The following is a 55,630-nucleotide window of genomic DNA, read 5'->3' on the forward strand; positions in this document are numbered from 1 at the left end:
GACACCGGTGCCGAGGGTGGTGGGAGAAGGCGGTGCGGTCACCAGGCGCAGCAGGTCGGCCGGACCGGACACGACGAACGGCAGGGCCGGGCCGGGGCGGGCGTAGCGGCGGGGGTGCGCCGCCCGGCGGGGGCGGCGCACGCCGCGCAGGAGTCGACGGGCCGCATCGGCGGTGGTGTCGGGCAGCTCGGGACGGACCGTGGCGCGGGCCAGCGGCCACGACGCCAGCAGGAACAACAGCAGGTAGCGCACAGGCGCACCTCCAGGGTTCGGGATGCCGGATGGGAGGTCCGACCGTTGGAATGAATACAAGAACCATATTGACTGTGTCAGACTGACCGAAATGCTCGCTTCTGACCAGGGCATCTATGATCCAGAAGGCACCTCAGCGAAGGCGGAGACGTGGCAGCAGCACAGAAAGCACCGACCATTGAGCAGCGTCGACTCGCTGCCGAGCTGCGACACATGCGTGAGGCGGCGGCGATGACCGTTGAGGAGGCCAGAGCTGCCCTCGGCTGGTCCTCAGGACGCCTGAACCACATGGAAGGCGGCAGACACAGCGTTCCCGACGTCTCCGCTCTCAACGCCCTCATGGACGTTTACAAGGTGACCGACCCTGTCCGCCGTGAGGCGCTCCTTGCTCTCCGCCGCCAAGCACGCACGAAACCGTGGTGGAAGCAGTACGAAGACATCCTCGATGACGGGTTCATCAGCTTCGAGGCGAGAGCTTCCAAGATCTCGGCGTTTCACCCGATCGTCGTTCCCGGCCTGCTCCAAACGCCTGAGTACGCCGCAGCCTCCGCCCGCGCGTCACTGGCCCGCACGGAAGCCGAGATCGAACGCATCGTCGCAGCACGCATGGAACGCCAGAAAATCCTTGACGGACCAGACGCACCCGAGTTTCGGTGTGTGATCGACGAGGCCGTTCTCCTGCGCCTCGCAGCGACGCCCGACCTCGCGCAGGGACAGATCCGACGCCTGGTGGACGTTGCAGACTCCGTCAATGGCGTCACGCTCCAGGTGCTTCCTATAGGCGTCGGTCTCCACGGCTGTATGCACGGGTCAACGGTGATCCTGGACTACGCGGATGAGAGGGACCCGAGCGTCGTCTACCTGGAGACACGTGGCCACGGTGTCTACCTGACCGAACCATCCCAGGTCGCCGACTACCGAAGCGCACTCGACGACGTGGCGGCCGATGCGCTGTCCAAGGCCGCGACGGTCGAGCTGTTGAGGAACATGATCACCGACTAGAAGAAGGCACCCGTGTATTCATCCCTGGAGTTCCGTAAGTCGTCCTACAGCCCAAACGAATCCGCATGCGTCGAGATCGCTGACGTTCCAGGTACATCCGCCGTGCGGGACACCGAGAACCGACACCTCGGGTACTTGACGTTCCCGTCCGAGGAGTGGGCGGCGGCCGTCAACGCCGTCCGACTCCAGGCCTAAAACATGCAGAGGACCCCGTCCTTACAAGGGCGGGGTCCTCTGTGTATTCATCCCACGAGGAGCCTATCGGCGGAAGCGCTGTGCGGCCAGGCTTTGATCTCCCCTGACCGGACCGGGGCAATCGATCGCCATGCGGGGGCTCAGCGAGGATCGGAGGGTGTGCGGCAGTCCCCGCTGCTCCATTGCGGATTCGGGTCCGCTCAGCTGGGCTGCTTTCCGCTGCCGTTGCACATCGGGCACGGTACGTTCACGACGACACCGTCCCGAGACTCCTGGACCGTCTTCTTGCCGTTGCAGTTGAAGCAGTTCACTTCCTTGCGGTGACCCATCAGTCCTCAGCCCTTCCCGCGACGCGATTCTCCGGCGAGTCCACCCACACGTGTTGTCCGGCGCGGTCGACGGTGACGCCGAAGCGCTCCGCACCAGGGCTCCCCCAGCCCACCCACTCCAGGTAGGCGGCCTCCACTTCGTCCCACAGATCGCGTGGACCGACCTGCGTGACCGACACCTCGCCATCGGACCCGGACCAGGACACCGACGCGTAGGATCTGGTGGTCGGATGTTGCAGGGACGCGCCGTCCGCCCCCCGTTCCCAACTGGTGAGCACCACACCGGGCAGCATCCCGGCCAGAGCCACCGTGAACCCCGCGTCCGCACGAAGCATGCGCCTCGGATCGACGCGTGCCGATGAGTGACGGGGCTCGCCCACCGGAGGCGGATACCCGGCGCGCTGAGCGCGCATCACCATGAACGCCGTATCGCCGTGGAGCCGCCCGACGGCCCGCCGGTCCGCCACAGTGAGCACCAACCGGTGCCCCCTCACGTTGTTGGGCACCCACGGAACCGCGATCACACCACCGGGCCGGGTCTGCTCCACCCACGCGAACGGGATCCGACGGATACCGCAGGTCACGTGCACGCGGTCATAGGGCGCACCGTCCGGGTGCCCCAGCGCGCCGTCGCCGACGACGAGGGTCGGCTCCAGCCCCGCCTGTTCGAGGTTGGCGGCGGCCCGCTTGGCGACCTGTTCGTCAACCTCGACCGTCGTCACCGCCTCGCCGCCGAGCCGCGCGGACAGCAGACCCGCAGCCCAACCGGTACCGGTGCCGATCTCCAACACCCGGTCACCGGGATAGGGGTCGAGCAGTTCCAGGAAGCCGACAACGATGCTCGGCGCCGTGGAGGAACTGGAGGGGAGGCCGGTGCTGGCGGTCTCCTCGGTCAGCGTGGTCGCGCCGTCGTCGATCTGGGTCAGGATCGTCGCGTCGCTGTACACGGCGGACCGCCAACGTTCGGGGTCCGCCGCACGGTCGATCCAGAAGGCCGGTCCACCGGACATGGGGGAGACTTCCGCGGAATCGGGGATGAAGTGCTCACGCGGCACCGCGCGGAAGGCGTCCGCCCACCCCGGACCGGCGATGGCGGACAGATCCTCGGGGCCTCGGACATCATGAGCCATGAAGAAACGGTAATCGGTCCAGCACACCGTGTCAGAGCCTTGGCCGGATCCGGCCAGCCAGGGCGTTCCGTAACCACCCGTTCGGCTGGTCCCGGCGCCGCGGACCGCGGACGGCGACAGCCAGGCTTTCGCTCAGCCCTGGCGCGGCGCGGTCTCGCCCATCTCGCCCCAGCCACTCATCCCGGGGATCTCGGTGGAGACGATCGAGGGCCGCTCCGCGATCGCGTAGGACATGTCGTCCATCGCCTTGGCGAAGTGCGCAGACTCCACGTGCGCGCGCCCGGCCTCGCCGTCGGTGAACGCCTCGACCAGGTAGAAGACGTGGTCCTCGTCGACCGAGCGGGACCACTCGAAGAAGATGTTGCCGGGCTCGGCCCGGGTGGCCTCGGTGAAGGAGCGGGTGAGGTCGAGCCACTCGTCCGCGCGCTCGGGACGGACGGTGAACTTGACGGTGATGAAGATCAACGGGCTCTCGCTTCGCTGTCGGTGCGTTCGTCCGCGCCGGACCCGAGGCCGCCGCCCCGCCCCGACGCTCCGTCCACCCATCATGCCCGGGCGCTGCGCACCAGGGGGTCGCACACGGCGAGGGGCTCGTCACACGCCCGCCTTCCGCGTTTCCCGTGCAGGCCTAGTAGGAAAGTTGTACTCTCCTACTATCAGAGTCATGATGGGACCGTGCCGCCGGTACGGGAAAGCCGGAGCACACCCCTTCGGGACGGAAAGGGCCACCAGTCATGAGCGATACGAAGGCGAGACGTCGACGTGCGGTGATGCGTCGTAAGAACCAGGTCACCCTGCCCCGTGAGGTCGCCGAGGCGCTGCACATCCGTGAGGGCGACGAGGTCGAGTTCGACATCACGGAGAGCGGTCAGGTCACACTGAGGGGCATGACCTCGGTCCCCGCCGACCAGGCGTGGTTCTGGGACCCCGAATGGCAGCGGGGTGAGCGAGAGGCCAGCGAGCAGATCGCGGCGGGCCGGACCGAGGAGTTCGAAGGCGCCGAGTCGATGTTCGACGCCCTGGAACACGACGAGGAGCGCTGAGAGCACTGGCCACGTTCGCCACCACCCCCCGGTTCCAGGCCGACTTCAAGAAGCTCACCCGCCAACAGGCGGAGCGCTTCCGGCGGGTGGTCACGGCCGAGTTCGCTCCCGACGTCGAGAAGGGGCAGTTCCGACCGGGTCTGCGCGTCAAGGGCGTCCAGGGAGCCCCGGGGGTCTACGAGATGACCTGGGCGCCCGACGGGCGTGCCACGTGGGAGTACGGCAACGAACGCTACCCGGGCAAGCCGCATGTCATCTGGCGTCGGGTGGGCACGCACGCCATCTTCAACCCCGGCCCGCCCTGATAGGCGCTCCGTGAACGACCTCAGCCGCCGCCCGCCTCCGGCACGGTGAGCCGGTACCCCACCCCGTGCACCGTGCTGATCCACCGCGGGCGCGCGCGGTCGTCCCCCAGGCGTCTTCGCAGCCGCATGATGTGCACGTTGAGCGTGTTGCTCCGCACGTCCGCGTCACCGGCCCAGGCCGCCCGGACCAGCTCCTGGCGCGGGACCACCGCGTCGACGTTGCGCGCCAGGTGCCGGAGCAGCAGGTACTCCGTCGGCGGCAGCGCGACGAGCACCCCGTCGAGCCGAAACGCCGGGGCCTGGCCGTCCACCCGCAGCCGCCCCAGGTCAATCGGGGCCGATCCGCGCGGATCCCGGCCGAGCCCACGGAGCAGCGCCCGCACCGAGGGCAGCAGGTCGGCGGCGCCGTAGGGCCGCTCCACCGTGAGCGTCGCCCCCAGGGAGCGCGCCGTGTCGGCGTACGCCGCGTCCCCGCGCGGCACTCCCACCACCACGGGCAGGCCCCGGTCGGAGCCGCGGACGATGCGCAGGAACTCCAGCGGTTCGATCGGGCCGCCCATCGCGCCCAGGAGTACGGCGTCAGGCCCCTCCCGGCCGAGGAGCAGCAGAGCCCTGGGGGCCTCGGAGCAGAACAGCACGTCGATCGGCTCGTCGGCCAGCAGCGCGCGCAGCTCGTTCGCGGCCCGCCCGTCCGCCTCGCCCACCAGCAGCAGCGGCCGTCCCTCCGGGACCAACGAAGACTCCACGCGCGGCCCTCCAGGGAAGGTGCGGGCCCGACACGGCCGTGGCGCCGGTCGGGGGGCTGACCGAACGAGCGGGCCCGTGGACGGCCACGGGCGCTGCCCGGGGTGCGCTCACGGGCACCCCGGTCATCTCACGTTCTTGTTCTCGTAGTGGTTGCGCAGCCAGATCGCGAACGAGTTCATCGTCAGCAGCACGGCCAGCATGAGGATCACACCGGCGGCGGCGAGGACGCGGAACTCCTCCTGGGGGCGGCCCGCGTAGTTGTAGATCTGGACCGGCAGCACCGAGTACTGGCCTTCGAGGAAGGAGGGGTCGAACGTCACGAACGTGACGGCGCCGACCAGCAGCAGCGGCGCGGACTCACCGATCGCGCGAGAGACGGAGAGGATGAGACCGGTCAGGATCCCGGGCAGCGCGCCGGGGAGCACGTGGTGCCAGATGGTCTGCCACTTGGTCGCGCCCAGACCGAGCGAGCCCAGGCGGGTCGAGTTCGGCACGGCCTTGATCGCCTCACGCGCGGCGAGGATGACCGTCGGCAGCACGAGCAGGGACAGCGTGAGCGAACCCGCGGCGGCGACGAACCCGAGGCTGAGCGGGCCGCGGACGATGAACGCCAGGCCCAGGATGCCGAACACGATGGACGGCACGGCCGCCAGGTTCTGGATGTTCACCTCGATGGCGCGGTTCCACCACCGGGTCTTGTCCGCGTACTCCTCCAGGTAGATCGCCGCGCCCACGCCCACGGGGACGATGAACAGCACGACACCGCCGATCACCCACAGCGTGCCGAGGATGGCGGTCCGGTACCCGGCGCTCTCCGGCGTGATGGAGGACGGGCCCTCGGTGATCAGCTGGCCGTCCAGTCGGGGCGCGCCCTCGACGAGCGACCAGATGATGATGGACGCCAGGCCCAGCAGGGCGACGCCCATACCGAGCAGCAGCAGGGCCCGGAACAGCACGTTGCCCACGCGGTCGCCGCGCGACGACGTGGTGAAGATACTGTCGGTGGCCGCCCGGGCGCCCGCGACGGCCAACCGCGACCTCTGGGGCCGCTTTCCCTTGTCGATGACCATTTACTCGTACACCTCACGGAAGCGGCGGACCAGACGGGTCGCGATGATGTTCATGACCAGCGTCATCGAGAACAGCAGGGTGCCCACGGCGAAGATCGTGTCGTAGACGATCGTGCCCTGCGGGATGTCGCCGGTCGCGGTGCCGCCGATGTAGGCGGTCATGGTCTGGGCGGAGTTGAACCAGTCGAACGTCAGGTTCGGGTTGCCCGCGCCCGCGGCGATGAGGACGACCATCGTCTCGCCGATCGCGCGGGAGGTGCCGAGCACGATCCCGGCGATGATGCCGGAGATCGCGGCCGGGAACACCACGCGCAGGGTCACCCGCATCTTGCTGGACCCGAGCGCGTAGGCGCCCTCCCGGAGCCCGCCGGGGACCGACCGCATCGCGTCCTCGGACACGGAGGCGACCAGCGGCACGATGAGCAGGCCCACGGCCATACCCGCGATACCGATGGAGAACGGGGTCTCCCAGGGGAAGAACGGGAACAGGCTCTCCGCGATCGGGCGCATGAAGAAGAACGCGAAGAGGCCGATCGCGACGGTGGGGATGCCCTCCAGGACCTCCAGGACCGGCTTGATCGTCTTGCGCACGCGCGGCGAGGCGTACTCGGACAGGTAGACGGCGGAGGCGAGGCCGATCGGGATCGCGACGACGAGCGCGGTCACGACGACGATCAGCGTGCCCACGACGATCGGCAGGACACCGAAGGAGGGGTTGGCGAACGCCGGCTGCCAGACGGTGCCGAAGAGGAACTCGGAGAAGGTGATCTCCCCGAAGAAGCTCACCGTGGGGACCACGAGGGCGACGACGATCCCTGTGGTGACGATGATGGAGAAGGCCGCGCACAGGGCGAGGAGGAACTTGATGCTCTTCTCGCCCAGGTGGGAGGATCCGGCGCCCGCCAACGGCCGGCGCTGGTCAGCGCCGGCCGGAGGGGTCGCCATGTTGCTCTTTGCCATGGCTGGTGTGCTCTCGGATCGAGGGCGGTCAGGAGGTGAGGGACTCGATCTGCTCGGTGGCCGCGGCCTTCTGCTCCTCGGTCAGCGGAACGAAACCGGCGGTCTCGGTGATCTGGTCGGAGTTCTCGATGTAGAAGTTCATGAAGTCCACGGCGGCCTGCTCCTGCAGGGCGACGTCGCTGGCGTAGACGAAGAGCCCGCGGCCCAGGGGGGCGTAGGAGCCGTTCTGGACGTTCTCCAGGGAGGGCTCGACGCAGCCTTCGCCACCGTCGATCTGCAGCGGCTTGACCGCGTCGCCGGCCTCGGTGAAGTAGGAGTAGGGGATGTAGGCCATGGCGCCCGCGTCGCCCTCGACGCCGACGACGGCGGCCTGGTCGTCCTCGCCGATGTCGGTGTAGTCGTTGCGGATCACGCCCTCCTCACCGTTGATGGCGTCGGTGAAGTAGTCGAACGTGCCGGAGGAGGAACCGGGGCCGTAGAGGGTGATGTCCTCGTCGGCGAGGTCGCCCACGTCGAGACCGTCGACGTCGCCCCAGGTGGAGACGGTGGAGCCCTCGTTCCAGATCTGGCTGGCCTGGTCGACGGTGATGCACTCCAGGGGGTTGTCGGGGTTGACGACGATGGCGAGGGCGTCGTTGGCGACCTGGACGCTCTCGAAGGAGATGTCGTTGCCCTCGCAGGCAGCGATCTCCTCGTCCTTGATCTCGCGCGAGGCGTCGTTCATGTCGGTCTCGCCGTTGCAGAACTTCTCGAACCCGCCGCCGGTGCCGGACTGGGCGACCGACACCTGGACGCCGGGGTTCTCCTCCATGAACATCTCGGCGGCGACCTCGGAGAGGGGGCCGACGGTGCTCGAACCGTCGATCGAGATCGTGCCGGACAGCTCCGAACCGCCGTCGGAGCCCCCGTCGCCACCGTCGCCGTTCCCACCGCAGGCGGTGAGGATGAACGGAACCGCTCCGGCGACGCCGGCGACCTGAAGCCACTTCTTGGAGATCACGTGGGAATCCTCGACTCGTTACTTTCGGCCGGTAGGGGACACCGACCCGGTGCAGGGACCGCCCGGCGCGTCCCGCCGAGCACGTTCCCCATGCAAAGCGCTCCGACTGAGCAGGGAAAAGAGAAAAGATGAACGAAAGATGAAGGAGCCGACTCAATTCGGCCCACGTCCCGCCGAAGAGCCACCATGGGAATCACTACCGACACGTAGGGTCAGGTTCCGTCACGCGACGCCCCGGCCACCCGCCGCGCCGCGCCCTTCCTGACCGAGGACGCGCCCCGATACGCTGGCGCCGACCGCAGCCAGCGCCGAGAAGGGGGAACCCATGCCCGACACCAACGAGTACGCGACGACCTTCGCGTTCGTCGACGCCAACAGCGACGGCCGCATCTCCGCCGAGGAGTACGCCGACCTGATGCACCGCCTGGGGGACACCTGCACCGAGGACCAGGCCCGCAAGGCGATCGAGGTCATGGACCAGGACGGCGACGGGCTGATCACCCTGGAGGAGTTCACCGCCTACATGTCCGACGGCAACGGCTGAACCGCCGCTGGGACGTCACCGGCCCCGGCCACCGCCCCGAACCGGAACGGCCGGGTGCGCCGCCCCCGGTGGGACTACCGCGCCCGATCCCCCGTCGGCCGTCGCGGCCCACCGGCCAGGTACACGACGTCGGGCACCCCCCTGGCCACGGGCACCTCGATGACCTCCACCGACGTGAAACGCTCGCGTAGCGCCCCCTCGAAGGCGGGCACGGCGTTGGCGCTCCAGAAGGACAGCAGCCCGCCGGGGGCGAGCAGTCCGGTGAGCGTGTCCAGCCCGGCGTCCTCGTACAGTCGGCCGTTGCCCTCGACGACCGTCCAGTCGGGGCCGTTGTCGGTGTCCAGGCAGATGACGTCGTAGCGGACGGGGTCGGCGGCGGCCCGGGCGTCGTCGAGCCAGGCCACGATGTCGGCGTTGTGCACCCGGCAGCGCGGGTCGCGGTGGACGTACCCGGCCGCCTCGCCGAGTTCGCCGTCGTGCCAGGCGATGACCCTCGGTTCGAGTTCGACCACGTCGACACGGGCCACCCGGGGATGGTCGAGGGCCTCGCGCGCGGAGAACCCGACGCCCAGGCCCCCGATCAGCACGCGCGCGAGGGAGCGCCCGTGGGGCAGCGCGGACAGGGCGGCCCGCACCATCTCCCGCTCGGAGGTGCCGTCGCGGGTGTCCATGAGGAACAGGCCGTTGGAGTAGATCTCGTAGTGCGCGCCGACCCGGCGCAGCACCAGGTCGCCTCCGGTCTCACCGGTCACCCGGTCCAGGGTGACCGTCTCTCCCGCGGTGATGGTGTACGCCTCCCGTCGCGGCCGTCGCTGGTCCATTCCCACATTGTGCCCGCCACGGGGAACCGGGCAGGGGGACGGGCGGCGGACATCTCGGAGCTACCGGCGAGTAGGTTGGTGGTCGGCGCGCCACGAGAGGAGTTCGTATGACCGTGAGCACCTGCCTGGAGAGACTGCGCGCGGTGGCCCCGCGCGCCCTCGGGGGCCTGTTCGTCGCCGCGGGGGCGCTGCACTTCGCCGCGCCCCGGCCCTTCGAGGCGATCATGCCCCGGCGGCTGCCCGCCCACCGCGCCTTCGTGTACGGCAGCGGGGCGGTCGAGCTGGCCTGCGGGGTCGGACTGCTGACCCGTCGGCGGTGGGCCGGCCCGGCCAGCGCCGCGCTGCTGCTCGCGGTGTGGCCCGCCAACGTGCGGATGGCCCTGGACGCGGGGTCGGGGCGGCTTCCGGGGCTCGCCGACAACAGGGTGGTCGCCTGGGGGCGGGTCCCCCTCCAGATCCCCCTGATCTGGGCGGCCCTCCAGAACCGGCCGAGGTCGGGCGGCTCCCCCGAGAGCTGATCGGCGCCGGGGCGACCTCACGCCCCGGAAACACCTCCGTTACCCCCCTGTGCGCGGGACGCGTCAGGGGGGTAACCTGACGGCGATATGGGAGCGCTCCCATATTGGAGGCACCCCCTGGCCGCGACAGGGGCGGGGACCGCGCGCGGGAGACGACACAGACGGGGGTCTGGAGGAGTACGACGGGGGTCAACCCACGAAGGAGGGCTCATGTCCCGAACACGCACCGCGATCGGAGCCGCCCTGGGCTCCGTCACGGCCCTGGCCGTCGGCGCCGCCCTGCTCGGCGCGGCCCCGGTCTCGGCCGACGGGTCCGAGTTCTACGTCAACCCCGACACCCAGGCGGCCGAGTGGGTCCGGGAGAACCCGGACGACCCTCGGGCCGACGTCATCGGCGACCGCATCGCCTCGGTCGCCCAGGCCACCTGGTTCACCGAGTACAACCCCGACGAGGTCCGCGACGAGGTCGACGCCGTGGTCGGCGCGGCCGACGCCCAGGGGCAGATCCCCATCCTCGTCGTCTACAACATCCCCGGCCGCGACTGCGGCAACCACAGCGGCGGCGGGGCGCCCGACCACGACGCCTACCGCTCCTGGGTGGAGGAGGTGGCCGCCGGGTTGGAGGGCCGTCCCGCCACCATCGTCCTGGAGCCCGACGCCCTCCCCCTGGTGAGCTCCTGCAGCGACCCCTCGGAGCTGCTGGAATCGATGTCCCACGCGGGCCGGGCGCTCATGGCGGGGTCCTCCCAGGCGCGGGTGTACTTCGACATCGGGCACTCGGCCTGGCTGGACCCCCAGGTGGCCGCCGACCTGCTCAACGGCGCGGACATCGCGCACAGCGGCCACGGCATCGCCACCAACACCTCCAACTACAACTGGACCGAGGACGAGATCGCCTTCGCGGAGGCCGTCATCGCCGCCACCGGCGTGCCCGGCCTCGGAGCCGTGATCGACACCAGCCGCAACGGCAACGGTCCCGCCCCCGACGGCGAGTGGTGCGACCCGCCGGGACGGATGATCGGCCGTCCCAGCACCACCGAGACGGGCCATCCGCTGATCGACGCCTTCCTGTGGACCAAACTGCCGGGCGAGGCCGACGGCTGCATCGCTCCCGCGGGCCAGTTCGTCCCCCAGGCCGCCTACGACATGGCGGTGAACGCGCCCCCGCCCACGGAGGAGCCCACCGACCCCGGCGAGGAGCCGAGCGATCCCCCCGTCGGGGAGGGCTGCACGGCCGAGTACCGGGTCGTCTCCGAGTGGGCGGGCGGTTTCCAGGCGACGGTGACGGTCACCGCCAAGTCCGCGCTCTCCGGCTGGACCGTGACGTGGACCTACACCGACGGCCAACGGGTCGACCAGGGGTGGAACGCCGACATCACCACCAGCGGGGCGACGGTCACCGCCACCGACCTGGGGTGGAACGGGACGCTCGGCGCCGGTGACAGCACGGAGTTCGGCTTCACCGGAACCCGCGACGGCACGGGCGGCGTGCCGGACGTGACCTGTTCGGCGGCCTGAGGTCGCCCGCGCACGGGGTGGGGCGGAGTCCGCCCCACCCCGTCGCCGTGCGCGGACGGGCCGCCTCAGGCCCCGGTCGGGGCCGCGACCCCGCGGGCCGTCGTCACCCGGTGGACGAGCGCGACCGGCAGCGCGCACACCCAGCCCGCGCACACGCCCCACAACAGGCCGCCGAGCGCCCCGGAGAGCGCGAACCCGAACACCGCCACGGGGCCGACACCCCCGGCGAGGGCGTCGGCGGCGGCGCGCAGGACCCCGGCGGCCACCAGGCCGAGCAGGACGGCGGCCCAGACCGAGAGCAGGAACCGCGCGGAGTCGGCGCCGGGCCGACGGTTCAGCGCGCGGTGCGTCCACCACCCGGTGACCCCGGAGAGGGCCGCCACCGCCAGGAGTTCGGCCAGGTGGTTCCAGGTCGGCTGGCCCACGGCCGGGGGGCCGAGACGGGGGAAGGCGAAGGGGACGCCGAACGCGGCGGGCAGCAGGAGCCAGGCGGCGCGCGCGCCGAGCCAGGCCGTGAACGCGCCGCTGCCGAAGAGCGCGCAGGGGAGGAGCGCCGCGAAACCGGCGGCACCGGCGAGACGGATATTGCGAATCTTATTCACCTTTTGCATCCTAGTGATCCACGTCTCATCCGACACCCCGTCCGGACGACCCCCTCCCCGAAAGGGCGGTGCCGATGCCGCGCCAGGCCCGAGGCCGACTCCCCCGCCGACTCACCGCCGCCGCCCTCACGGTGCTCGTACTGGTCCTGACCACCGCCGTCGCCACCGTCACCGAGCACGACCCCGGTCCCACGCGCTACCTCACCGACGACCGGGGACGCGCCCTGTTCCTCCACGGGTTCAACACCTCCGGTTCGGCCAAGTCCGACCCCGAGCGCCTGCCCTGGATCACGGAGGAGGCCGTCCAGCGCGAGTACGACCTCATGGGCACCAACTTCGTCCGCCTCCTCCTCCAGTGGCAGGCGCTCGAACCGGAGCCGGGGGTCTACGACGAGGCGTACCTGGACGCGGTCGCCGAGCGGGTCGACTGGTACGCCGAGCGCGGCTACCACGTCCTCCTGGACATGCACCAGGACCTCTACGGCCGGTTCACCAGCCCGGAGCGGCACTCCGGCAACGGCGCCCCCGAGTGGGCCACCCACACCGACGGGCTGCGCGTGGAGCAGCGGGAGATGTGGGAGCTGGTCTACCTGGAGCCCGGGGTGATCCGGGCCTTCGACCACTTCTGGGGCACCACCGGCGAGCACCCCGAGCTGATGGACGAGTACGCCGCCGCCTGGGCGCACGTCGCCGCGCGCTTCGCGGGCGATCCGGCGGTCATCGGCTACGACCTCATGAACGAGCCCTTCGGCGGCAGCCTCCAGGGGCCCGACTTCGAGAGCGGCCCCCTCGCCGAGCTGTACCGCCGCTGTGTCGCGCGGATCCGCGAGGTCGACCGGGACACCTGGCTCTTCGTGGAGGGGCAGGCCGTGGGCGTCAACTGGGGGCTGCCCTCCGCCCTCCCCCACCTCGACGACCCCCGCGAGGGCGAACCCCGGATCGTCTACGCCCCGCACGCCTACCCGCTGCCCATGGACCTCGGACAGCCGTACGCGGGCGAGTCCCGGGAGACGGTGGACGCCAGCATCGAGCTGTGGTCGGCGAGCGTCCGGACCACCGCGGAGCGGCTGGAGGCGCCGATCGTCCTGGGCGAGTTCGGACTGGACGTGTCCGGGGAGGGCGCCACCGACTACGTGGCGCGGATGCTGGCGGAGACCGAGCGGATGGCCGCCGGTCGGGCCTACTGGTCCAACGACCACGACGGCTGGGGCCCGTGGGCGGACGAGGAGCTCAGTCCCGGGCCCCTCGTCGAGGTGATGAACCGCGCCTATCCCCGCGCGGTCGCCGGACACCCCCTGGAGATCGACCACGACCCGGACGCCGCGCGTCTCTCGGTGCGGTTCGCGGTGCGCGAGGGCGTGTCCGGACCGACCGAGCTGTACCTGCCCGAGGCCGACTACGGCGGCGGGTTCGACCTGTCCGTGGACGGCCCCGGCGGGACGCGGGACTGGACCTCGGAGTGGGACGCGGACCGGCGCGTGCTGTTCGTGGACACGCCCTCGGGGGAGCCCGGCGACGAGTACACGCTCACCGTCGTCCCCGAGTGACCCCCTCGGCGCCCGCGACGGGGTGCCCGCACGCCGCGGGCCCGCACACGCCGTGTCGGCGCGCCGTCAGAGGCGGCAGGCGTAGATGTCGGTGACCAGGATGGCGCGGGCGCCGAGGTGCCACAGGTCGTCCATGATGCGCTGCGCGTCCTGGCGCGGCACCATCGAGCGGACGGCGACCCAGCCCTCGCGGTGCAGCGGGGAGACCGTCGGCCCCTCCATGCCCGGGGTGAGGGCCACGGCGGGCTCCAGGTGCTCGGCGTGGACGTCGTACTCCATCATCACGTAGTCGCGGGCGACCAGGACGCCGCGCAGCCGCCGCAGCAGCTGCTCGATCTTCGGGTCGTCCTCCGCGCCGCTGGGCCGGATCACGACCGCCTCGGAGACCAGGATCGGGTCGCCGAAGGTCTCCATGCCCGCCTGGCGGAGGGTGGTCCCGGTGGAGACCACGTCGGCCACCGCGTCGGCCACGCCGAGCTGCACGGAGCTCTCCACGGCGCCGTCCAGGTGGATCACGCGGGCGTCGACGCCCTGTTCGTCCAGGTAGGAGCGGAGCAGGCCGTCGAAGGACGTGGCGATCCGCTTGCCGTTGAGGTCGGAGACCTTCATGCTCGCGCCGTTGGGGGCCGCGAACCGGAAGGTGGAGGCGCCGAAGCCCAGGGCGAGGACCTCGTCCACGGCCGCCCCGGAGTCCAGCAGCATGTCGCGGCCGGTGATCCCGGCCTGGAGGATGCCCTCGCCGACGTAGACGGCGATGTCCTTGGGGCGCAGGAAGAAGAACTCGGTGTCGTTGTCCGGGTCGACCATGACCAGGTCACGGGAGCTCTTGCGCTGCCGGTACCCGGCCTCGCGCAGCATCTCGACCGCCGGCTCGGACAGCTGGCCCTTGTTGGGCACGGCGATTCGCAACAGGTCGGACATGTGAGTGGTTCCTTCGTCGGTTCTGGCGTTTCGGGGACGTCCGGTGGGCCGGTCCGGGAGACCGGCGGGGGCGTGTTCGGCGAACACGCCCTACAGATGCTTATAGACGTCCTCAAGACGCAGGCCGCGGGCCAGCATCAGGACCTGGAGGTGGTAGAGGAGCTGCGAGATCTCTTCGGCCGCGTGGTCGTCGGACTCGTACTCGGCGGCCATCCAGACCTCCGCCGCCTCCTCCACGACCTTCTTGCCGATGGCATGGACGCCGGCGTCGAGTTGGGCGACGGTCCCGGACCCCTCGGGGCGGGAGCGCGCCTTCTCGGACAGCTCGGCGAACAGCTCTTCGAAGGTCTTCATGGTGTCTTTCCTCGACCGACAGTGCGCTACCAGCGTAGGCGGTCCGAGCCCCCACCGCCGCACTGGGACGCGGGTGTCTCACGATGTGGTCGAAACGTTCGGTGAACGGCCCCCGTCCGAGGTCGGCGCGGGTTCAGCCGAGGCGGCCGCCCAGGGCGCGCACGACCGAACGCGGCAGGAGCCTGAGGAGACCGTCGGCGGTCTTGTACTGGGCGCCCGGGACGACGTGCGAGCGTCCGGCGGACCACGCCCGCAGCGAGTCGCGCACGACCTGGGCCCTGGACACGAAGGCGAACTCGGGCAGCCCCCTCTCCTGGACGGCGCGGGTCATGTCGGTGCGCACGAACCCGGGCAGGACCACGGTGACCCGCACGCCCTTCCCGCGCACCTCGGCTGCCACGCTCTCGCTCCACAGGGTGACGAACTTCTTGCCGCCCCCGTACACCGAACCGCCGGGGTTCACGACGGGCTCACCGGCCAGCGACGACACGTTGATCACACCGACCCTGCCGGTCTCCCCCGCCTCGCGCCGCGCGATCTGGACGGGCAGGACGGCGCGGGTGAGCTGGAGGACGGCGCGGACGTTGAGGTCGATCATGGCGTCGATCTCGGCGGGGTCCTGGGTGGCGAAGGCGCCGCCGTCACCGCGCCCGGCGTTGTTGACGAGCAGGTCGATCGGGGCCGCGTCGCCCCGGCCGTCGGCGGACAGGCGCCCGGCCACCTCCGCGACGCCCTCGCGGGTGCCCAGGTCGGCGGGGAGGGCCTCGACGGTGGTGCCGTAGGTCTCGCGGATCTCCTCCGCGATCTCCTCCAGCAGGGCCGCGCGGCGGGCGACGAGCACGAGCGCGTACCCGCGCTGGGCCAGCCTGCGCGCGAACTCCTCACCGATGCCGCTGGAGGCGCCGGTGACCAGCGCGGTCCGGGAACGGGGGGCAGTTCCTGGGGTGTCGTCCGCATCACTCATGGGGGTCAGCCTACGACTCCGGCCCGCGCACCCCTCGTTCCCGCCGCCCTCCACCGCCCGCCGAGCGCCCCGTTCACGCCGCCGGAACGCGGTGGACGCGGGGAGTTGACGCCGATCCCTCCCGCCGGCGCGCGCCAGGCGCTAGCGTTTCGGGTATGGCCGAGACCACGAGTCCCACCGGACCTCTCACCGCTCTCAGGTTGGACGAGCGCCTCCGCGACACCAGGCTCTTCTTCACCCAGGCGATACGGACCTTCCACGCCACCGGTTCCGTCGTTCCGAGCAGCAGAGCCCTGGCCGACGCCCTGGCCGCGTTCGTGCGGGAGCGCCCCGACCCCGACCGCCCGCTGCGGATCATGGAGGCCGGCGCCGGGACCGGCGCGATCACCCGGGGCATCGCCGCCGCCATGCGCCCCGGTGACACCGTCGACCTGGTGGAGGCCAACCCCGCCTTCGCCGCCCACGTCGAGGACCTGCTGGACACCGACCCCGAACTGTCGAGGATCGCCGACGGCGCCACGGTGCACGCGCTGCCCGTCAACGAGATGGGCACCGACCGGGTCTACGACGTGATCGTCTCCGGGCTGCCGTTCGCCAACTTCACGGCGGAGACGGTTGGGGAGATCCTCGACCACTACTTCACGGTGCTGCGGCCGGGCGGGACGCTGTCCTTCTACGGCTACCTCTACACCAAGGAGGTCAAGGCGATCATCGCGCGCCGCGAGGACTACCTGCGCCAGGCGCGGACGAGCTGGCTGGTGCAGGACTGGATCGACCGCTACGGGATCCGCTCCGAGCGGGTGCTCGCCAACCTCCCGCCCGCCTGGGTGCACCACCTGCGCAAGCCCGCCTGACCCCGGGGAACCGTGCTCCGTCCGGCCCCTCCCCCCGCGCCGTGCCCGCGGGGGGAGGGGCCGGTCCGGCGCGCCGGGGCCGTGTGGGCGGGACCACGGTCGCGACGCACGGTCCCGAGGGGGCGCGACACTCCGCCCGCCCAGACGTTCGTCATCCTCATGTGACCTTTTTGCTCAGATTGGGTGTCGCGATGACCCGTGTGGCACGGGTAGTCTCACGTTGACTTCTTGAGGACCGGACCTTGCCGGCCGACTGTTGGCCCAGTCTGTCCGTGTTCACACCAAATATTCCCAAGGTCTGATCCAAGTCCCCTGAAGCCCGTCCCGCGCCACAAGCCCTGGGTTCTACGTTCTTCACACCAACTGTGGTGTGCGCCCGAACCATGCGCGCGGACTCCCGTACCTCACCGACGTCCCCAGGTCGACGAAGACGACCGATGGAGGAGGCAACGTGACGCTCACCCAGGCGGCCGGAGCGGCCCCAGGACTGTCCGGCCGGACCGGCGACACGACCCCCGAGGCCCTGCCCGTGGATGTGCGGCGGCGGATCTCCGCCCTCGCCCGCACCCCTCGCCTCCTCGTCGCCTGCGACTACGACGGCGCCCTCACCCCCACCGACACCGCCGACACCGGTGCGGCGCGCCCGCACCCCCTGGCCGTGCGGGCCCTGCGCGACCTGGCCGACCTGCCCGGCACCACCTGTGCCGTCATCTCCTCCCGCCCGCTGAGCAGCCTGGCCACGCTCTCCCGTCTCCCCGCCGAGATCCACCTCATCGGCGCCCACGGCACCGAACCCGACACCGTCCTGCACACCCGCCCCTCGAACAAGCCCACCGCCCTCCAGGCCCTGCGCGAACACGTCGAGGCCACCGCCACCTGCTACGTCGGCGGCGGCGACGGCGAGGAGGACGTCTTCGCCCACCTGGTCGGCCCCGACACCGGGATCCGTGTCGGGGAGGGGCTGACCGTGGCCGCCCACCGCGTGGCCGACACCCCCGCCGCCGCGGCCCTGCTGGCCGCCCTGGTGACCGAACGCCGCGCCTGGACCTTCGGCGAGCGCCCCACCCCCATCGAACGCATGTCGCTGCTGTCCAACCACGCCTCGGTCGCCCTGGTGGGCCCCGACGCCCGCCTGGCCTGGCTGTGCCACCCCGAGCCCGACTCCGGCGCGGTGTTCGCCGAGATCCTGGGCGGCCGGTCGGCGGGGGCGTTCGCCATCGCCCCCGCCCACGGCGGTCAACCCCTGGGCCAGCGCTACGAGCCGGGGACGATGACGGTGCGCACCCGCTTCTCCCGCCTGGAGGTCCGCGACTACCTCGCCCCCGCCACCGAGCGGGGACGCACCGACCTGGTACGGGTCATCGACGGCACCACCCCCGCCCGCGTCGAGTTCGCCCCCCGACCCGACTTCGGCCGCGCCCCCGTCCGGCTGCGCGTCCACGACCGGGGCCTGGTGGTGGAGGGCGCCGACTTCCCGATGGCGCTGCACTCCCCCGGGGTGGAATGGGTGGTCGACCACGACGACGCGGGCGAGACCGCCCACGCCACCGTCCACCCCACCAGTGAGACCCCCGTGGTGCTGGAACTGCGCCTGGGCACCCGGGACCTGTCGGACTCCCCGGTCACGGACGCCGAACGACAGCGGGCGGTCCGCGACCACTGGACGGGCTGGCTGGACACCCTCACCCTGCCGGTCACCGCCCGGGACCTGGCCGCCCGCTCCGCCCTGACCCTGCGGGGGCTGTGCACACCGTCGGGCGGGGTGATGGCCGCCGCGACCACCTCCCTGCCCGAGGAGATCGGCGGGGTGCGCAACTGGGACTACCGGTACTGCTGGTTGAGGGACGGCGCGCTGACCGTCCAGGCGCTGGTCTCGCTCGGCTCCACGGCCGAGGCGGACGCGTTCCTGGACTGGGTGCACCGGGTGGTGGACACCCTGCCCTCGCCCGAGCTGCTGCGGCCGTTGTACACGCTGGCCGGGACCGACCTGGGCCCGGAGGAGACCATCGACACCCTGGCCGGATACGCCGGGTCGCGGCCGGTCCGGGTGGGCAACGCCGCCGACCACCAGGTGCAGCTGGACGTGTTCGGTCCCGTCGTCGAACTCATCGCCGACCTGGCCCACCGGCGCGGCGCCCTGCCCGACCGGGACTGGGAGCTGGTGTCGGCGATGGCCGAGGCGGTCGCCCGCCGCTGGCACGAACCCGACCACGGGATCTGGGAGGAGCGCGACGAGCCGCGCCAGCGGGTGTACTCCAAGGTGATGTGCTGGGTCACCCTCGACCGGGCGGTCAGGCTCGCGGACCGGTTCGCGCGCCCGGTGGACCCCACCTGGGAACCGCTGGCGGCCGACATCGCCGCGGAGGTGACCGCCAAGGGGTGGAACGAGGCCGCGGGCGCCTACACCACCGCCTACGACGGGCGGGACCTGGACGCGGCGTCGTTGCACATCGGTCTGTCCGGGCTGCTGGACCCGGCCGACGAGCGGTTCCAGTCCACGGTCACGGCCATCGAGGCCGAGCTGCGGCAGGGCCCGACGGTGTACCGCTACCGGCGCGACGACGGGCTGCCCGGGGGTGAGGGCGGTTTCCACCTGTGCACGGCGTGGCTGATCGAGTCCTACCTGGCCACCGGGCGCCGGGCGGAGGCCGAGGAGCTGTTCGCGCACCTGGTCGAGCGGGCGGGGCCGACGGGACTGATCCCGGAGGAGTTCGATCCGGAGTCGGAGCGGGCGTTGGGCAACCATCCGCAGGCGTACTCGCACCTGGGGCTGATCCGCTGCGCCCAACTCCTCGACCGGCACGCCTGACACCCGCCGCCCGCGTCCGCCGCTCCCGGACGCGGGCACGGCGTCCGAACCGACGGGTAGGGTGCCCCTCCCAGCAGCGACCGGGAAGCAGGCCACGATGACCACGACCGGCACCACCCTGACCCGGCGCGAGCTCAACCGCGCCACCCTCGCCCGTCAGTTCCTCCTCCGCCGCGTCGACCTGCCCGTCGCGGAGGTCGTCACCCGCCTCGCGGGCCTCCAGGCCCAGACCACGCACACCTGGTACGTCGGCCTCCAGAATCGGATCGAGGGGCTCGACCCGCGTGTGGTCGGGCGCATGCTCACCGACGGCGACCTGGTGCGCGTCGCGCTCATGCGCTCGACACTCCACCTGGTCACCCCGGGAGACCTGGCATGGCTGCGGGCCACCGTGCAGCCCGTGATCGACCGCGAGCTGAGCCACGGCGGCCACGGCCGGGCCACCCGCGTGCCGCCTGCCCGTCGTCCAGGTCCCGCCGCGCGGGGTGTGGGGCGCGTCGGGACCGCCCGCGCTCGCCCCGGCCGACACCTGGACCGGGCGGGCGCTCGATTCCCGACCCGACCCGGAGGCGCTGATCACGCGCCACCTGGCCGCGTTCGGCCCGGCCAGCGTGAAGGACGTCCAGGTCTGGTCGGGGCTGACCCGGCTGCGCGAGGTCGCCGACCGGATGCGCGACCGGCTCGTCGTCCTGCGCGGGGAGGACGGCACCGAACTCCTCGACCTGCCCGACGCCCCGCGACCCGACCCGGGCGCCCCCGCCCCGGTGCGCTTCCTGTACGACTTCGACAACCTCCTGCGCGCCCACGCCGACCGGAGCCGGGTCATCTCCGCTGAGGCCCTCCGGCGGATCGCCGTGCGCAACGGGATGCCCCCTGCCACGGTCCTGGTGGACGGCGAGGTCCGCGGCGTGTGGAAGGTGGTCCGCACGCGCGCCACGGCGGCCGTCGAGGTCGTCTCGTTCCGCCCCCTGGGTCCGGCGGAGACCGACGAGGTGACCGCCGAGGGCCTGCGGCTGCCGGGGTTCCTGGAGCCGGGCCGCGACGGGCACGAGGTCCGCGTCCTCGACACGCCCTGATCTCCCCGGTGGGGTTTTCGCCCCCACCTGTCCGGACCACGGGTGACACGTGTGGATATGGAAGGATTCTCGGGTGACTGAAGAGTTCCGCGCCGCGTTCCAACGCGTCCTCGACACCGCCGCAAGCCAGGCACCAGAGTTCCCCTCCGCCGTGCACGACGTGTTCCGGCTGTCCTCACAGGTGTCCAAGGATGAGCTCGCCACCGCGATGGAGGCGCTCGCACCGGTCCTCGGTGAGTGCGAACCCGTCGCGGGCGTGGCGGCCGACCTCGCCGTCCTGGCCGGAGCCCTGGTCGAGTCGGGCGCCCCGGCGGGACAGGTCGGCCTGGAGGTGCTGCGCCAGCTGGGCAGCTACGGCCAGGCGGCCGTGGCGTTCATGCACGCGTGGGACAAGACGGGCGGCGGAGCGCTCCCCGCCCCCGCCGAGGTGACGGAGGCCGAGGAGAAGCGGGTCGAGGAGGTCCTCGGGGACAACGCGCCGCTGGCCACGGTCGGCTGGTGGACGTCGCAGCGCTACGGTCTGGCGGCCAAGGCCATGCTGGGCGACTCGGGCGTGCGCGCCGCCGTACGCTCCGACGCCAGCGCGCTGGAGGGGCTGGGCCAGATCGCACGCGCGCTGTCGACACAGCTCAGCGAGTTCGGCGAGGTCCACGAGCTGCTGCGGATGGCCGAGACGAGCCGCGTCCTGGTGCTCGACCGCGCGTCCTGGCGGGGGTTCCGGGTGCGGTTCGACGGTATGGGCGACAACTTCCAGCTGCACACGCTGCTGGCGGACGCGCTCATCGGCAAGGAGGGGCGCCGGGTCCCCGGGACCCGACCGGATCCGCGCTGGACCGCCGCCTGCCTGAACGCGTCCGCCGACCCGCTGGCCGACGTCGTGCGCGGCGAATGGGACCTGGTCGGCGGCGACGGGACGTGGATCGGCAACGAGGCCGTCCCGGCCGACATCCCGGTGGTCGAGGGGGAGCGGGTGCTGGTCCTGGAACCGCAGACACTCGCGCACTCGTGGCGCGCGGGCCGTCGCCATCCGCACATCCCCGGGTCGCTGGAGGTCCTGGAGGAGCTGCACCCGGACGAGGCGGCCGCGTGGTGGGCGCGCGTCCACCCGGCGGGCTCGGTCCGCCACCCGCTGGCTCCGCCGATCGACCACGACGACACCGGTTCACAGCGCGCGCCCCGGCACTTCGGGGTCGCGGCGCACTTCGCCGAGGTGGACTCGGGGCCGCTGTCGGCGCCGTTCGACCCCCCGGCGGCCGGGGACGAGGACGGGCCGGAGGAGGCCGGGGAGTCCTGGGAACACGAGGCGGCCTGGCGGGCGGAGGAGCCCGACGGAGCCCAGGCCCCGCGAAGCGAGGAGATCTGGGAGCCCGAGGGGCTTCGGGGGCCGGGGGAGCCGCTCCCGTTCCGGGAACCCCGCCCCCTCGGGGACGCCGACGGGTCCGGTGGAACCGAGCAGGCGGGGGTCGGGGTCGACGACGTCCCCGTACCCGAACCCGTCGCGCCGGATCCGCTCGGGCCGGATCCGTGGAGCGGGACCGCCCCCGACCGACCCGAGCCGTGGGACGCCGTCCCCGACCGCCCCGAACCGGAACCGCACCCGTGGGCCGCCGAACCGCCCCCGCCCGTCCCGGAGCCGCTCCCGGCCGACGAGGGCCGACCGCCCGGCGCCCACCTGCTCCCGCCCCTGCCCCCCGACGTCTCCGAGAGCTGCCGTTGGGCCCCGTCCTGGCGGTGGCCGGTACCGCCCGGCCCCCAGGACTGACGGTCCCGGGTGACCGTGCCGGGAGCCAGGACGCGGGTCCGCGGGCGCCGCACCCCGCACGCGCCCCGACATGACGCATGTCATCCGGGAGACGTCACTTCCCTCATCCCGACACGGTGACGCGTACGACTACGGCGGAGGGGTCCGCCACGACATGCTGGGAACCATGACGACGCAGAGGAACACCCGTCCGACCGCCGACGACGCGACCGCGGACGAGACCGCCCGGGACGACGGCGCCACCGGGGCAGGAACCGACCGGGCCGACGGGCGCCCCGCGGCCGACGCGGACGGCTCCGCCACCGACCCCGGGGAGGCGGCCCGGGCCAGACGCGAGCAGGAGGTGCGGGAGGCCCTGCGTGCCATGAAACCCTGGAAGGGCAGAGCCACCCGCCAGGACAAGGTCCTGCTCGCCTGCGCCATCGGCATCCCCGCGTTCTTCCTGGCCCTCACCCCGGTCAAGCCGCTCCTCATCGCCGACCACCCGATCGGACTGGCCTTCCTGACCGGCAGCAACGCGGCGGTCGGAGCGGCGGCCGCCTTCGCCCGGATCGGCGAGATCCCGCTGTGGCTCGTCGTGGTCGCCGGCGTCGTCGGCAAGGTCAAGGTCGACTGGCTGTTCTGGTGGCTGGGCCGACGCTGGGGCCGCGGCTTCATCGACCTCCTCGCCCAGGGCGAGCGGGCCCGGAGGTTCGCCGACCGGGCCCACGACCTCAACCCGTGGATCATCCGGTTCGCGCTCACGCTCTCCTACCTGCCGGGCGTCCCCGCCGCCCTCATCCACGTCACAGCGGGCTGGACCGGGATGCGCCTGCGGACCTTCTTCCTCTTCGACGCCCTCGGCGCCCTGCTCCTCACCGCGGTCGTGACGGCCGTCGGCCACGCGAGCGGCCAGACGGGGGTCGACGTCATCCTCCTCGTCGACCGCTACGCCCTGTGGCTCACCTTCGCGATCATCTTCGTGATGGCCTTCTACCCGGTGTTCAGGCAGCAGCGCGCCGAGAAGGCCAGGCGCAGGGCCGCCGCCGAGGCGGCCGCGCCCGCCGGGGAGACCGCCTGAGGGCGTGCCCCGTCCACCTGGTCACCCACGAGCGGGAGCCGCACGGCTAGGCTGGCGTTCGGCAATCCGACACCCCGGGCCTGCCGGCTGCCTGGGTGCGTCACGAGCACACTCAAGGAGAGATCCCGTCATGGGACAGCGACACTTCGATCTGGTGGTCCTCGGCGCTGGTCCGGGCGGCTACGTCGCGGCGATCCGCGCGGCCCAGCTCGGGCTGAACACGGCCGTCATCGAGGAGAAGTACTGGGGCGGCGTCTGCCTGAACGTCGGTTGCATCCCCTCCAAGGCGCTCCTGCGCAACGCCGAGCTGGCCCACCTGTTCCGCACCGAGGCCGACCAGTTCGGCATCAAGGTGGACGGCACGGTCGAGTTCGACTTCGGCAAGGCCCACAGCCGCAGCCGCGAGGTGGCCGACGGCCGCGTCAAGGGCGTCCACTTCCTCATGAAGAAGAACAAGATCACCGAGCTCAACGGGCGCGGCACGTTCCTCGACGCCAACACCGTCGAGGTGCGCGGTGAGGACGGCTCCACCGAGACCGTCACCTTCGACAACGCGGTGATCGCCGCCGGGTCCTCCACCAAGCTGATCCCCGGCACGGAGCTCTCCGAGCGGGTCGTCACCTACGAGGAGCAGATCCTCGACGAGAACCTCCCCGAGAGCATCATCATCGCGGGCGCCGGCGCCATCGGTGTCGAGTTCGCCTACGTCCTCGCCAACTACGGCGTCGACGTCACCATCGTGGAGTTCCTCGACCGGATGGTCCCGCTGGAGGACGAGGAGGTCTCCAAGGAGCTGGCGCGCGCCTACAAGAAGCTCGGCGTGAAGGTGATGACCTCCACCCGCGTCGAGGCGGTCGAGGACACGGGCGAGAAGGTCCGGGTCACCGTCTCCTCCACGGAGGGCGAGCAGCAGACCCTGGAGGCCGACCGGCTGCTCCAGGCGATCGGGTTCGCGCCGAACGTCGAGGGCTACGGCCTGGAGAAGACCGGGGTGAAGCTGACCGACCGGGGCGCGATCGACATCGACTCCCGGGGACGCACCAACGTCCCCAACATCTACGCGATCGGCGACGTGACCGCCAAGCTCATGCTCGCGCACACCGCCGAGGCGATGGGCGTCGTGGCGGTGGAGACCATCGCGGGCGCCGAGACGCAGGAGATCGACTACCGGTTCATCCCGCGCGCCACCTACTGCCAGCCGCAGATCGCCAGCTTCGGCTACAGCGAGACCGAGGCGCGCGAGGCCGGGTTCGACGTCCAGGTCGCCAAGTTCCCGTTCATGGCCAACGGCAAGGCGCACGGCCTGGGCGAGACCCGCGGTTTCGTCAAGGTCATCTCCGACGGCAAGTACGGGGAGTTCCTCGGCGCCCACATGATCGGCCCGGACGTCACCGAACTGCTGCCCGAGCTGACGCTGGCCCAGCAGTGGGACCTGACGGTGCACGAGGTGTCCCGCAACATCCACGCCCATCCGACGCTCAGCGAGGCGGTCAAGGAGGCCGTGCACGGCCTGGCCGGGCACATGATCAACCTCTGACCCGGGGTGTGCGGCGCGGGGCGGTGGGAACGAGGGCTCGGCCACGTCGGCGGGGCGCCCGGGGGACTTGCTAAGTTTCCCTGTGACCCCCGCCGGGGCCTCCTCCCGCCGCCCGGCGCTCCCCGATCCGAAAGCCACCCATGCGTCTGATCCCCTCCACCCCCCTGTCGTGCCTGGGCACGGCCGTCGTCGCCGTCGCCGTCGGCGGTGTCGCCCTCGTCGGCTTCGGCGTGATCGACCTCGACCTGGACCTGAGTCTGTCCAGCGGTGACCTCGACGCCTTCGAGGGCCTGCCGCTCACCGAGCCCAGCGGTGAGCCCAGCACCGGCCCCGACGGCGAGGAGGACCCGGACGCTCCCGGCTACACCCTCCCCGAGTCATGCGCGGCGGCGGGCGTCGCGGAGGTCGTCGGCGACCTGGCCCCGGGCCCGGTCCTGACCGAGGAGGCCGGTGCGGTCGAGGGCGTCGACGGCGCCGAGCAGCTCGTGTGCTCCTACGGCGACGGCGGCGCCGAGCCGGGCAGCCCGACCTTCACCGTCGTGTTCACCCTGGGCGCCGACCCGAGCACCAACCCCGACGTGGTCCGGGTGCCCGGTTCCGAGGAGCAGATGAACTGGGAGGTGGACGTCGACGTGGACGTGGACACCTACCACACCGACGAGGCCGACAGCCTGGGCGGCGACCTGGAGTACGTGGGGACCGTGGACGGCTCCAGCCGCCACCTGTACCTGGCGCTCCCCGGTGAGCTGCACGTGACCGCGATCTCCTACTTCGGCGAGGTGCCCCGCGAGGACCTGGAGCGCGTCGTCATGACGGCGGCGGAGCGGATCAGGAACTGAGCACGCCCGCGGCCAGGAGCCGCAGGCAGCGGTCGACCAGGGCGGCCGGGCCGTCGTCGCCCTCCGTCGGCGCGTCGGTGGCCGCCCACCGTTCGAGCGACACCCGTACCGCGTCGGTGGCGGCGGCCGCCGCCAGCCGGTGGGCGACGGGGTCGTCGACGAACCCCGGCCACGCCTCCAACACCTGGGCGAGGTGTTCCTCCGACTGACGGTTGACCCGGTACCAGACCTCGCGGAGGGCCTCGTCGGTCGCGGCGGCGCGCAGGAGCGCACGCGTCCACTCCAGCCCCTCCGGCCCACCGTCGTCGCCCTCCGCCATCGTCTCGGCGACCGACTCCGCCAGGAGTCCGGCCAGGTCCCGCCCGGTCGCCCCCTCGTTCTCCGACGCCGCCATCCGCTCGGACAGCCGCGCGCGCCAACGGTCGGCCCCCGCGAGTAGCAGCGGCGCCACGGCGTCCTGCTTAGTGCGGAAGTAGCGGTAGAAGGTGCGCAGCGCCACCCCGGAGGCGTGGGCGATGTCCTCGGCGGTGGTGTGGTCCACCCCGTTCCGCGCGAAGAGCGCGGCGGCGGCGCGGGCGATCTCCAGGCGCGTGGCCCGTCGTCGGCGCTCGTGCAGGGGTGCGGAGGGCGCCTCGGGCGGCGGTGCGGCACTCATTCCGACCAGCATAGCCGTGTGGGGATGACCATGTACGCCAAAGTGGCACGACGTGCCACATGTGCATAACGTGTATATGGAAGTGGGGCCGCCGACGACAGCCCGACGGCCACGAGAGTCTGGAGCAGACCATGAACCGCTACGAAGGACGCCGCGTACTCGTCACCGGCGCCGGATCCGGAATCGGCCAGGCCACGGCACTGCGCGTCCTGTCGGAGGGCGGCGCCGTCGTCGCCGCGGACGTGAGCGAGGCCGGGCTGAAGGACACCCTGGCCAAGGCGGGCCGGGCCGCCGACCGCCTCGGCACGGTGATCGTCGACATCGCCGACGAGGCGTCCGTCCGCGCCGCCGTCCGGTCGGCCACCACCCAGCTCGGCGGGCTGGACGCCCTGGTCAACGCCGCCGGGATCCTGCGCTCCTCGCACACCGAGCACACCAGCGCCGCCGACTTCACCCGGGTCCTCCAGGTGAACCTGGTCGGCACGTTCCTCGTCATCCGCGAGGCGCTGCCGCACCTGCGCGAGGGCCGCGACCCGGCGGTGGTCAACTTCAGCTCGACCTCCGCCGCCTTCGCCCACCCGTACATGGCCGCCTACGCGGCGAGCAAGGGCGGAGTCCAGTCCATGACCCACGCGCTCGCCAGCGAGTACGCCGCCGACGGCATCCGCTTCACCGCCGTGCAGCCGGGCTCGATCTCCAGCGGCATGACGGACGGCAGCGGCGCGAGCGGGCAGAGCGCCGGTCCGGGTCTGCCCGAGGACGCCGACATGGGCCTGTTCGCCAAACTGAGCCCCGCCATCGGGGGCGGGGGCTTCGCCGGGCCGGAGACCGTCGCCTCCGTCGTCGCCATGCTGGCCTCGGCGGACGGGGCGTTCGTCACCGGCACCGAGATCCGCGTCGACGGCGGCACGCACTTCTGATCCGGTCCCCGAACAGCGGGGGCGCGGCCGCGCACACCGCGGCCGCGCCCCACCCGTATCTCCACCGGGGAACCGGTCAGTACTCGACCGGGATCTCCGCGAACTCACCGAACGGCCCCGCGCGCAGCGTCAGCTGCTCCACGTCCGCCGCAGGCGCCGGGAACACGGCGACCAGATCGTAGGTGTTGCCGGGCTGGAGCAGGTGCACCTCCTCGGCGAAGCTGCTGTAGCGGCCCTCCCCGAAGTCCATCTGCGCCACGTACCGCACCAGGCCGTTCTCCGGCTCCAGCAGCTGGAAGCCGCCGAGGGTGCCCTTGTTGAACTGCTCCGGGCCGCCGGCCAGGATCGCGTCCGTGCCGCCCAGGTCCGGGATCGTCGGCTCGTCCCCGGTGTTGGTCAGTGCGAACGTCCCGATCACGTACGCGCCGTCGCGGCGCAGCGGGTAGACGTCCAGGCGCACCCCGTCCAGCTCGCCGCTGGTCACCACCGAACCCGGGTCGTCGGTGTAGGGGGCGGGCCAGGTGACGTTGCGCTGGGCGACGCCCAGGGCGTCCTCGTCGTACTCCTCTTCCTCCGAGGCCCCCGACGAGGCGTCGTAGACGTAGGAGAACTCGACGCGGCGGTTGCGGGCGCGGGCCTGCTCGTCGTCCGGGCCGCCCTCGCGCGCGATCGGCTCGTCCATCCCGCGCCCCTCGACCTCCAGGGTGTAGCCGGAGCCGATCTCCTCGGCGAGCAGGTCGCGGACGGTCTCGGCGCGGTCCACCGACAGGGCGTCGTTGTAGGAGGCGGTGCCGATGCCGTCGGTGTGGCCGATGATCGTGATGGTCGGGTCGTCGGGGTCGACGTTGGCGGCCAGGGTCGTGGCCGCGCGACGGACCACCTCCTCGGCCTCCGGGGTCAGGTCCGAGCTGTCGAAGGCGAACATCACGTCCGAGTGCAACGAGATGATCTCCCGGTCGCCGTCACGGGTGGTGGAGGCGATCTGGGAGTCGACGAAGCTCTGCACCCAGCCCTCGTCGGCCACGGCGTCCTCGTCGGGACGGCGGTTGGCGAAGGTGAGGTTCTCCCCGCGCGGCGGGGGGTTGTCCAGGGTGAGGTGGTCGGCGCCGTTCGGGTCCTCGGGGTCCGGCCGCTCCTCGTCCACGTCCTGGACCGGGATCCCGGTCATGGCGCCCAGACCGCTGCCGATGAAGGTCACCTGCTCGACCTCGTCGGGCAGGCGCGGGTAGTAGCGGACGTACTCGTTGGTGACCCCGTCGTGCACCGGGTACAGTCCGTCCCCGTTCGGGCTCTCGGAGCCGTACTTGAGGCCGTCCTCGTCGAGGAACTGGCGGTACACTCGGCCGGTCATCGGGTCCACCAGCGTGTGCGCCATACTCAGGTTGCGGTTGGGGCCGGAGAACTCGTCGGAGTAGGTCACCTCGTAGTACATGACCGTGTACTCGTCGGTGCGCTCCAGGCCGGTGATCGAGAAAGTCATCTCGTTGTCCTGGCCCGTGTCCTGGAAGATCCGGCCCTCGCGGACGTAGGGGAACTCCTCCCTGACCTCGGGCGGGCCGTCGCCGCCGAAGGTCTCGGACCACCATTCGACGGTGGCCGTGCAGCCGCTGAGCAGGAGGGCTCCCGATACGGTCAGCGCGACCGCGGTGACGGTCGTCTTCCACGCCATGTGGGGGAACTCCGATCGTTGAGGGGACGTACCGGCAACATCCTCCACCAGTCGGGCACCCGTGCCGACCGCGCGCCCCCGGTCGGGGCCCCGCACCCCGGCGGGAAATTCCCTTCCGTCGACCAATCCGCCCCGGCGCCCGGCCGCGAATCCCCCACGTGACCACCAAGACACGGGACGACAGCACACGGCCAGGCAACCAGCCGGGGTTCGCCGTCGGCGCGACCGTCGGCCTGCTCACCGCGGCGGCCGGCCTCGGCGCCGCCGAGCTGGCCGCCGGCGCGCTGCGCACGGCGTCCCCGGTGATCGTCGTCGGCGACGCGCTCGTCGACAACAGCCCACCGGAGCTGATGGCGCTGGCGATCTCGCTGCTCGGTACGGCCGACAAGCCCGTGCTGCTCGCGGGGATCGTACTCGTCCTCGCCGTGTCCGGCGCCGTGCTGGGGACCGTCGCGCTCAGGCGCCCGCTCCTCGGCCAGGCCGGACTGGTGGTCCTGGCGGCGGCGGGTGCGACCGCCGTCCTCCTGCGCCGCGCCGACGACCCGGGAGCCGTGGTCCCGGTCCTCGTCGGCGCGGTCGCGGGCGCGGCGGCCCTGGCGCTCCTGATGCGGAGCGCCGGGAACGGCTTCTCCACAGGGGAGGAGGGGGAGACGACGGTACCGGCGGCGCGAGGGGAGGCGGATCATCCGCCGCGGGGCCCCGGCAGGCGTGGTTTCGTCCGCACCGCCACCGGAGTCCTGGGGGCGTCCGCCGCCGCCGGTGCCGTCGGACACTGGCTCCCCCGGTTCCCGGGGTCCTCCACGGACGCGGCCCTGAAACTTCCCGCACCCGCCCGCCCCCTGCCTCCGCTGCCCGCCGGGGTGGACCTGGGGGTCCCGGGACTCACCCCGTTCACCACCCCCAACACGGACTTCTACCGGATCGACACCGCGCTCTCGGTTCCCCGGCCGGACCCCTCCCGGTGGACCCTGCGCGTGCACGGAATGGTCGACCGCCCCTTCGAGATCGACATGGACGAACTGCTGTCGATGCCGCTGGAGGAGGCGGACATCACGCTCACCTGCGTGTCCAACCAGGTCGGCGGCGACCTGGCGGGCAACACCCGGTGGCTGGGCGTCCGGCTCGACCGGCTGCTCCGACGCGCCGGGGTGCACCCGGGAGCCGACCAGATCCTCAGCACCTCCGACGACGGCTGGACCTGCGGGACCCCGACCGAGGTGGTCATGGACGGACGAGACGCCCTCCTCGCGGTCGGCATGGGCGGCGAGCCGCTGCCCGCCGAGCACGGATACCCGGCCCGCATGGTCGTCCCCGGCCTGTACGGCTTCGTCAGCGCCACCAAGTGGGTCACCGACATCAAGCTCACCCGGTTCGCCGACGAGCGCGCCTACTGGGCGCGACGCGGCTGGGGGGTCCGGGCGCCGATCAAGACCATGTCCCGCGTGGACGTGCCCGCCCCGCTGAGCCGAGTCGCCTCCGGGGACGTCGTCCTGGCCGGGGTCGCCTGGGCCCAACACCGGGGCGTCGACGCCGTCGAGGTCCGCCTGGACGGCGGCGACTGGTGGGAGGCCGAGCTCGCCCGCGTTCCGGGGATCGACACCTGGGTCCAGTGGGTGACCGAGACCTCCGTGGCCCCCGGACTGCACGCCGTGGAGGTCCGGGCGACCGACGCCATCGGAGCCACACAGCCCTCGGCCAGGGCCGAACCGATTCCCGACGGAGCCACCGGCTGGCACCGCATCCGCTTCACCGCGGAGTGACAGACCACCCCCCTCGCCGCCACGGCGGCCACCGAAGTTGAACAAGTTGAAGGAGAGTTCCATGATTCGCAAGAGCGTTCTCACCACCGCCGCCTCCGCCGCCGTTCTGGCGTTCGGACTGACCGCCTGCGGCGACATGGGCGGTGACGAGGCCGCCGACGCCGCCTCCCCCGAGGCGACCGAGGAGACCGGGGGAACCCAGGGCGGCAACGGGGAGAGCGCGGGCGAGGACATGGACGCCATGCAGGCGTTCGGTCCGGGCTGCGCCGCGGTCCCCGAGGACGGCGCGGGCAGCTTCGAGGGCATGGCCCAGGACCCGGTCGCGACCGCGGCCTCGAACAACCCGGTCCTGTCCACCCTGGTCACCGCCGTCACCGAGGCGGACCTGGTCGACACGCTCAACTCGGCCGAGGACATCACGGTGTTCGCGCCGACCAACGACGCCTTCGCCGCGATCCCCGAGGAGGACCTCAACGCCCTCCTCGCCGACCAGGACCAGCTGACCGAGGTCCTGACCTACCACGTCGTGGAGGGCAGGCACGCGCCGTCCGACCTGGAGGACGGGACGTTCACCTCGCTCCAGGGCGGGGACGTCACCACCGAGGGCGCCGGGGAGGACTTCACGGTCAACGGCGACTCCCGGGTGGTGTGCGGCAACGTGCAGACCGCCAACGCCACGGTCTACATCGTCGACACGGTGCTGATGCCCTCCTGAGGGCCGTGACGTCCGGGCGGTCCGCGCGCTGACGCCGGGCCGCCCGGACACCGTCCCCGCCCGCCGTGAGAGGAAGTGAGCAGATGGACGAGGAAGCCGCGGAGCCCCTCGCCGCGCCCCGGGCCGTGGACCGGCACCCGCCGAACACCAGACTCGCCGGGCTGCTCCGGCGGGTGGCGCGCGGGGACGAGGATGCCTTCGACGAGGTGTACGAGCTGGTGAGCCCCTCCGTCTACGGCCTGGCCCGCCGGATCCTGCGCGATCCGGCGCAGTCCGAGGAGGTCGCCCAGGAGGTCCTGGTGGAGATCTGGCGCACCGCCTGCCGGTTCGACGAGAACCGCGGGAGCGCCCGCGCCTGGGTGATGACCCTGACGCACCGCAGGGCGGTCGACCGCGTCCGCTCCGAACAGGCCAGCTCCGACCGGGAGGCCCGTGCCGCGGCCTCCGAGACCCACCGGCCCTTCGACGAGGTCGCCGAGGAGGTCGGCGACCGGCTGGAGCGCGAACGCGTCCGCCGCTGCCTCGACACCCTCACCGACCTCCAGCGCCAGTCCGTGCGGTTGGCCTACTACGGCGGGTACACCTACCGGGAGGTCGCCCGGCTGCTGGCCACACCGCTGGGCACCGTCAAGACACGGATGCGCGACGGACTGATCCGACTCCGAGACTGCCTGGGGGTGGAGTGGTGAGGAGATCACTGAGCCAGGACCCGCACCGCCTGTCGGGCGCCTACGCCCTGAACGCCCTCTCCCCCGACGAACGCACGCGCTTCGAGGACCACCTCGCCGGGTGCGCCGCCTGCGTACAGGAGGTACGGGGGTTCTCCGAGACCGCCGCCCTGCTCGGTTCGACGGCGGCCGAGACCCCGCCCGAGGGCCTGCGCGAACGCGTCATGGAACAGGTGTCGCGGACCCGGCAGCTGGCGCCCGCCCCGGAACGCCTGCCCGAGCCCCGCCGGCGCCCGTGGGGGTGGGGCCCGTGGCTGGTGCTCGCCGCCTGCCTGGCCGTGGTGGTCGCCCTCGGCACGGCCGTGGTCGACCAGGTCGGACAGGTCCGCGAGCTGCGGGAGCGGGAACGGCTCATCTCGTCCGTGCTCACGGCGCCGGACGCCGAGTACACCTCCGGCGAGCCGGAGGAGGGGGTCAGCATGACCCTCGTCTACTCCGAGGAGCGGGGCCGCGTCGTGTTCGGCGCCCACGGGCTGGAGGACCTGGAGGACCGGGACTACCAGCTCTGGGTGACCCACGAGGACGGGGCGGTCACGCCGGCCGGTCTCCTCGCCGTCGACGCCGAGGGCGTGGCCGCTCCCGTCGTCGCCGCGGCCGACGCCGAGGGCGCCGAGGGCGTGGCCGTCACGATCGAGCCCGAGGGCGGGTCCGAGCAGCCGACCACGGACCCCATCGCGGCGATGACGTTCGGCGGCTGACCGCGGGTGTCCGTGGTCCGGCGGGAGCGCACCCCGTCAGGCCACGGACACATCCTCGGGCCGGGGCAGGGACCGCATCACCGGGGTGAGGGTGCACAGTGCGGCCGCCCCGGACACGAGCGCCATGGTCAGGAAGACCCACTCCGGCCCGGCGTGGTCGAAGACGAGCCCGACGCCGAGGATCCCCACCGGCTGGGACAGCATCGCCAGGAACATGACCGCGCCCAGGACGCGCCCCTGCCGCGCGTCGCCGACCGAGGCCGCCACGTACCCGTAGAACAGGGCGTTGGCGCTCGGGACGATGGCGAACACGCACCCGACGACCACCCCGAGCAGGACCACGTTGGGGGCCGCGAGCAGTGCGAGCGCTCCCACCGGGGCCGACCACGCCGCCATGCGGAAGGTCGCGGACGGGCGGGCCCACCGGACCACCGTCCCCGCGGCCAGGGACCCCACCAGTCCTCCGGTCCCGGCCAGGGAGACGGTCATGCCGATCTGGAGGTGGGAGGCGCCCTGCCCCTCCGCGGTCGCGATGATCGCCAGGAAGGCGCCCGTGGCGGTGAAGGCCAGGTTGAACCCCAGGATCCACGCGATCATCGGCCGCAGGAGGGGGTGCCTGACCAGCACGGCGAAACCGTCGGCCATCCCCCTCAGGGTCCGTCCCCCGGCGTCCGCGCGGTCCGCCTGCATGGGGCGGCGGACCGCCAGCAGCAGGACGGCCGAGGCCAGGTAGGTGACGGCCTCGACGGCGAACGGCAGCGCTCTGCCCAGGTTGAACAGCGAGCCCGCGACCGGGGCGCCCAGGGCCGTGGTGCCGAAGAGGCGGATCTGGTTCTGCGCGGCGGCGTCCGCGAGCTGGGCGGCCGGGACCAGCTGCTTGGTCGCGGCCGTGGCCACCGGGTTGGCGATCCCCGTCATGGCGGCGGAGGCGACCGCCACGCACGCGATGAGCGGGATCGACGCGCGCCCGGTCAGCAGCAGACCGGTGAACAGGGCGAGCAGGGCCAACCGCCCCAGGTCGCAGCTGAGCAGCACCGCGCGCCGGCTGATCCGGTCGGCGAGGGCGCCGCCGAGGAGCGCGGAGACCATAGCCGCCGTCACCTGGGCGGCCCCGATCGCACCGGCCTGTGCGGCCGACTCCACGAGGAGGAGCACCAGGAGCGGATAGGCGACCTCACCGCTCTCCTTGCCCAGTCCGGCGAGGAACCTGCTGGTCCAGAGCGCCTGGAAGTCGCGGTTGCGCAGCAGCGCCCGGGAACCGTCCGCCCCGAGACCGCGCGGGGTCCGCCCGGGTGCCCCGGACGGACCCCGCCGCTCGGTGGTCATGTGGACCGGTGGAACGCCGTGGGGGCCGGTCCGGGAGGCCGATCGGGGGGTACGGATCTCATGCCGCCATTATGCGCGCACGGACGAGCCTCCGTCGGTACTCCGGCCCGCGGATTCGGCGGCCGCCTCGATGGTGCGCGGAGTCCGTTCGATGTAGGCCACGACCAGGGCGACCGCGAGCGATCCGCCGGCCACGAACAGGTACGACGCGCCCCATCCGCCCGTCAGCTCGCCCACGAGGCCGAAGAGCAGCGGCCCGCCCAGGGCGACCCCGCTGCCCACCCCCTGGACGAAACCGGAGAGCGCGCCCGCCCCGCCGGGGGTGGTGCTGCGCGTGTTGATCATGGTCATGGTCACCACGAACAGGCTGGTGCCCATGCCGAGGAAGACCGCCCACAGGGGCGTCAGGTGCTCGGGGGCCACCGCGACGCCCAGGTAGCCGATCGCGTACCCGGCCACCCCGAGCGCGACGATCGGGAACGTGTTGGCCGACCGCACGGTGACGGTGGGCGCGACCAGGCCGAACAGCAGGCTCACCCCGACCATCAGCGACACCATGCTCCCGGCGAAGGCGTTGGTGTGTCCGGCGTCGGCGAGCAGGGTCGGCAGCCAGGTGAAGAGGGTGAAGACGTTCCAGGTGACCATCCCGAACAGCAGGGCCATGCGCCAGGCCATGGCCACGCGCCAGACGGGGCGGGCCAGGGCGGTCCGGGGCGGGGCGGGCACGGCTCGGGCGGTCTCGCCCCGGGCCGGACGCAGCCACTGCAGGACCCACAGACCGGCCGCCGCCAGCGCGATCACGGCCCACACGCCGATGGCCGGGCGCCATCCGACGGCTTCGGCGAGGGGGACGGCGACCAGCGGCGGGAAGAGGGCGCCGGTGTGGATGGCGACCATCTGGACGGTGCTGAGCGTGGCCAGGCGGTCGGGGAAGTACTGCTTGATCAGGGGCGGCAGCACGACGTTGCCCAGCGCCGCGCCCGCGAGGGCCACGGCGGTCAGCACCAGCAGGGTGCCGGTGTCGGGCGCGAAGGCGCGCAGGGCCTGACCGAGGGCGGTGAGCAGCATGCTCAGCACGGCGGTGAGTTCGGGGCCCAGGCGGCGCATGATCGCCGGGGTGACCAGCCCGAAGACGGCGAAGGCGATCAGCGGCAGGGTGCCGAACACGCCGATGACGGTGGCGGCGAAGCCGAACTCGTCCCCGACCGTGGTCAGCAGGGGTGACAGGGCGGTGACCACCAGGCGCAGATTCAGTGCCGCGCAGGTGATCGCCAGCAGGGACAGGATGCGGCCTCGGAGGGCTCCGGTGGGAGCCGCGGTGAGCGGCCGGACCGACGGTCGGTCGGTGACGGCCGCGACGGAGGAAACGCTCATGACGGCGACGGACGTCCCTTGTTGTGCGGTGATGCGGCGCTGCATCAGAGCGGGGTCGACCGGCGGGCGACGTTGCCTGCCCGGGAAGGATCGCTTCCCCAGGGCGAGCCAAATACGACCTTTTCAAGGAAATGTTATGCACACAGCGGACCCATACACAACTTTCCGTATTTAATACGGCTACTATGGGCTTATGGCTGATCTTGACGAACTTGATACGGCGATCCTGGCCGAACTCCAGTCGGACGCACGGCGCACCAACCGGGACGTGGCCGCCGCGGTGGGCGCGTCACCGACCACGACACTGGACCGGACCCGCGCGCTCAGGGAGCGGGGGGTGATCCGGGGCGCGCTGCTGGACGTCGACCTGGAGCTCATCGGCCGACCGGTGCAGGCCCTCATCACCGTGCGCATCGTCAAACCCTCGCGGCACAACATCGAGGCGTTCCGCGACTGGGTGCGCTCCCTGCCCGACACCCTGTCGGTGTTCGTGACCTCGGGAAACGAGGACTTCCTGATCCACGTCGCGCTGCCGGACAACGACAGCCTGTACGCGTTCGTCGTCGACAAGCTGACGGAGCGCCCGGAGGTCGCCGACGTGCGGGCGTCGATCGTCTACGAACACCTGCGCAACGACCGCATCGCCCCCGCCACGGCGAGGGGGCGCCGACGGCGGTGACGCACACGGGGGCGGGTCTCACTCGGGCGAGGGCGTGAGCAGCACGAACCCGGTCTGGAACGGGTCCGCGCACAGGGCCAGCCGCCCCACCCGCGGAACGTCCTCGGGACCCATGAACACCTGACCGCCCGACGCGGTGACCAACGCCGCGGCCGCGTCGCAGTCGGCGACGGCGAAGACCGGGTGCCAGTCCCCGTCACCGCCGCTGGCCGCCAACTGGGCTCGGTCCACACCCACCATCCCGCCGAACTCCCGGCCCTCGGCGTGGCCGGACGGGGCGATGATCCGGTAGGGCTCGGGGCTGTCCGGAAGCTCGAAGTCCTGGTAGCGCCAGTCGAACAGCTCGGCGTAGAAGGACTGCGCGCCCGCGCCGTCCGGTGTCCACAGCTCGACCCAGCACAGGCTGTTGACCTGGTCGGTGATCCCCATACCCGGGAAGTCACGCGCCTGCCAGAGCCCGAAGTCCCCGCCCTGGGGGTCGGCGCAGAACGCTATACGGCCCAGCGAGAGGACCTCCCTCGGCCCCTCGTGCACCGTGCCGCCGAGGCTCACCACCGCGCGGGCGGTCTCGTCGACGTCGTCGGTGGCGAAGTAGACCGTCCACGCCGGCCGCCGCCCCTCCTGTGCCAGCGGCCCGAGCCCGGCCAAGGGGGTCCCGTCCAACCGGAGCATCCGGTATCCGCCCATCTCCGGCGCCGGTTCGTCGGCGGTCCAGCCGAACACCTTCCGGTAGAAGGTGACGGAGGCCTCGATGTCCGGCGACCCCAGATCGATCCAGCAGGGCGAGCCGGGGACGAAGTCGGTGGTGATCATGGGTACCCCTTCCGCGTGTTTCCACGAAACGCACCACCTCCGAGTCTCTCCCTCCCCCCTGCCGGGAACGGCCCGCGACGCGGCAAAGACTCACACAACTCCCGTGCCGGCCCGGCGGCCGGACGGTTCGGGGGAAACCGGGGATCTCCGAAGGGACCGGTGTCCGGAGGACGGGCACAGGGAGGAGGGCGTCCTTCCCAGCAGGGACCGCGCGGTACGGGTCAGGTGCGCCTGGTCGGCGAACCCCGCGTCGGCGGCGGCGCGGGCGACACGGTGGTCGGCCAGGTCCGCCACCGCCGCCCGGAGCCTGGCCCACAGCCGCAGACGGGCCAGCGGAACGCCGAGCTCCTCCCGCGCCAGAGCGCGCAGGCGCGGCCCCGAGAGCCCGACCTCGACGGCACGCGCGTCGAGGTCGCCCGGCTCGGCCAGCCGCGACAGCACCAGCGCGACCCGGGGGTCCACCCCGCGCCCCCGCCCCACGAGCCTCTCCACCTCCAGGCGGACCGAATCGAGGTCGACGGGCCCGTCCACGGAGTCCAGGGAGGTGATCCCCGACGCGGAGAGCAGCCGGGCGACGGTCGGGGCGTCCAACGGCAGCGGCCCCGCCACCTCCCGGACGGCCCACGGTTCGAGGAACAGCGCCACGTACGGCGACGGCGTCTCGCACTCGTGCGGCACCTGGTGCGGAACGAGCAGGCCCGGAGCCCGCAGGGGCGGTCGACCCGGGACCCGCGCGGTCACCCACCCGCCGCCCAGGGTGAGGACGACCTTGACCACCGGGTGCCGGTGCCCCGTGACGGTGGCGGCCCCGCTGTCGGCGAACAGGGTCACCCGCGGATCCGACGCGAAGAGGACGCGGCGATCGCTTTGTTCAATCCGCCACAGGCGGGTGTCCCCCACGGTGGGGGCATGCACGCCACCGCGGCCGCCACCCTCGCGGTCCTCCTCCTCACCGTCGGGATCACGCACTTCCTCCTCCCCTCCTACTTCCGCACCCTGGTCCCCGCCTGGATGCCGTTCCCCGGCGCGCTGGTCGCGGTCAGCGGCGCGGCCGAACTGGCAGTGGGGGCCGCTATCCTCCTACCCGGTTCCCGGGCCGCCGGAGCCTGGGCCGCCGCCGCGCTGCTCACCGCGTACCTGGTCTCCCACCTCGACGCGCTGCGCGTCGCCGACCGCGCGGCGCCCCGCCTGATCGACCGGCCCTGCGGCGCCGTGGCCCGCCTCGCGGTGAACGCGGTCCACATCGCCTGGGCGGTGGCGGTCGCCGTCACGGCGGGCTGACCCCGTCCGAGGGGTCAGAGTCGGAGTTCGAAGACCATCCGGTCCACACCGGGCGCCTCATAGTCGGCGTGCGGCCCCGTCACCTCGAACCCGAACGCCCGGTGGAAGGCGATCGACCGCTCGTTGACCGGCGAGGTGATCGCCCGCACCACCGTCCGCTCCTGCCGACGGGCCGCGTCGACGAACCGCTCGTACAGCCGACTCGCCAGACCCGACCTGCGATGTTCCGGCGCCACCCCGACGAAGTGCACGTAGGACTCCTCCGGCCGGGACGGCGACGCGAACCCCACGAGGAAACCCGCCAGCTCCTCCCCGGCCTCGGCCGTGAGGCTGCTGGCGTGGAAGTGGTCGAGGAACAGCCGGGGCAGCACGCCCGCGATCGGCCGCCCCCACCAGTCGTCGCACACCGCCATGATCCGCGCGTGGTCGGAGGGACGGGCGGTACGGATGCTGACATCGGACACGGGAAGGGTCTCCTGCTCACCTCGGTGTTCGGGCAGGCGATGATAGCCCCCGCACGGGCGACGGCGCGGATCAGGACGTCCCGAACGCCTCCCGGAACGGCGATCGGACCGCGTCGTCCCCCGTCACCGCGAACACGACGCGCCCGAACACCCCCGCGAACTCCCCGTCCAGGTGTTCCGCGAAGGCCCCCGCCACCTCGGCGGGACGGTTCCCGAACACGCCGCAGCCCCACGCGCCCAGGACCAGGGTGTCCGCGCCCCGGTCGGCGGCCACCGCCAGGACGCCCCGGGACCGGCGCGCCAACACCCCGGGGATCCGGTCCGCCTCGCCCGTCGCGTTGCGCTCGACCATCCTCCGGTTGGGTGCGGCGCACGTCAGGAAGGCCGCCACCACGGGCTGGGGCAGCCACCCGCCCCGGTCGTCCCGGAACACCGGGACGCTCGGTGAGTGGATCACCCGATCGGTGTAGAGCAGGCTCCGCTCACGCCGGTGGTGGTCGTAGAACTCCGGACAGGCGGTCAGTGACGCGTACAGCCCGCTCGACCTGGCCAGGCTCTCCTCCTGGGCGCGGGCCCCGTTGGCCACACCCCCGCCCGGGTTCCGGGCGGACGCGAAGTTCAACGCCGCGACCTCACCGCTCCCGGACACCCGTGTGAGGGCCTCCAGGGTGCTCTCGTCCGTGACCTCGAACCGGGTTCCGCGCCCCGCCCCCCGCGACGGGTCCAGGTCCCGCAGCTCCTCGGGCGGGTAGATCCGGGTCCCCGCGCGCATCGCCGCGAGCGCCCCCGACAGATCCACCGTGCGGCCGCCGACCGTGTACCGCTCCTCCTCGACAGCGGCCCGGGTCTCCCGCCACACGCGACGCAGCCGCTGTGACACGCTCTCTCCTTCCGGTCCACGAACCGACACGAACCTATCCGGCGGCGCACCGCGCCCCAACCGGTTTTCGCCAGGCCGAAAACCACTGGCGACGCCGACCAGAGGGGGAGCATCCTCGGAACATGGACTCCAAGCGCCGTGTCCGCACCTCCAGGTTCCTCTCCCTCGTCCTGCGCCACGACCCCGCCCGCGCGGGCATCACCCTCGACCCCCAGGGCTGGGCGGACATCCGCGCACTCCTCGACGGCTGCCGCAGCGCCGGTCACCGCGTCACCCACGCCGAACTGGTGGAGATCGTCCGTACCAACGACAAACAGAGGTTCGCCCTCAACGCCGACGGCACACGCGTACGCGCGCGTCAGGGACACTTCGTCCCGGTCGACCTGGCGCTGGAGCCGACCGCTCCCCCGGAGCTGCTCCACCACGGCACCGTCGGCCGCTTCCTGCCCGCGATCACCACCGAGGGCCTGCGCTCCATGAGCCGCCACGACGTCCACCTCTCGGCGGACGAGGCCACCGCCCGGAGGGTCGGCGCCCGCCGCGGCGCACCGGTCGTGCTGGTCGTCGCGGCCGGGCGGATGCACGCCGACGGGTACGCCTTCCGGGTGACCGACAACGGCGTCTGGCTGGTCCCCGAGGTTCCGCCGGAGTACCTGGGGGCGCCCGTCAGCCGGGCCTGACCGCGCTGAAGATCGCCGTCCCGGGGATCATCCGGCCGCGGACCGGCCCCCAGCCGCCCCACACCCGGTCGTGCCCCTCCGGCCACTCCGGTTCGACCACGTCGCGCAGGACCAGCCCGGCCCCGGTGATCCCCCGGATCCAGTCGCCCACGGTCAGGTGGTGTTCGACGTAGACCGCCCGCCCCCGTTCGTCCTCCTCCACGTAGGCGCGCCGGTCGAAGTAGGACTGGTGCACGGTGAACCCGTGCTCGGTCGGGTCGTCCGGGAAGCACCACCGCACCGGATGGGTCACCGAGAACACCAGGCGCCCGCCCGGCCGCAGCACCCGGCCCGCCTCGGCGAGCGCGTCCGCGGCGGCGGGAACGAACGGGAACGCGCCGAAGGCGGAGAACACCACGTCGAACGACGCGTCCGCGAACGGCAGGCGCTGGGCGTCCGCCTGCGCCGTGGGCACCCCGAACCCAGTCTCCTCATCGATCCGCCGCGCGTGCTGGAGCTGACGCCGGGCGAGGTCGACTCCGACGACCTCCCGTACCCCCTGGGACCGCAGCCAGCGGGCGCACTGGCCCGCGCCGCACCCGACCTCCAGGAACCGTCCGCCGCGCGTGTTCGCCAGGTCGAGCAGGTCCGCGTCGGCCTCGGTCAGCCCCTCGGGGCACCACACGAACCCGGTGTCCCCGAGGAAGCCCCCGTGGTCGGCCTGGTAGGCGTCGGCCGCCGCGTCCCACCACAGCCGACCCGCCCGGGCACTCTCCTCCGGGTCGACCGCGCGCCGCTCGACCCGCCCCGGGTCCGGGTAGTCAGCCTCGTCCGGCACGGTCCGCCACCTCCTCCACGAGCCCGGCGCCCGCACCGTCCGTTTCCGGGGACGACTCCGCCTCCCGCGCGTCCCGCACCTCGCGGCGGACGAGGAACACCCACCCGCCGATCGCGATGAGCGTGAACACCCACCACTGCACCGCGTAGGACAGGCTCATCCCCGATTCCAGCTCCTGCACGGCGACGCGTTCGGGGGCCGGGTCGGGAGCCGGGTCCTGGCTGGTGAGTTCCACGTACCCCGCGTAGACGGGGTAGGGCAGCTCCTCGGCGAGCGCGTCGACGTCGACGATCATGATCTGCCCCTCGGGCAGGCCGCCGCGGTCGCGCACCCCGGTGTTCTCCTCGGTCTCGGAGAACTGGAGGCGGCCCTCGATCTCGATCTCCCCTTCGGGCACCGGCGGTACCTCCGGTGTGTCCCGGGCGGTCTCCCCGGGCGGGATCCAGCCCCGGTTGACCAGGAGCGCGGCCCCGTCGTCGGTCACCAGCGGGGTGAGCACGTGGAACCCGACCCCGCGTGACCCGTCCCGGTTGCGCAGCAGGAACTGGTGTTCGGTGTCCCAGGTGCCGGTGGCCTCGACCGTGCGCCACCGGTCGTCCCGGTCCACGGTCCCGCCGACCTCGGTGAGGTCGGAGACGGGCACCGGATCGGCGGCCAGGTTCCCCTGTTGCAGGTCGACCGCGGCGCTGCGCTGCTCCCACCGGTCCAACTGCCAAAAGCCCAGCCACACGAAGCTGGGCACGATGAGCACGACCAGCGCGTGGAACGCCAGCATGCGTGAGGAGAACAGGACTCTGAGCACGTCTTCGAGGTTATGAGACGTCCCCGGCCGACCCGCACCGCCCCCGCCGGGGCGTCCGAAGGCCGACCCGGACACGCGAGGGGCGGGGCCCGGAACACCGGGACCCCGCCCTCACCGTCTCTGTTCTGGTCCTCCGCCTCGCCTCGGTCCGCCCGTCATCCTCCCCCGCCCTCGACGGGCGCCTCCGGCGCGGTGGCTCCCTCTCCGTCACCCTCAGGGGTGACCGTTCCGGGGAAGCAGGACCTAGACCTCGTCCTCGGCACCCGCCGCCGCGCGACGCCTGCGCGCGAAGTACAGACCGGCGCCACCGGCCCCGATCGCCGCCAGACCGGCCGCGACCAGGCCGCCCAGGGCGGTACCGGTCACCGCGAGCTGCTCGTCGGCCTGCGGCTTCTGGTCGTCGCCGCCGTCGGAACCGCCGTCGGTGTCGTCCTCGTCGTCGCGGCCGCCGTCGCCGCCGTCACCGTTGTCGCCGTCATCACCGCCGTCGCCGTCGTCACCGCCGTCACCGCCGTCACCGCCGTCACCGCCGTCACCGCCGTCACCGCCGTCGCCGTCATCACCGCCGTCACCGCCGTCGCCGTCATCACCGCCGTCACCGTTGTCGCCGTCATCACCGTCATCACCGCCGTCATCCGAGATCTGCTCCATGCAGGCGGCCTCGGCCAGGCCGAGCACGGACACCGCGTTGCCGCAGATCTCGACGGCGGCGTCGACCGGGACGATGATCTGGTTGCCGCTGGCCACACCCCCCGAACCGTCGGTCGTGGGGGCTCCCTCGTTCTCGGGGGAGGCCTGGATGACGTTGATGATCGTGGTGCACTCGGCGCTGGAACCGCCCAGGATCGCGACCGAGTTACCGCAGACGTTGAGTGCGACGTCGACCGGGATGATGATCTGGTTGCCGCTGGCCACACCGCCGGAGCCGTTGGTGGAGGCGGTGGAGGCGGGTTCGTCGGACTCCTCCTCCAGAGCCTCGACCACCTCGACGCAGTCGGCCTCGGAGATCCCGCCGACGGCGACCGCGTTGCCGCAGGCGTCCACGGCGGCGTCGACCGGGACGATGATCTGGTTGCCGCTGGCCACACCCCCCGAACCGTCGGTCGTGGCGCCCTGCCCGCTGGCCTCGTAGAGCACCTCGGACACCTGGTCGCACTCGGCGCTGGAGATGCCCAGCACCGCGAGCGCGTTGCCGCACAGGTCGGCCTGGACGTCGGCGGGGACGATGACCTGGTTTCCGCCGCCCACGCTGCCGGAACCGTCCGTGGACGTGTCGGCGAGGGCCGCGGTCAGGGGGGCGACCACGAGTCCGGCGGTGAGGACGGTCGCGAAGGGGTAGCGGAGTGTGTTGCGCATCGTGCTGCTTGGACCTTTCACGGAAGACAGCCAGGTGATCGCGCCGGAGGTGGCGCGAAACGCCGCGGGTGGAACCGAATGCGTGTCAGACCGCGGAACGGTTCCTCCGCCGCGGCGGAGGCGGGCCGGTCACCGGTGGCGGTGAATGAGGCGGGGCGGCCCACGTACGTGCGGAGGTCGCGGCTCCTTGGGGATCTCCTCTGACGAGAACCGGCGACGGACCGAAACGTTAGCAAGCCCTCGGGGCCGCGCAGGCGTTTTTCGGAAATGTTTATCCGCTCCATGAACACTTTACGCACATGCAATGCGACCCAGCGAAGTGAATCCTGGTCAAAGACTTATCTTTGATTACTCTGCGCACACGAACAAGAGCTTAAAGTGTCAATTCCCAGTGAAGAAAATTTTGGACCCGCAACCCGAGATCCACTAAACAACTTCGTTGATTAGTGCCCGTAACCACGACCAGACACCATTCTTGACACCCGAATCCGGCGTGTAATAGCAATATGCCCGATTGATGCGGAAAGTCGGAAATGAGAGATCCGCTCCGGGGAAGGAGAACCCGCCTTCCGACACGCCCCGCCGGGTCCGTTCCCCCGCTCCCCCGTTCCTGCGCACCATGGGCGGGGACCCGAGCGACCGAGCGATGCCACCCGACCGCGAACCACGGCAAACCAGGCACACGGGACACGCGTCCCACACGATGGAAACCCCGACGCCCCCCGTCTCCAGGAGCCACCGATGCCGTCCCGCCCCCAGGCCCCGTTGAGCGCCGGCGCAGCACTGCTCGCGGGCGCGCTCCTCACCACCGCCTGCTCCCCCGACGCGCCGACCGACGACACCGGGGAAGAAGCGGCCGCCCTCCAGGGATCCACCGCCTCGCCCAGCGACGCGCCCAGCCCCTCCCCCGAGGACACCGATCCCCTCACCATCGCCTTCGGCGGCGACGTCATGTTCGAGGGTCTGCTCGAATCCCGGCTGAACGACCCGTCGACCGCCATGGGACCCGTCGCGAGCCAGCTCTCCGCCGCCGACCTGGCCATGGTCAACCTGGAGACCGCCGTCACCGAGGGCGGCACCCCCGCCCCGAACAAGCAGTACGTCTTCCGCGCCCCCGCCACCGCCCTGGAGGCCCTGGACGCCGCGGGGGTGGACGTGGCCTCCGTCGCCAACAACCACGGCATGGACTACGGAGAGGCCGGGCTGGCCGACACCCTCGCCAACGGCGCGGCCTCGCCCGTCGCCCTGGTGGGTGCGGGCAACGACGCCGACGAGGCATACGCCCCCCACATCGCCGAGGTCAACGGACAGACGGTCGCCCTGTTCGGCGCCACCGACGTCCTCGACGACCACCTCATCGGCGCCTGGACCGCCGGCGAGGGCAAGCCCGGCCTGGCCTCCGTCAAGGGGGAGTCCCGGGAGCGGATGCTGGCCGCCGTGGCCGAGGCCGCCGCCGAGGTCGACAACGTCGTCGTGTTCCTGCACTGGGGGCTGGAGGGTTCGCACTGCCCGATCGGGCACGCCCCCACCCTGGCCGAGGAGCTGATCGACGCGGGCGCCGCCGCCGTCGTCGGCGGTCACGCGCACGTGCTGTCGCCGGGCGGCTTCGTCGGCGACTCCTACGTCCACTACGGACTGGGCAACTTCGTCTTCTACAACTTCAACGGACCCACCGCCGAGAGCGGTGTCCTCACCCTCACCCTCGACGACGGGCGCGTCACCGAGTCCGACTGGGCGCCCGCCCGTATCCAGGGCGGCGTCCCCGTCCCCTACGAGGGCGCGGCCGCCGAACAGGCCCACCAGACATGGGTGGGCCTGCGCGACCAGTGCGGTCTGCCCCTGTCCGACTCGCCCGCGTAGGGGACCCTCCCCCGCTACAGGCCGGGCGCCGCGACGCCGTGGCGCTCGGCGACGGCGGCGATCTCCGACAGGAGCGCGTGGCGGCGCGCCGTACCCAGGTAGGAGGCGCGCACCCCGTTCGCGGCCAGCCGCACCAGGTCGGCCGGGGACAGCCCGAGCGCGTGGGCGGTGCGGTACTCACGGGTCAGGTCGGTACCGAACATCGTGGGATCGTCGGTGTTGAGCGTCACCAGCAGCCCGGCGTCCAGCATGCGCGGCAGCGGGTGGTCACCGATCTCCCCGATCGCGCGCGTGCGGACGTTGGAGGTGGGGCTGACGTCCACCGGCACCTGTTCGTCGACCAGGCGGGCGACCAGGTCCGGGTCCCGCATCGAGTCGATACCGTGGCCGATCCGCTCCGCGCGCAGCACGTCCAGCGCCTCGCGGACCCGCTCGGGGCCGCCGTGTTCACCGGCGTGCGGCAGGCTCGCCAGGCCCGCCGCGCGCGCCCGGCCGAACACCCCCGCGTACTGCTCCAGCGGGCTCTCCACCCCGCCGACCCCGAACCCGACCACGCTGTGCGGTGCGTCCCTCAGCACCGCCTCGACCGTCCTCTCCGCGCTCTCCAGACCGAAGTCGGCCGGGAAGTCCGGAATCCACCGCAGCTGGAGGCCGTGGTCGCGCTCGGCCGCCGTCCTCGCGTGCTCGATCCCGTCGAAGACCACCCGGGCCGGGACCCCGCGCATCAGGTGCCCGTACAGGCTCACGTGCAGCTCCGCGTACCGCACGTTGTGCTCGACCAGCCCCTCGGCCACCACGGACGTCAGGAGGGCGAAGTCCTCCTCGTCGCGCAGAGCGCCCACCGACTCCAGGTACACCTCGACGAAGTGCGGGAAGTCGGTGAAGGCGTACCACTCGCGGAGGGACTCCAGGCTGTCGGGGACCTTCGTCAACCCGTGCTTGCGGGCCAGGGTGAACAGGGTGTCCGCGGGCATGGAGCCCTCCAGGTGGACGTGGAGTTCCACCTTGGGCAGATCCCTGATGAGCGCGTCGACGGCCGACGGGGTCGGGTTGGTGTCCATGTGCGCGAGACTACGCGCGCGGGCACCCCGTCCCAACCCCGGCGGCGGAAGCTCACACCGACCCGTGAGATCCACGCGGTGCCCGCCAGCACCGGGGGACGGACCGGTGGATCACCGGTCGAAGGGACCGACGGATCGCCGTGCCGCCGACCGACGTGTGTCCGGAGGCCGTGGTCGCCGGTCAGGGACCCCCGTGGGCCATGGCGTGTGTGTGACGGCCACCCCCGTGGGCCAGCCGTGCCACACCGCGGGCACCGCCGGAAAGTGTCGTACCCAGGGGGTAGCGTCCGCCCCACACGAACGGTGGCGATGACAATCGATACCAAAACCGACGAAGGGGACATCCGTCACATTCGCCGGTACCACCGTCGTGACCTCGAACGACACCCGTACCACGGAGGTCGCGGACACTTCCGCAACGATCTCCGGAACGAAACTGGAATTTCCACGGAACCAGGTGATTCCGGAAAGGCATCATAGGTGGCGTGACGACAAATCCCCGAAGCTCAACGTCCCAGCGGCCGCGACGGTCCCCTGGCGGCGCGAACGGGTCCCACGTGTCGCGCGAGAGCCGTGGGCCGGTCAACCTCGCCGCCGAGGACCTCGCCTTCGCCCAGGCTCCACTCCGCAGACTCCCCGCACAGCAGCGCAGCATGCTCAGAGTCCAGCGCATGCTCGACTGCTGCGCGGAGCTCCTCGACGAGATCGGCTACGACAACCTCTCCACCACCCGCATCGCCGAACGCGCCGGCGTCGCCATCGGGTCGGTCTACCAGTTCTTCCCGGACAAGAAGGCCATCACCCAGGCCCTCGGCCTGCGCTTCCTCGACCAGTTCGGCGCACGCGTCACCGAACGCCTGGCCGACGCCTCCTTCTCCCACTGGACCGTGGCCGTCGACACCGTCATCGACGAGTACATCGACATGCACCGCACGGTCCCCGGTTTCCGGAGCCTCCACTTCGGCGACATCGTCGACCGCAGACTCCTCAACGGCGGCACCGACAACAACCGGGTCATCTCGGTCCGCCTGCGGGGGATCATCGTCTCCGTCACCGGTATCCCCGACACCGACGACCTCGACCGCGCCATCCACGTGGCCGTCGAAGCCGCCGACTCGGTGCTCAAACTCGCCTTCCGCCACGACCCGGAGGGCGATCCCGACCTCATCCGCGAGGCCAAGCGCCTGGTCAGCAGCTACCTGTCCGACTTCTCCCAACGCAACGGAGGCGACCACCCGTGGTAGCCGACGCCAGCACCCTCACCCGCCCCCTCACCGGAACGGCCGCGGGTGTCCCCTACCTGGCCCTCCCGCCGGCCACGACCGACGCCCCGGCGCCCCTCGTCCTCGCCCTGCACGCGTTCGAACCGCCCCGCGGCGAGGCCGCCCTGGCCGGGGCCGTACCCATGACCCCGCTCCCCGCGTGGCGCGTGTACCTGGGGCTGCCCCTGTTCGGGGCCCGCCTGCCCGAGGGCGGCGTCGCCGAGGTCAACCGGCGCGGCGAGCGCGACTACCTCGTCGAACTGTTCGGCCCGGTGGTCGAGGAGGCCGCCGCCGAACTGCACCGCGTCACCGACGCCCTCCGCGCCCTCCTCCCCGTCACCGAGGACCCCGTCGGTCTGGTCGGCGTCGGGGCCGGAGCCTCCGCCGCGCTGCTCGCCCTCGCCGAGAGCCGGCTGCCGATCGGCGCGGCCGCCGTCGTCAACCCCGTCGTCGACCCCGCCCTGGCGCTCGCGGCCCGCGAGCGCCGCACCGGCTCCCCCTACGAGTGGACCGCCCGGTCGCGCCAGACGCGTGAGTGGCTGGACTTCACCGCCCGGGCCGGGGACGTCGCGCGCGGCCGCACACCGCTGCTCATCGTCAACGGCGGACGGGACGACGTGGTCTCCCCCGGAGACGGTCTGGCCCTGCACGACGCACTCCGCACCCAGGGCGCCGAACATGCCCTACGTCACATCGTCGTCCCCGACCTGGCCCACACGATCGGTCCCGAGCCCGGCCTCGACCCAGGACCGCTCACCCCGGCGGGCGTCCTCACCGACCGTGCCCTCACCGAGTGGCTCCACCGGCACCTGACCTCTTCCTCGCAGGTCCAGGCGGCCGCGGAGACCTAGCGGGCCGCTCCTCCGACAGGCCCGCGCCCCGCCCCGACACCCCGACACCGGCCGTTCATCGTGTGCACCCTCCGCCCTCTCCCCACGTCCGTTCGGCGGACGCCGCCGCGACAGCTGGTACACGTTGCATGGGATCATCCAGTGGCGACCGCGCGAGCGGTCCACCTGACCGTTTCGACTCATCCATCAGGAGGGCGAACCACGTGACGGAACCGGCACCGGTCTTTGCCAGCGGGGTCGACAACGAGCGGATGAACGCGCAACTGCGCTTCCTCCTGGAGGTCGACAAGCTCAAGCGCGTCCTGCGGCAGAACCTGCTGGTCGACGGCTCCCGCCGAGAGAACGCGGCGGAGCACTCCTGGCACCTGGCCCTGGCCGCGCGCACCTTCGCCGAGTACGCCCCCCGGGGCACCGATATCGACCGGGTCGTCGAGATGCTCGTCCTGCACGACATCGTCGAGATCGACGCCGGGGACACCTACCTCTTCGACCAGGTCAACGCCGAGACCCAGGCCGAGCGCGAACGCGCCGCCGCCGACCGCATCTTCCCCCTGCTGCCCGAGGACCAGGCCGAACGGGCACGCGAGCTGTGGAACGAGTTCGAGGCCCGCGACACCCCCGAGGCCCGCTTCGCCCGGGCCGTCGACCGGCTGGCGCCCATACTGGCCAACTGGCACAACGAGGGCGGCACCTGGCTGCGCTTCGGGGTCACCCGTGCCCAGGTGATGGAGAAGGTCAAACTGATCGCCGAGGGCTCCGAGGCCCTGGGCGCCTACGCCGCCGCGCTGGTGGAGGACGCCAGTCGGCGCGGGTACTTCAAGGGCTGAGGAGGGACCCGGGCCGGGAGGGACTCAGATCCGGCCCATGACCAGCTGGAGGGCGGCGGTCAGACCCACGGCGACCACGCACACCCGCAGGGCCGCCGGGCTGAGCCGACGTCCGTAGCGCGCGCCCAGGTTCCCGCCGATGATCGTGCCGGCCGCGATCAGCGCCACCACCGGCCACGCGGGCGCGGCGAAGACGACGTAGAACGCCGCGGCCGTGCCGTTGGCGATCGTCGTGAGCACGTTCTTCAGGGCGTTGAGGCGCTGGAGGTCGTCGTCCAGGGCCGTGCCCAGAATGCTCAGCAGGATGATCCCCTGCGCCGCCGCGAAGTAGCCGCCGTAGACGCCGGTCGCGTAGCAGCCCACCGGGAGCAGCGGGCCGCCGTTCTCGGACGCGGGCCTGTGCGACCGCGCCCAGGCGGAGATCCGGGGCTGGAGGAGGATGAGCACGCACGCCGCGCCGATCATGAACGGCACGACGGTCTCGAACACCCCCGGCGGCAGGTAGACGAGGAGCATCGCCCCGGTGATCGCGCCGATGAAGGCCGCGCCGCCCAGGCGCAGCATCCGGGTGCGCTGCCCCCTCAGCTCGCGCCGGTAGCCGATGGCGCCGCTGAGCGACCCCGGGGCCAGTCCGACCGTGTTGGAGACGGTGGCGGTGATCGGCGGGTAGCCGAGTGCCAGGAGCACGGGGAAGGTGAACAGGGTTCCCGACCCGGCGATGATGTTGATCCCCCCGGCCGCGACCCCGGCCAGGAGGATGGCCGCGGCCTCCCACAGTTCCATCCCCGACACTCCAGCTCCGTACCGATCCCCGAGCGGCCGGGGAAGATTCCCCACAGACTACGAGAACCGGTCATCGGATCACGGGGCGGGGTGCGCGGAGCACTGTGCCTGCCTCGGGACCCGCCCGCCCCGGCCCGAACGGCTCAGGGAGCCCGGACGACGTCGTCGCGCAGCCGCTCGAAGGCTTCGCCGACACCCTGGAGCGCCCTGCCCATCTCGGACGGGACGACCCACACCTTGTTCGCGTCGCCGCGCGCGATCTCCGGAAGCTTCTGGAGGTAGTGGTAGGCCAGCACGTCCTGGTCGATCCGGCTGGCGTGCAGGGACTTGAACACGATGTGGATGGCGTCGGCCTCACCCCGCGCCCGGAGCGTCTGGGCGTCGGCGTCGGCCTTGGCGGTGAGCATCTGCGCCTCGGCGGCACCCTTGGCCCGGAGCACCGCCGCGGAGCGCTCACCCTCGGCGCGCAGCACGGCCGACTGCTTCTCGCCCTCGGCGCTGAGCAGCTGGGCGCGCTTCTCGCGGTCGGCGCGCATCTGCATCTCCATCGCCTCCTGCACCGAGGAGGGCGGTTCGATGCCCTTGAGCTCGATCCGGCTGATCTCGATGCCCCAATCGGCCGTGGCCTCGTCCAGGACCGTCTTCAACTCCCGGTTGATCTCGTCGCGGGAGGTGAGCGTGGCCTCCAGGTTCATGCCGCCGATGACGTTGCGCAGGGTGGCCAGGGTGAGCTGCTCCACGGCCTGGATGAAGTTGGCGACCTCGTAGGTGGCCCGGTAGGCGTCGACGACCCGGACGTAGACCGCCGAGTCGACCTCCACCGCGAGGTTGTCCTCGGTGATCGCCGACTGCGGCGGGAAGCTGACCACCTGCACCCGACGGTCGATCCGTTCCCGCACCTGGTCCACGCCCGGGACGACGATGTTGAACCCCGAGTTCAGCGTCCGGTGGAACTTGCCGAACCGCTCGACGACGTCCTCCATCGAGTGCGGGACGATGCGCACGCTCCGCCAGAAGATGAGCAGCAGAACGGCGACGAAGAGCGCGACGATGATGATCGTGGTGGTCATGGGGCAACCCCCGTCTCAAGGCGGGGGGCGAAGATCAGCAGCGGCATCAGGGCGGCTCCGGAATTTCCCAACGGGGTCAGGGGAGCGGGCGCGGACCACGCACCGGCGGCCCCGCCCACCCGATGATCATAAAGCGCGCCGAAATGGAGCGATCCGTTCACCGCTCGATGACGCTACCCCATATGCCTCAGAGGCGGCCATATATGGACAGACATAGGAATTGTGGCCAATGGATTGCTCCGATTGACTCAATCCCAAATTGTCAGAGAGCGCGGGCACTCCACCGGTCGCCGTCGCGCTCCACCTTCAGCGGCAGGTCGAAGGTCTCCGACAGCGTGTCCGCCGTCATCACCTCGTCCAACGGGCCCGCGGCGACCACACCGCCCTCCCGCAGCAGCAGACCGTGCGTGAAGCCCACCGGGATCTCCTCCACGTGGTGTGAGACCACGACGAGCGTCGGCGCGGCCTCGTTACGGGCGAGCGCGCCCAACCGCCGCAGCAGATCCTCACGGCCGCCCAGGTCCAGCCCCGCGGCGGGCTCGTCCAGCAGCAGCACCTCCGGGTCGGCCATGAGGGCGCGGGCGATGAGGACGCGTTTGCGCTCCCCCTCGGACAGCGTGTGGAACTCGCGGTCGGCGAGGTCACCCACCCCCCAGTGGCCGAGCAGCGCGCGGGCCCGCCCGTAGTCCGGGATCCCGTACTCCTCCCGGAACCGGCCCAGGTAGCCGTAGGCGGCGCTGAGCACCAGGTCGATGACCGGGGTCCCCTCCTCGATCCGCCCCGCGACGGCGGCGCTCGCGTAGCCGATCAGCGGCCGCAGCTCGAACACGTCGACGCCGCCGAGCCGCTCGCCGAGGATCTCCACCGCACCCTCCGTCGGGAACAGCTGGCTGGAGACGACGTTGAGCAGCGTGGTCTTCCCCGCGCCGTTCGGGCCGAGGATGACCCACCGTTCACCCTCCCGGACCGTCCAGTCGACCCCGTCCAGCAGGGCCGAGCCCCCGCGCCGCACCGTGACCCCGCTCAGGCCCACCACACGCCCGTCCATCGTCCTCCCTCACATCACATGTCCCGTACCGGTGCACCGGCCGACCTACCCTGTAGCAATGCATCTCACGTCCGCACCGCTCGTCGCCTGGGGCAACGCCTGGCTGTCCGGACACGTCGGACTGGACGACGCCGTCGACGCCGTGGAGCGCCGCGGCGGTCCCAACCTGATCGGGACAGTACCCGCCGACGACCTGCCGTTCGACAGCGGTGTCCCCCTGCGGGCCGCGCTGGTCCGGCTGGGCGGCCTCGGGTTGTCGGTGTTCCGGCTGGCGCTGCCCACCTGGGGGGATCCGCTGGGACTGGTCGGCCCCAAGGAACTCAACCAGGCCGCCGTGGAGGCCCGGGAGGGCGTCCTGGTGCAGCTCGCCGACGAACAGGTGGGCCTGGTGCCCACGCCCGACCGGCGGGGATCATCCTATGTGGGCGTCTCGTGGACGCCGTTCCGGGCCGCCGACGCCGTACCCCAGGTCCCCGACCTGGCCGAGGCCGAGCAGCGGCTCAAGCTGACCCTGCTGGAGGTCACCCGGACCCTGGAGGGCGTGGACGACGTCACCGGGTTCGGGCCGAAGGTCCTCGGCGCCCTGGAGACGCGGCAGGCGCCTCCGCTGGCGCACGGCTACCCACCGCGCGCCCACCGGCTGGCCGCCCAGGCCGAGCGGATCGCGCACGTCGTCGAGCTGGCCGAACCGTTCTCCGGCCGGGGGCTCACCGCCCACCAGGCGGAGAGTCGCCGGGAAGCGCTCCGGCGGCTCGACATGGCCGTCCGGCGCGCCCGGGTGGCCGCGCACGCGGCGATCGACCCGCGCCGTTAGGGAGTGTCCCGCGGACGCACCCCCGTGGGCCGCGGGTGAGCGAATCTCGGGGTTCTCCCAGGGGCGTTACCTGATCCGGCACGACCGGTCACCCCCAATACTGGATGGCAGGTGGAGACGAGGGAACGAGGAGACCATGCAGCCCGACCACATCCGTGCCTCCGACGCGGACCGCGACGCGGTCGCCGCCAGGCTTCGGGAAGCTCTGGCTGAGGGCCGGCTGAGTCCGGTGGAGCTCGAGGAGCGGCTGGACGGCCTCTACCGCGCCAAGACCATCGGCGAACTCGCTCCCCTGGTCCAGGACCTTCCGGCGCACCAGCGGGGGGAACATCCCGCCCTGGACCCCGAGGCCCGGGACCTGGCCGGGCAGAGCAAGGGTTCGGAGAACCTGGTGGCGGTCTTCGGCGGCTGCGAGCGCAGGGGCCGCTGGCTGGTGGAGCCGCGCACCAACGTGTCCGTGCTGTGCGGCGGGGTGGAACTGGACCTGCGCGAGGCCGTTCTCAGCCAGAACGAGGTCACGATCCAACTGGCCGTCATCCTGGGCGGGGTCGACATCACCGTGCCGCACGGGGTCAGGGTGATCAACAACACGTCCGCGATCCTGGGCGGGGCCGACGTGCACGGTACCGACCAGGTCACGGAGCCGAACGCCCCCGTCGTCCGGCTCACCGGGACCTGTGTGCTGGGCGGAATCGACGTCAAGGCGAAGAATTCCAAGCGCCGGTAGCTGTCCACATAGTGAACGACCTGCGAAAAGAGGCTGACCTGCCGATCACGAGCGGGGGCGGGCCGAGTACCGTGGATGGCGTCATGAATGATGAAACCACGTTGTCGGTCACGGTGACCGGACGGGACCGTCCGGGCATCAGCGCGCGTCTGCTCAGCACCCTCTCCGTCTTCCCGGTGACCATCGTCGACCTGGAACAGGTCGTCCTCGGCGGCCGTCTGGTCCTGGGCGCGATCCTGGAGGTGGACGAGCGCGTCGCTCCCGGCGTGACCCGGCACCGGGTCTTCGAGGAGGTCCGCAGCGCGCTGGACAAGACCGCGATCGACCTCGACATGGAGACCGAGTACGGGGACGGCAACGGGCGGGTCAACGCCTACGACCCCCACCGCCTGCACGTCACCGTCCTGGCGGATCCGCTCCGCCCCGGCGCCCTGGCCGCGATCACGTCCTGTGTCGCCCGGGCGGGGGCCAACATCGACCGCATCGAGCGGCTCTCCAGCTATCCGGTGACCTCCGTCGAGATGGACATCTCCGGGGGCGACGCCGACCAGCTCCGCGCCGAGCTCGCGATGGAGGCGAGCACCCAGGCCGTGGACGTCGCCGTCCAGTCGAGCGGGCTGCACCGCCGGGGCAAGCACCTCATTATCATGGACGTGGACTCGACCCTGATCCAGGGTGAGGTGATCGAGCTCCTGGCCGCCCACGCGGGCTGCGAGGAGGAGATCGCCAAGGTCACCGAACAGGCGATGCGCGGGGAGCTGGACTTCGAGGAGTCGCTCCGTGCCCGGGTCGCGCTGCTCCGCGGGCTGGACGCCTCCGCGATCGACCGTGTGCGCGAGGAGATCGTCCTGACCCCGGGCGCCCGGACCCTGGTGCGTACGTTGAAGCGCCTGGGCTACGAGTGCGGGATCGTCAGCGGCGGGTTCACCCAGATCACCGACTCCCTCGTGGAGCTCCTGGACCTCGACTACTCGGCGGCGAACACCCTTGAGGTCGTGGACGGCAAGCTCACCGGTGAACTGGTGGGGCCGATCATCGACCGCAAGGGCAAGGCGACGACCCTCCAGCGGTTCGCCGACGAGGCCGGTGTCCCCCTCACCCAGACGGTCGCCATCGGCGACGGCGCCAACGACCTGGACATGCTCCAGACCGCGGGACTGGGCGTGGCCTTCAACGCCAAGCCCGTCGTCCGGGAACAGGCGGACACGTCGGTGACCGTCCCCTACCTGGACGCGATCGCCTTCATCCTGGGCATCACGCGTGAGGAGATCGAGGCCGCCGACCTCCACGGATAGGACGCGGGCGGGACGGGAGGCGAGGACTTCCCCACCCCGGTTCGTGCACCCCGGCGCACCGCCGTGTCGCGCCCGGCGGAAGAGAAGTCAGACGGGCTGGAGAACCGGGGTGGGTCAGTCGGCCGCGGCGGCGCTCCCAGGGAGGCGGCGGCCTGTCGGGACTCCAGCTGGCCGGTAGCCCCGCACGTAGTCGACGATGAAGTGTTTCGGGTGGGCGGTGGCGCGCTCCGGGTGGTCCGCGGGGAACTCGTAGATGTTCAGCATCAGCTGCATCGGGTAGTCCGGGAACTGGTCGAGACTGCGCTGGTGGTGGCCGTCGATGGAGAAGGCGACGTGCTCCGGGATCCATTCCACGGTGTAGGTGTGGAGCCGGCGGGCGTCGATCTCCACTCTGACCTGCGTGAGTCTTCATGGAGAGCGGGGTCGTCGAAGGAGTGGATGCCCATGCCGACGGCTGCCGACTCGGGTGAGACATCACGTCCGAAGATCTCGGCGACGCAGATCTCCCCCGACTGCGCAGGAACCTCTTCGTAACCGATCATCCACAGACCACGGCGCGTGTACGCGACGACTCCGACAAGGCCAGCGGGATGTTCACAATCGCACAAGCCCGCGCACAAAAAAGAAGAAGAGGGCCACCCACAACAGGCGACCCC

The 55,630-nt window shown here is 71.9% G+C and carries 58 protein-coding genes and 2 pseudogenes; 31 read left to right on the forward strand and 29 right to left on the reverse strand.

What is annotated here, in order from left to right:
- The coding region (locus DVR05_RS21120) for a hypothetical protein (RefSeq protein WP_116247694.1) at positions 1–252 on the reverse strand (252 nt) is incomplete at its 3' end.
- A 177-nt stretch (positions 253–429) separates the two neighbouring features.
- Between DVR05_RS21120 and DVR05_RS21125 the strand changes: the two genes are divergently transcribed.
- Together DVR05_RS21125 and DVR05_RS21130 are read left to right on the forward strand one after the other, a co-directional pair.
- Positions 430–1,254 (forward strand): helix-turn-helix transcriptional regulator, encoded by an 825-nt coding sequence (locus DVR05_RS21125; protein ID WP_255423103.1) that lies wholly within the window; start codon positions 430–432, stop codon positions 1,252–1,254.
- A gap of 12 nt (positions 1,255–1,266) precedes the next feature.
- Positions 1,267–1,449, forward strand: a complete 183-nt coding sequence (locus tag DVR05_RS21130; protein WP_232832250.1) for a DUF397 domain-containing protein — start codon at positions 1,267–1,269, stop codon at positions 1,447–1,449.
- A 328-nt stretch (positions 1,450–1,777) separates the two neighbouring features.
- Here the strand turns inward: DVR05_RS21130 and DVR05_RS21135 are convergent, their stop codons facing one another.
- The gene (locus DVR05_RS21135; protein ID WP_116247647.1) at positions 1,778–2,908 is read right to left on the reverse strand and encodes a methyltransferase domain-containing protein; all 1,131 of its coding nucleotides are present in this window, start codon (positions 2,906–2,908) and stop codon (positions 1,778–1,780) included.
- A 132-nt stretch (positions 2,909–3,040) separates the two neighbouring features.
- Entirely contained in the window at positions 3,041–3,373 is a 333-nt protein-coding gene (locus tag DVR05_RS21140) for a putative quinol monooxygenase (protein WP_116247648.1), read from the reverse strand.
- Between the two features lie 305 nt (positions 3,374–3,678).
- On the opposite strand from DVR05_RS21140, the gene DVR05_RS21145 reads away from it, so the two are divergent.
- Positions 3,679–3,951 (forward strand): AbrB/MazE/SpoVT family DNA-binding domain-containing protein, encoded by a 273-nt coding sequence (locus DVR05_RS21145; protein WP_116247649.1) that lies wholly within the window; start codon positions 3,679–3,681, stop codon positions 3,949–3,951.
- 86 nt (positions 3,952–4,037) lie between these two features.
- On the forward strand, positions 4,038–4,256 hold the full coding sequence (locus DVR05_RS21150; RefSeq protein ID WP_116247650.1) for a hypothetical protein: 219 nt from the start codon (positions 4,038–4,040) through the stop codon (positions 4,254–4,256).
- 20 nt (positions 4,257–4,276) lie between these two features.
- On the opposite strand, the gene DVR05_RS21155 is transcribed toward DVR05_RS21150, so the two are convergent.
- The 4 genes from DVR05_RS21155 to DVR05_RS21170 all read right to left on the reverse strand — a co-directional run bounded on the left by DVR05_RS21155 (position 4,277) and on the right by DVR05_RS21170 (position 8,033).
- The gene (locus tag DVR05_RS21155) at positions 4,277–5,002 is read right to left on the reverse strand and encodes a response regulator transcription factor (protein WP_116247651.1); all 726 of its coding nucleotides are present in this window, start codon (positions 5,000–5,002) and stop codon (positions 4,277–4,279) included.
- A 123-nt stretch (positions 5,003–5,125) separates the two neighbouring features.
- Positions 5,126–6,073 carry a phosphate ABC transporter permease PstA gene (pstA, locus tag DVR05_RS21160; RefSeq protein WP_116247652.1) on the reverse strand — a complete coding sequence of 316 codons (948 nt, stop codon included), beginning with the start codon at positions 6,071–6,073 and terminating at the stop codon, positions 5,126–5,128.
- Positions 6,074–7,033, reverse strand: a complete 960-nt coding sequence (gene pstC, locus DVR05_RS21165) for a phosphate ABC transporter permease subunit PstC (protein WP_198659276.1) — start codon at positions 7,031–7,033, stop codon at positions 6,074–6,076.
- Positions 7,034–7,061: 28 nt separating this feature from the next.
- Positions 7,062–8,033 (reverse strand): PstS family phosphate ABC transporter substrate-binding protein, encoded by a 972-nt coding sequence (locus tag DVR05_RS21170; RefSeq protein WP_116247654.1) that lies wholly within the window; start codon positions 8,031–8,033, stop codon positions 7,062–7,064.
- Between the two features lie 325 nt (positions 8,034–8,358).
- On the opposite strand from DVR05_RS21170, the gene DVR05_RS21175 reads away from it, so the two are divergent.
- Complete coding sequence (locus tag DVR05_RS21175; protein WP_116247655.1) at positions 8,359–8,577, forward strand: EF-hand domain-containing protein; 219 nt, start codon at positions 8,359–8,361, stop codon at positions 8,575–8,577.
- Positions 8,578–8,651: 74 nt separating this feature from the next.
- Here DVR05_RS21175 and DVR05_RS21180 read toward each other — a convergent pair whose 3' ends face one another.
- Positions 8,652–9,398 (reverse strand): spermidine synthase, encoded by a 747-nt coding sequence (locus DVR05_RS21180; protein ID WP_116247656.1) that lies wholly within the window; start codon positions 9,396–9,398, stop codon positions 8,652–8,654.
- 107 nt (positions 9,399–9,505) lie between these two features.
- Here DVR05_RS21180 and DVR05_RS21185 point away from each other — a divergent pair, with 107 nt between their 5' ends.
- On the forward strand, positions 9,506–9,916 hold the full coding sequence (locus tag DVR05_RS21185; RefSeq protein WP_116247657.1) for a DoxX family protein: 411 nt from the start codon (positions 9,506–9,508) through the stop codon (positions 9,914–9,916).
- A gap of 210 nt (positions 9,917–10,126) precedes the next feature.
- A complete protein-coding gene (locus tag DVR05_RS21190; protein WP_116247658.1) occupies positions 10,127–11,434 on the forward strand; it encodes a glycoside hydrolase family 6 protein in 1,308 nt (435 codons plus the stop codon).
- 65 nt (positions 11,435–11,499) lie between these two features.
- On the opposite strand, the gene DVR05_RS21195 is transcribed toward DVR05_RS21190, so the two are convergent.
- The gene (locus DVR05_RS21195; RefSeq protein ID WP_116247659.1) at positions 11,500–12,045 is read right to left on the reverse strand and encodes a hypothetical protein; all 546 of its coding nucleotides are present in this window, start codon (positions 12,043–12,045) and stop codon (positions 11,500–11,502) included.
- Between the two features lie 65 nt (positions 12,046–12,110).
- Between DVR05_RS21195 and DVR05_RS21200 the strand changes: the two genes are divergently transcribed.
- Positions 12,111–13,583, forward strand: coding sequence for a cellulase family glycosylhydrolase (locus DVR05_RS21200; RefSeq protein ID WP_116247660.1), 1,473 nt, complete (start codon positions 12,111–12,113; stop codon positions 13,581–13,583).
- A 66-nt stretch (positions 13,584–13,649) separates the two neighbouring features.
- On the opposite strand, the gene hisG is transcribed toward DVR05_RS21200, so the two are convergent.
- The 3 genes from hisG to DVR05_RS21215 form a co-directional block, all read right to left on the reverse strand.
- Positions 13,650–14,504 carry an ATP phosphoribosyltransferase gene (hisG, locus tag DVR05_RS21205; RefSeq protein ID WP_116247661.1) on the reverse strand — a complete coding sequence of 285 codons (855 nt, stop codon included), beginning with the start codon at positions 14,502–14,504 and terminating at the stop codon, positions 13,650–13,652.
- A gap of 90 nt (positions 14,505–14,594) precedes the next feature.
- Positions 14,595–14,858, reverse strand: coding sequence for a phosphoribosyl-ATP diphosphatase (locus DVR05_RS21210; RefSeq protein WP_017601182.1), 264 nt, complete (start codon positions 14,856–14,858; stop codon positions 14,595–14,597).
- Positions 14,859–14,991: 133 nt separating this feature from the next.
- On the reverse strand, positions 14,992–15,822 hold the full coding sequence (locus tag DVR05_RS21215) for an SDR family oxidoreductase (protein WP_198659277.1): 831 nt from the start codon (positions 15,820–15,822) through the stop codon (positions 14,992–14,994).
- Between the two features lie 155 nt (positions 15,823–15,977).
- Here DVR05_RS21215 and DVR05_RS21220 point away from each other — a divergent pair, with 155 nt between their 5' ends.
- The 8 genes and pseudogenes from DVR05_RS21220 to DVR05_RS21250 all read left to right on the forward strand — a co-directional run bounded on the left by DVR05_RS21220 (position 15,978) and on the right by DVR05_RS21250 (position 25,759).
- Complete coding sequence (locus tag DVR05_RS21220) at positions 15,978–16,676, forward strand: class I SAM-dependent methyltransferase (protein ID WP_116247662.1); 699 nt, start codon at positions 15,978–15,980, stop codon at positions 16,674–16,676.
- 451 nt (positions 16,677–17,127) lie between these two features.
- On the forward strand, positions 17,128–19,485 hold the full coding sequence (locus DVR05_RS21225) for a trehalase-like domain-containing protein (RefSeq protein ID WP_116247663.1): 2,358 nt from the start codon (positions 17,128–17,130) through the stop codon (positions 19,483–19,485).
- Between the two features lie 97 nt (positions 19,486–19,582).
- A pseudogene (locus DVR05_RS27995) lies at positions 19,583–19,922 on the forward strand (DNA glycosylase AlkZ-like family protein); the annotation flags it as partial.
- A 48-nt stretch (positions 19,923–19,970) separates the two neighbouring features.
- A complete protein-coding gene (locus tag DVR05_RS28000; RefSeq protein ID WP_369974565.1) occupies positions 19,971–20,561 on the forward strand; it encodes a DNA glycosylase AlkZ-like family protein in 591 nt (196 codons plus the stop codon).
- Between the two features lie 73 nt (positions 20,562–20,634).
- Complete coding sequence (locus DVR05_RS21235) at positions 20,635–22,323, forward strand: hypothetical protein (RefSeq protein WP_116247664.1); 1,689 nt, start codon at positions 20,635–20,637, stop codon at positions 22,321–22,323.
- 166 nt (positions 22,324–22,489) lie between these two features.
- Complete coding sequence (locus DVR05_RS21240) at positions 22,490–23,383, forward strand: DedA family protein (protein ID WP_116247697.1); 894 nt, start codon at positions 22,490–22,492, stop codon at positions 23,381–23,383.
- A gap of 130 nt (positions 23,384–23,513) precedes the next feature.
- On the forward strand, positions 23,514–24,920 hold the full coding sequence (lpdA, locus tag DVR05_RS21245) for a dihydrolipoyl dehydrogenase (RefSeq protein ID WP_116247665.1): 1,407 nt from the start codon (positions 23,514–23,516) through the stop codon (positions 24,918–24,920).
- Positions 24,921–25,060: 140 nt separating this feature from the next.
- Positions 25,061–25,759, forward strand: coding sequence for a hypothetical protein (locus DVR05_RS21250; RefSeq protein ID WP_116247666.1), 699 nt, complete (start codon positions 25,061–25,063; stop codon positions 25,757–25,759).
- Here DVR05_RS21250 and DVR05_RS21255 read toward each other — a convergent pair.
- The gene (locus tag DVR05_RS21255) at positions 25,749–26,414 is read right to left on the reverse strand and encodes a TetR/AcrR family transcriptional regulator (protein WP_232832251.1); all 666 of its coding nucleotides are present in this window, start codon (positions 26,412–26,414) and stop codon (positions 25,749–25,751) included. The two genes, DVR05_RS21250 and DVR05_RS21255, sit on opposite strands and share 11 nt — an antisense overlap.
- A gap of 131 nt (positions 26,415–26,545) precedes the next feature.
- Between DVR05_RS21255 and DVR05_RS21260 the strand changes: the two genes are divergently transcribed.
- A complete protein-coding gene (locus tag DVR05_RS21260) occupies positions 26,546–27,334 on the forward strand; it encodes an SDR family NAD(P)-dependent oxidoreductase (protein ID WP_116247668.1) in 789 nt (262 codons plus the stop codon).
- 76 nt (positions 27,335–27,410) lie between these two features.
- Here the strand turns inward: DVR05_RS21260 and DVR05_RS21265 are convergent, their stop codons facing one another.
- A complete protein-coding gene (locus tag DVR05_RS21265; protein WP_116247669.1) occupies positions 27,411–29,003 on the reverse strand; it encodes an OmpA family protein in 1,593 nt (530 codons plus the stop codon).
- Positions 29,004–29,161: 158 nt separating this feature from the next.
- Between DVR05_RS21265 and DVR05_RS21270 the strand changes: the two genes are divergently transcribed.
- The 4 genes from DVR05_RS21270 (at position 29,162) to DVR05_RS21285 (ending at position 32,904) form a co-directional block, all read left to right on the forward strand.
- Entirely contained in the window at positions 29,162–30,763 is a 1,602-nt protein-coding gene (locus tag DVR05_RS21270; protein WP_369974566.1) for a molybdopterin-dependent oxidoreductase, read from the forward strand.
- Positions 30,764–30,824: 61 nt separating this feature from the next.
- Positions 30,825–31,478 (forward strand): fasciclin domain-containing protein, encoded by a 654-nt coding sequence (locus tag DVR05_RS21275; protein ID WP_116247671.1) that lies wholly within the window; start codon positions 30,825–30,827, stop codon positions 31,476–31,478.
- An 83-nt stretch (positions 31,479–31,561) separates the two neighbouring features.
- A complete protein-coding gene (locus DVR05_RS21280) occupies positions 31,562–32,167 on the forward strand; it encodes a sigma-70 family RNA polymerase sigma factor (RefSeq protein WP_116247672.1) in 606 nt (201 codons plus the stop codon).
- A complete protein-coding gene (locus DVR05_RS21285; protein WP_198659279.1) occupies positions 32,164–32,904 on the forward strand; it encodes an anti-sigma factor domain-containing protein in 741 nt (246 codons plus the stop codon). The genes DVR05_RS21280 and DVR05_RS21285 overlap by 4 nt, the downstream gene beginning before the upstream one ends.
- Before the next feature lie 36 nt (positions 32,905–32,940).
- On the opposite strand, the gene DVR05_RS21290 is transcribed toward DVR05_RS21285, so the two are convergent.
- Together DVR05_RS21290 and DVR05_RS21295 are read right to left on the reverse strand one after the other, a co-directional pair.
- Positions 32,941–34,230 (reverse strand): MFS transporter, encoded by a 1,290-nt coding sequence (locus DVR05_RS21290; protein ID WP_116247673.1) that lies wholly within the window; start codon positions 34,228–34,230, stop codon positions 32,941–32,943.
- 69 nt (positions 34,231–34,299) lie between these two features.
- Complete coding sequence (locus DVR05_RS21295) at positions 34,300–35,604, reverse strand: CynX/NimT family MFS transporter (RefSeq protein ID WP_116247674.1); 1,305 nt, start codon at positions 35,602–35,604, stop codon at positions 34,300–34,302.
- A gap of 193 nt (positions 35,605–35,797) precedes the next feature.
- On the opposite strand from DVR05_RS21295, the gene DVR05_RS21300 reads away from it, so the two are divergent.
- Positions 35,798–36,283, forward strand: coding sequence for an Lrp/AsnC family transcriptional regulator (locus DVR05_RS21300; RefSeq protein ID WP_116247675.1), 486 nt, complete (start codon positions 35,798–35,800; stop codon positions 36,281–36,283).
- 18 nt (positions 36,284–36,301) lie between these two features.
- On the opposite strand, the gene DVR05_RS21305 is transcribed toward DVR05_RS21300, so the two are convergent.
- Both DVR05_RS21305 and DVR05_RS27135 read right to left on the reverse strand, forming a co-directional pair.
- Positions 36,302–37,096, reverse strand: coding sequence for a VOC family protein (locus DVR05_RS21305; RefSeq protein ID WP_116247676.1), 795 nt, complete (start codon positions 37,094–37,096; stop codon positions 36,302–36,304).
- A gap of 90 nt (positions 37,097–37,186) precedes the next feature.
- Positions 37,187–37,927, reverse strand: coding sequence for a helix-turn-helix domain-containing protein (locus tag DVR05_RS27135; protein WP_232832252.1), 741 nt, complete (start codon positions 37,925–37,927; stop codon positions 37,187–37,189).
- Positions 37,928–38,005: 78 nt separating this feature from the next.
- Here DVR05_RS27135 and DVR05_RS21315 point away from each other — a divergent pair, with 78 nt between their 5' ends.
- A complete protein-coding gene (locus DVR05_RS21315) occupies positions 38,006–38,377 on the forward strand; it encodes a hypothetical protein (protein ID WP_116247677.1) in 372 nt (123 codons plus the stop codon).
- Between the two features lie 14 nt (positions 38,378–38,391).
- Here the strand turns inward: DVR05_RS21315 and DVR05_RS21320 are convergent, their stop codons facing one another.
- A complete protein-coding gene (locus tag DVR05_RS21320; protein ID WP_116247678.1) occupies positions 38,392–38,841 on the reverse strand; it encodes a GNAT family N-acetyltransferase in 450 nt (149 codons plus the stop codon).
- Positions 38,842–38,911: 70 nt separating this feature from the next.
- A complete protein-coding gene (locus tag DVR05_RS21325; RefSeq protein ID WP_116247679.1) occupies positions 38,912–39,721 on the reverse strand; it encodes a TIGR02452 family protein in 810 nt (269 codons plus the stop codon).
- Between the two features lie 122 nt (positions 39,722–39,843).
- Here DVR05_RS21325 and DVR05_RS21330 point away from each other — a divergent pair, with 122 nt between their 5' ends.
- Complete coding sequence (locus DVR05_RS21330) at positions 39,844–40,401, forward strand: RNA 2'-phosphotransferase (protein ID WP_116247680.1); 558 nt, start codon at positions 39,844–39,846, stop codon at positions 40,399–40,401.
- Here DVR05_RS21330 and DVR05_RS21335 read toward each other — a convergent pair.
- The 3 genes from DVR05_RS21335 to DVR05_RS21345 all read right to left on the reverse strand — a co-directional run bounded on the left by DVR05_RS21335 (position 40,388) and on the right by DVR05_RS21345 (position 43,376).
- Positions 40,388–41,218 carry a class I SAM-dependent methyltransferase gene (locus DVR05_RS21335; protein WP_116247681.1) on the reverse strand — a complete coding sequence of 277 codons (831 nt, stop codon included), beginning with the start codon at positions 41,216–41,218 and terminating at the stop codon, positions 40,388–40,390. The genes DVR05_RS21330 and DVR05_RS21335 overlap by 14 nt on opposite strands.
- Positions 41,202–42,020, reverse strand: a complete 819-nt coding sequence (locus tag DVR05_RS21340; RefSeq protein ID WP_116247682.1) for an SURF1 family protein — start codon at positions 42,018–42,020, stop codon at positions 41,202–41,204. The genes DVR05_RS21335 and DVR05_RS21340 overlap by 17 nt, the downstream gene beginning before the upstream one ends.
- A gap of 243 nt (positions 42,021–42,263) precedes the next feature.
- A complete protein-coding gene (locus tag DVR05_RS21345; protein ID WP_116247683.1) occupies positions 42,264–43,376 on the reverse strand; it encodes a chaplin in 1,113 nt (370 codons plus the stop codon).
- A gap of 741 nt (positions 43,377–44,117) precedes the next feature.
- Here DVR05_RS21345 and DVR05_RS21350 point away from each other — a divergent pair.
- Positions 44,118–45,236 carry a CapA family protein gene (locus DVR05_RS21350; protein WP_116247684.1) on the forward strand — a complete coding sequence of 373 codons (1,119 nt, stop codon included), beginning with the start codon at positions 44,118–44,120 and terminating at the stop codon, positions 45,234–45,236.
- A gap of 14 nt (positions 45,237–45,250) precedes the next feature.
- Here the strand turns inward: DVR05_RS21350 and add are convergent, their stop codons facing one another.
- Together add and DVR05_RS27550 are read right to left on the reverse strand one after the other, a co-directional pair.
- On the reverse strand, positions 45,251–46,297 hold the full coding sequence (add, locus tag DVR05_RS21355) for an adenosine deaminase (protein WP_116247685.1): 1,047 nt from the start codon (positions 46,295–46,297) through the stop codon (positions 45,251–45,253).
- Positions 46,298–46,388: 91 nt separating this feature from the next.
- Positions 46,389–46,543 (reverse strand): annotated as a pseudogene (locus DVR05_RS27550) (aldehyde dehydrogenase (NADP(+))); the annotation flags it as partial.
- Positions 46,544–46,950: 407 nt separating this feature from the next.
- Between DVR05_RS27550 and DVR05_RS21365 the strand changes: the two are divergent.
- From DVR05_RS21365 to DVR05_RS21375, 3 genes are all read left to right on the forward strand, one after another.
- On the forward strand, positions 46,951–47,541 hold the full coding sequence (locus DVR05_RS21365) for a TetR/AcrR family transcriptional regulator (RefSeq protein ID WP_116247700.1): 591 nt from the start codon (positions 46,951–46,953) through the stop codon (positions 47,539–47,541).
- Complete coding sequence (locus DVR05_RS21370) at positions 47,535–48,410, forward strand: S9 family peptidase (protein ID WP_116247686.1); 876 nt, start codon at positions 47,535–47,537, stop codon at positions 48,408–48,410. The genes DVR05_RS21365 and DVR05_RS21370 overlap by 7 nt, the downstream gene beginning before the upstream one ends.
- 203 nt (positions 48,411–48,613) lie before the next feature.
- Positions 48,614–49,237: an HD domain-containing protein gene (locus tag DVR05_RS21375; RefSeq protein ID WP_116247687.1), complete on the forward strand. Its 624-nt coding sequence runs from the start codon at positions 48,614–48,616 to the stop codon at positions 49,235–49,237.
- A 24-nt stretch (positions 49,238–49,261) separates the two neighbouring features.
- Here the strand turns inward: DVR05_RS21375 and DVR05_RS21380 are convergent, their stop codons facing one another.
- From DVR05_RS21380 to DVR05_RS21390, 3 genes are all read right to left on the reverse strand, one after another.
- Positions 49,262–50,020, reverse strand: a complete 759-nt coding sequence (locus DVR05_RS21380) for a sulfite exporter TauE/SafE family protein (protein WP_116247688.1) — start codon at positions 50,018–50,020, stop codon at positions 49,262–49,264.
- A gap of 143 nt (positions 50,021–50,163) precedes the next feature.
- Positions 50,164–51,090, reverse strand: coding sequence for an SPFH domain-containing protein (locus DVR05_RS21385; protein ID WP_116247689.1), 927 nt, complete (start codon positions 51,088–51,090; stop codon positions 50,164–50,166).
- 262 nt (positions 51,091–51,352) lie between these two features.
- Positions 51,353–52,138, reverse strand: coding sequence for an ABC transporter ATP-binding protein (locus DVR05_RS21390; RefSeq protein ID WP_116247690.1), 786 nt, complete (start codon positions 52,136–52,138; stop codon positions 51,353–51,355).
- Positions 52,139–52,196: 58 nt separating this feature from the next.
- Here DVR05_RS21390 and DVR05_RS21395 point away from each other — a divergent pair, with 58 nt between their 5' ends.
- The 3 genes from DVR05_RS21395 to serB all read left to right on the forward strand — a co-directional run bounded on the left by DVR05_RS21395 (position 52,197) and on the right by serB (position 54,974).
- Complete coding sequence (locus DVR05_RS21395; protein ID WP_116247691.1) at positions 52,197–52,952, forward strand: hypothetical protein; 756 nt, start codon at positions 52,197–52,199, stop codon at positions 52,950–52,952.
- A gap of 136 nt (positions 52,953–53,088) precedes the next feature.
- Positions 53,089–53,679 carry a DUF1707 domain-containing protein gene (locus DVR05_RS21400; protein WP_116247692.1) on the forward strand — a complete coding sequence of 197 codons (591 nt, stop codon included), beginning with the start codon at positions 53,089–53,091 and terminating at the stop codon, positions 53,677–53,679.
- An 83-nt stretch (positions 53,680–53,762) separates the two neighbouring features.
- Positions 53,763–54,974, forward strand: a complete 1,212-nt coding sequence (gene serB, locus DVR05_RS21405; protein WP_116247693.1) for a phosphoserine phosphatase SerB — start codon at positions 53,763–53,765, stop codon at positions 54,972–54,974.
- A gap of 114 nt (positions 54,975–55,088) precedes the next feature.
- Here the strand turns inward: serB and DVR05_RS27140 are convergent, their stop codons facing one another.
- On the reverse strand, positions 55,089–55,364 hold the full coding sequence (locus DVR05_RS27140) for a glycoside hydrolase family 16 protein (protein ID WP_198659281.1): 276 nt from the start codon (positions 55,362–55,364) through the stop codon (positions 55,089–55,091).
- Positions 55,365–55,630 lie beyond the last annotated feature (266 nt).

The sequence above is a fragment of the Nocardiopsis sp. FIRDI 009 genome (assembly GCF_003386285.1).
In the GTDB taxonomy this organism is placed as follows: domain Bacteria; phylum Actinomycetota; class Actinomycetes; order Streptosporangiales; family Streptosporangiaceae; genus Nocardiopsis.

Excerpts from the sequence above, each read along its gene's own strand:
- add (WP_116247685.1), bottom strand. The coding sequence starts at position 46,297 with ATGGACACCAACCCGACCCCGTCGGCCGTCGACGCGCTCATCAGGGAT.
- DVR05_RS21180 (WP_116247656.1), bottom strand. The coding sequence starts at position 9,398 with ATGGACCAGCGACGGCCGCGACGGGAGGCGTACACCATCACCGCGGGA.
- pstC (WP_198659276.1), bottom strand. The coding sequence starts at position 7,033 with ATGGCAAAGAGCAACATGGCGACCCCTCCGGCCGGCGCTGACCAGCGC.
- lpdA (WP_116247665.1), top strand. The coding sequence starts at position 23,514 with ATGGGACAGCGACACTTCGATCTGGTGGTCCTCGGCGCTGGTCCGGGC.
- DVR05_RS21290 (WP_116247673.1), bottom strand. The coding sequence starts at position 34,230 with ATGACCACCGAGCGGCGGGGTCCGTCCGGGGCACCCGGGCGGACCCCG.
- DVR05_RS21185 (WP_116247657.1), top strand. The coding sequence starts at position 9,506 with ATGACCGTGAGCACCTGCCTGGAGAGACTGCGCGCGGTGGCCCCGCGC.
- DVR05_RS21145 (WP_116247649.1), top strand. The coding sequence starts at position 3,679 with ATGCGTCGTAAGAACCAGGTCACCCTGCCCCGTGAGGTCGCCGAGGCG.
- DVR05_RS21200 (WP_116247660.1), top strand. The coding sequence starts at position 12,111 with ATGCCGCGCCAGGCCCGAGGCCGACTCCCCCGCCGACTCACCGCCGCC.
- DVR05_RS21345 (WP_116247683.1), bottom strand. The coding sequence starts at position 43,376 with ATGCGCAACACACTCCGCTACCCCTTCGCGACCGTCCTCACCGCCGGA.
- DVR05_RS21265 (WP_116247669.1), bottom strand. The coding sequence starts at position 29,003 with ATGGCGTGGAAGACGACCGTCACCGCGGTCGCGCTGACCGTATCGGGA.
- DVR05_RS21215 (WP_198659277.1), bottom strand. The coding sequence starts at position 15,822 with ATGAGTGATGCGGACGACACCCCAGGAACTGCCCCCCGTTCCCGGACC.
- DVR05_RS21300 (WP_116247675.1), top strand. The coding sequence starts at position 35,798 with ATGGCTGATCTTGACGAACTTGATACGGCGATCCTGGCCGAACTCCAG.
- DVR05_RS21390 (WP_116247690.1), bottom strand. The coding sequence starts at position 52,138 with ATGGACGGGCGTGTGGTGGGCCTGAGCGGGGTCACGGTGCGGCGCGGG.
- DVR05_RS21275 (WP_116247671.1), top strand. The coding sequence starts at position 30,825 with ATGATTCGCAAGAGCGTTCTCACCACCGCCGCCTCCGCCGCCGTTCTG.
- DVR05_RS21400 (WP_116247692.1), top strand. The coding sequence starts at position 53,089 with ATGCAGCCCGACCACATCCGTGCCTCCGACGCGGACCGCGACGCGGTC.
- pstA (WP_116247652.1), bottom strand. The coding sequence starts at position 6,073 with ATGGTCATCGACAAGGGAAAGCGGCCCCAGAGGTCGCGGTTGGCCGTC.
- DVR05_RS21175 (WP_116247655.1), top strand. The coding sequence starts at position 8,359 with ATGCCCGACACCAACGAGTACGCGACGACCTTCGCGTTCGTCGACGCC.
- DVR05_RS21280 (WP_116247672.1), top strand. The coding sequence starts at position 31,562 with ATGGACGAGGAAGCCGCGGAGCCCCTCGCCGCGCCCCGGGCCGTGGAC.
- DVR05_RS21220 (WP_116247662.1), top strand. The coding sequence starts at position 15,978 with ATGGCCGAGACCACGAGTCCCACCGGACCTCTCACCGCTCTCAGGTTG.
- DVR05_RS21330 (WP_116247680.1), top strand. The coding sequence starts at position 39,844 with ATGGACTCCAAGCGCCGTGTCCGCACCTCCAGGTTCCTCTCCCTCGTC.
- DVR05_RS21250 (WP_116247666.1), top strand. The coding sequence starts at position 25,061 with ATGCGTCTGATCCCCTCCACCCCCCTGTCGTGCCTGGGCACGGCCGTC.
- DVR05_RS21365 (WP_116247700.1), top strand. The coding sequence starts at position 46,951 with ATGCTCAGAGTCCAGCGCATGCTCGACTGCTGCGCGGAGCTCCTCGAC.
- serB (WP_116247693.1), top strand. The coding sequence starts at position 53,763 with ATGAATGATGAAACCACGTTGTCGGTCACGGTGACCGGACGGGACCGT.
- DVR05_RS21210 (WP_017601182.1), bottom strand. The coding sequence starts at position 14,858 with ATGAAGACCTTCGAAGAGCTGTTCGCCGAGCTGTCCGAGAAGGCGCGC.
- DVR05_RS21305 (WP_116247676.1), bottom strand. The coding sequence starts at position 37,096 with ATGATCACCACCGACTTCGTCCCCGGCTCGCCCTGCTGGATCGATCTG.
- DVR05_RS21260 (WP_116247668.1), top strand. The coding sequence starts at position 26,546 with ATGAACCGCTACGAAGGACGCCGCGTACTCGTCACCGGCGCCGGATCC.
- DVR05_RS21255 (WP_232832251.1), bottom strand. The coding sequence starts at position 26,414 with ATGAGTGCCGCACCGCCGCCCGAGGCGCCCTCCGCACCCCTGCACGAG.
- hisG (WP_116247661.1), bottom strand. The coding sequence starts at position 14,504 with ATGTCCGACCTGTTGCGAATCGCCGTGCCCAACAAGGGCCAGCTGTCC.
- DVR05_RS21315 (WP_116247677.1), top strand. The coding sequence starts at position 38,006 with ATGCACGCCACCGCGGCCGCCACCCTCGCGGTCCTCCTCCTCACCGTC.
- DVR05_RS21240 (WP_116247697.1), top strand. The coding sequence starts at position 22,490 with ATGACGACGCAGAGGAACACCCGTCCGACCGCCGACGACGCGACCGCG.
- DVR05_RS21190 (WP_116247658.1), top strand. The coding sequence starts at position 10,127 with ATGTCCCGAACACGCACCGCGATCGGAGCCGCCCTGGGCTCCGTCACG.
- DVR05_RS21135 (WP_116247647.1), bottom strand. The coding sequence starts at position 2,908 with ATGGCTCATGATGTCCGAGGCCCCGAGGATCTGTCCGCCATCGCCGGT.
- DVR05_RS21395 (WP_116247691.1), top strand. The coding sequence starts at position 52,197 with ATGCATCTCACGTCCGCACCGCTCGTCGCCTGGGGCAACGCCTGGCTG.
- DVR05_RS21195 (WP_116247659.1), bottom strand. The coding sequence starts at position 12,045 with ATGCAAAAGGTGAATAAGATTCGCAATATCCGTCTCGCCGGTGCCGCC.
- DVR05_RS21295 (WP_116247674.1), bottom strand. The coding sequence starts at position 35,604 with ATGAGCGTTTCCTCCGTCGCGGCCGTCACCGACCGACCGTCGGTCCGG.
- DVR05_RS21385 (WP_116247689.1), bottom strand. The coding sequence starts at position 51,090 with ATGACCACCACGATCATCATCGTCGCGCTCTTCGTCGCCGTTCTGCTG.
- DVR05_RS21380 (WP_116247688.1), bottom strand. The coding sequence starts at position 50,020 with ATGGAACTGTGGGAGGCCGCGGCCATCCTCCTGGCCGGGGTCGCGGCC.
- DVR05_RS21350 (WP_116247684.1), top strand. The coding sequence starts at position 44,118 with ATGCCGTCCCGCCCCCAGGCCCCGTTGAGCGCCGGCGCAGCACTGCTC.